Genomic DNA, 56396 nt, shown 5'->3' with positions numbered 1-56396 from the left:
GACAACGACCTGATGGCGGTGGCCGGCCTGGCCGTCGTCCAAGCGCTCGGTCTGCGTACGCCGGACGACGTCACGCTGGTCGCCTGGGACGACTCGACGCTGTGCCGGATCACGCACCCGGCCCTGACCGCGATGAGCCACAACATCGTCGGCTACGGCGCCGAGGTCACCCACCGCCTCTTCGACCTACTCAACGGAGCCGCCCCACAGTCCCACCTCTACTCCACCCCACTCCTGACCATCCGCGACAGCTCAGGCCCACCATCTGGCGCGCATTCGAGCGGATAACCCTTGGTCTTGCCGCTTCTCCCCTCATATCCCGAGGAGAGAAGGGTGCATTCCAGGGGATATCCCATGGAATGCGCGGCGGTGCCGCGGTGCGGGAGCCCGGCGGTGCGGCGGTGCGGCGGTGCGGCGGTGCGGGAGCGTAGCGATGGGGTGCGGGAGTAGGGCGGGGCTAGCAGGCCGTCACCGTGACTGGTACGCCGTTCACTGCGGCGGTGCCGGCGACTGGGTCGGTGAAGTCCGCGTCCGTCACGTCGTTGGCGCTGGGGCCGGGGACCTGGTTGGCGACGGAGAGGTGGGCGCCGGGGCGGCCGTGGCCGAAGCCGTGCGGGAGGCTGACCACGCCGGGCATCATGTCGTTGCTCGCAGCAACTTCCACCGCGACCGACCCGGCCGCGGACGTCACCGTGACCAGCTGGCCGTCGGCCAGGTCGCGCTTGGCCAGGTCCTCCGGGTTCATCAGCAGCTGATGCCGCGGCTTGCCCTTCACCAGCCGGGCCGAGTTGTGCATCCACGAGTTGTTGCTGCGCAGGTGCCGCCGCCCGATCAGCAGCAACTCGCCGTCACTCCCGGTCGCGAGCGCCTCCAGCCGGGGCAGGTCGTCCAGGATCATCCGCTGGGCGAGGTCGATCCGCTTGGTCTTGTGGTGCAGCGCCCCGGGCAACGCCGGCTGCAGCGGCCCGAGGTCGACCCCGCCCGGCGACCTGCGCAGCTTCCGCAGCGACAGCCGGTACGGTCCGATCCGCAGTCCGAGGTCGACGATCCGTCGCGGCGACAACCGCAGTCGTGCCATCATCTCGACCTTGCGCCGGCTCATCGGCGTACGGCGTACCAGGCCCAGACCGAGGTCGCGGAAGATCTCCCAGTCGTGCCGGGCCTGCGGGGGCTTCGGCAGAACGGCGTCGTTCCAGCGGGAGGTGTTGCGGACCGCGAGCTGGTGGAAGATCACGTCGTAGTGGTCGCGCTCGAGCGGCGGCGCCGGCGGCAGGATCACGTCCGCGTGCCGGGTGGTCTCGTTGATGTACGGATCGACCGCGACCATGAAGTCCAGCGTGCCGAACGCCTCGTCGAGCCTGCGGCCGTTCGGCGTGGACAGCACCGGGTTGCCGGCCACCGTCACCATCGCCCGGATCCGGCCGTCACCCGGCGTCAGGATCTCCTCGGCCATCGTCGACACCGGCAGCTCACCGCCGAACTCGGGCAACCCGCGGACCCGGCTCTTCCACAACCCGAGGTGACCACGCCCGAGACCGAGCAGCGCGTTCACCGCCGGCCGCGGGAACATCGTCCCGCCGGGCCGGTCCAGGTTCCCCGTGATGATGTTGAGCACCTGGATCGCCCACTGGCAGATCGCGCCGAACTGCTGCGTCGACACCCCGACGCGTCCGTAGCACGCAGCCCGGTCGGCCGTCCCGAACTCGCGAGCGATCCGCCGGATCACCTCCGCGTCGATCCCGGTCATGCCCGCCGCGCGCTCGGGCGTCCACGGCTCGACCGCGGCCTCGACCGCCTCGAAACCATCGACGTACGACGCCGGCCGAGCGTGACCGTCCTCGATCACCTGATGGATCAGCGCGAGCAGGAAGGCGGCGTCCGTGCCCGGCCGGACGAAGTGGTGCTCGTCGGCGACCGCCGCGGTCTCGGTCCGGCGCGGGTCGATCACGACGACCTTGCCACCGCGCTTGCGCAGTTCCTTGAGCCGCCGCCCGAACCCGGGCGCGGTCATCATGCTCCCGTTCGAGGCGAGCGGATTGGCGCCGAGCATGAGCAGGTACGACGTCCGGTCGATGTCCGGCACGGCCACCATCAGCTGGTGCCCGTACAGCAAGTACGACGCGAGCATATGGGGGAGCTGGTCAATGGAGGTGGCGCTGAACCGATTCCGGGTCCGGAGTTGCCGGATCATCGTCGACAGGTGGGTGAGCGCGCCGAGACTGTGTACGTTCGGGTTGCCGAGGTAGACGCCCACCGCGTTCCGGCCGTGCTCGCGCTGGATCTCGGTCAGCCTCCCGACCACCAGTTCGTACGCCGCCTCCCACCCGAGCTCCTGCCATCCGTCGGGAGTCCGCCGGACCGGCGTGGTCAGCCGGTCGGGGTCCTCCTGGAGATCGCGCAGCGCGACCGCCTTCGGGCAGATGTGGCCGCGGGACAGCGGATCCGACTCGTCGCCGCGGATGTCGGTCACCCGGCCGTCCTCGACCGTCACGAGCACACCGCAGATCGCTTCACACAGGTTGCATGAGGTCCGCCGTACCGTGGTCGCCATTCAGCCAAACTACCCCCGGGTAGCCTGTCCGGCCATTACTCGAAGCGCGCCTCGTCGAGTCGCCCGAGGATGGCGTCGACGGTCTCACCGGCGGAGAGGTCGGAGTTGTCGAGCCAGAGTCCGCGGCGCGGGCTGAACGCGTGCAGCTCGTAGTCGAGCTCGTCGACCAGGTGGTACGCACCGCCGATCCGGCTGGAGATGACCTCGGGCCGCGGCGTCAGTACGACGAGATATCGCGGGCGGGTCCGGATCCCGTCGAGGAACTCGCGGAGCAGTTCGCCGATCACCACGTCCTCCAGGACCACGGTGAAGCCGGCGTCCGCGTACCCGTCCGCGACCTGGCAGGCGAGCCGGTAGCGGAGCTGGAGCTGCTTCTGGGCCGCGGCGCTGTCGTCGCGCATCGAGGCCTGTCCGCTGACGATCATCCGGCGGAAGACATCGCCGCGGAGGTGTACGCCGTACTGGAATCTCTCGGCCAGTAATTGGGAAACTGTCGACTTCCCCGCCGCCATGATCCCGCTGACGACGATCACCCCCTCGGACTCCATGCGGTGATGTTGCCACGCGGCGCAAGGTTTTAGTCAGGTCTCCCGGAATCTTGTCTGTAACCGGACAGAAAACCTTGGTTTGCAAGGCTTTTCAGGCCAGCAGCGATTCGATGTGGAGCCGGAGAAGTTGCCGGACCCGGGTCGGTGTGGTGCGGTCGGGCTGGATCGCCGCGTGCAGGGCCAGGCCGTCGATCACCGCGTGCAAACGCTCGACCTCGCGGCGTAGATCGAGGCCCTCTTTCAGGGCGCCGGCCTGGGCGAGTGCCTGCAGGAGCGATTCGCAGAGTTGGCCCAGTCCGTTGTGCACGGTGTCGACGTGTTCGTGCAGGGTGCCGGCGCCGGACTCGGCCTGGGCCTGGGCCATGAACGCGATCCAGACGTCGAACTCGGCACGGCGTTCGGCGTCGAGGGGGAGGGCTTCCTCGAGGTAGCGCAGCACGACCGTGGTCGGGCTGCCCTCGGCGTCCAGAGCCTCGATCCGCTGCGTCACCCGTCGGGTGACCAGGTCCATCGCGAAACTCAGCAGACCGTCCTGGTCCGGGAAGTAGTACCGGACGGCACCCGGGGACCAGCCGGCCTCGGCGGCGATGGTGCGGACCGAGGCGGCGCGGATGCCGTCGCGGCGGACCACCCGCCAGAGCGCCTCGGCGATCTCCTCGCGGCGGGTCTCGTGGTCGACGATCTTCGGCATGGGTCCTTTTTAGCACAGTCGTGTTAGAGTCTTGTCTCAACACAGTCGTACTTAATAAAACTCGGGAGGGTGAACCGCTGTGCTGCTCGCTGTGATCGCCGGGTGTGAGATCGGCTTCTGGGTTCTGCTCGCCGCCGGGATGGTGACGCGCTACCTGCTCAAGCTGCCCAGGGCGGGCCTGGTGCTGCTGGCCGCCGTACCGCTGGTCGACGTGGTGATGCTCGCAGCCAGCGTGATCGACATCCACCGTGGCGGGGTGCCGGCGTTCAAGCACTCACTGGCCGCGATCTTCATCGGGGTCAGCGTCGGCTTCGGTCATCAGACGCTGAAGTGGGCGGACAAGTGGGCCGCGCACTTCCTGGGCGGTGCGCCGCGCCCGGTCAAGCCGCCGAAGCGCGGTCCGGAACGTGCTCGTCGCGAGCGCGCCGGATGGTTCCGCCACCTGCTCGCGTACGTCGTCGGTGTCGGCATCATGATCGGCCTCGGCCTGCTGTCCGGTCGCGGGTACGACGCCGCGCTCGCGCCGGCCTGGACCTGGACGATCGTGCTGGTGATCGACGCCATCGTCTCGTTCAGCTACAGCTTCAACCGCGCCGACGACGAGGTCCGGGAGAAGGAGTCGGTCTGAGATCCCCTCGCCGGGCGCTCCGGCGTCGTACATTTCGGACATGACGACGACGGGGCGTAGCTGGGCCGGGATGACCGCTCTGGTGGTGGCGGCCGGGATCGTGATCCAGTTGATCGTGACGGCGAACGGGACCGAGGGGTTCTTCCCGGACAACCCGGACCGCGTGTTCAACGTGTTCGCGTACTTCACCATCCAGTCGAACCTGTTGCTCGGCGGGACCGTGCTGATGCTGGCCCTGCAGCCGGATCGGCCGGAGAGCACGCTGTTCAAGACGCTGCGGTTGAACGGCGTGCTCTGCATCGCCGTGACCGGGATCGTCTACCACCTCGTGCTGGCCGGCTCGGACGATCTGCACGGGTGGGCGGCGGTGGCAAACTTCCTGCTGCACACGCTGGCCCCCGTGGTCGGGGTGCTGGGCTGGCTGCTGTTCGGTCCGCGCGGGCAGACCGATGCGCGGATCGTCTCGTGGTCGATCGTTTACCCGCTGCTGTGGCTGGTGTTCACACTGATCCGCGGTGAGTTCGTCGGGTTCTACCCGTATCCGTTCGTGAACGTCGACGAGCACGGGTACGCACGGGTGCTGCTGAACTGTCTGCTGGTCGCGGTACTCTTCCTGGCTCTGGCGGCCGGGGCGACCTACCTCGACCGCCGTTTGCACCGGAAGACAACCGTCGAAAGGTAGACCCGTGCTGGTGACCTCGCGCTCGTACGCCGAGTACGAAGCGATGTTCGACCTGAAGGACCTCCCCGACTCCGTGCTCGACTGCTGTGCGGGCGGTGCCGGGTTCACCGCCGAAGCCGCCGCCCGTGGCGTCGACGCGATCGCCGCGGATCCGGCGTACGAGCTCGATCACCCCGAGCTGGTCGACACGGTCCGGCGGAGCCTGCCGGCCACGGCCGGGATCGTGGACGAGCACCAGGGGAGCTTCGTCTGGCACTGGTACGGGTCGCCCGAGCGCAAGGACCAGTACCGCATCGAGGCCGCCGACGCGTTCCTGCAGGACGTCGCGGCCGCGCCTGAGCGGTACGTCGCGGCCGGCCTCCCGGAGCTGCCTTTCGGCGACCGGCGCTTCGAGCTGGTGCTGTGCTCACACCTGTTGTTCACATGGGCCGACAAGTACGACCGGGACTGGCACGAGGCGGCGCTGCGGGAGCTGATCCGGGTGGCCAACTCCGAGGTCCGCATCTTTCCGCTGGTCATGCAGGGCGCCGGTGAGTCGGTGCCGTATCTGCAGGACATGCTGCAGGGGCTCGACGGCGTCACCTGGGAGATCCGCAAGGTGCCCTACGAGTTCCAGGCCGGGGCCGACGAGATGCTGGTCATCACTCGCACCTGACGTTTGGTGCTTCCCACCCGGTCGCCATCCCGGATGAGTTGCGCACTGACCCGCCACGAGGGGTGGGAAGCGCCAAACGGCAGCTACCGCATGCCTGCCGGGCCGATCGAGTGGCGGAGGACGTTCCACCACTCGATCGGTTGGATGGCCGGCTGGTTCAGCGGAGGTACCTGCCGCAGACGGGCCATGGGGAGGCGCCGCGCTGGGCGTAGAGCTTCTTCGCGCGGATCAGCTGCTCGCCCGCGGACGCTTTCGCCGGGCTGCCGGAGCCGCCCACGCTGCGCCACGTCTGCATGTCGAACTGGAACAGCCCGTAGTACCCGGCCGAGTTGACGGCCCGCGGGTTCCCACCGGACTCACAGTTGGCGACCTTGGCCCAGGCGCCGCTCAGGTTGGCCTTGCCGCTGGACGTGGAGCGATCCTGGGACCGGCTTTCCCGCACCTTGCGCTCGGCCTTGCGGACCTTCTTCGTCTCGACCTTGTGGGTCTTCTTCGTCTCGGCCTTCTTTGCGGAGACCTTCCTCGGCCCGGGAGCGGCGGCCTTGTTCGCGCCGTCCAGCGACAGGGTCTGCCCGATCAGGATCAGGTCCGGGTCCTCGAGGTTGTTGATCTTCGCCAGCTGATGCCAGTCGGCACCGTTCGCCTGGGCGATTTCTGAGAGGGTGTCGCCGGCCTTGACCGTGTAGTCGTTCGCGAAGGCCGCGCCGGCGCCGGCGGCGGTGATGCCGGCCCCGAGACCGGCGATCGTGATCGTCCGGGCCACCCGGCGAGTACTTCGCCGGGGGCGCGCATGTCGGGCTTTGGACATCAGGAACGCGCTCCTCGTGAGCTGGGCATGGTGAAACTCACCAGGCCCCCCGTGTCAGGGGATGGGGGCATCCGGGCAGGTCACAGGACAGCGTCCGAATGGTCACGCCACGGTAACGTCGCGACCTGAGTCATCCTGTGCGACCTTGGCCCGAAGCGCAAGGCCAATCGGGGAATCTGCCCCGGTTTTTTCCGTCGCTTGACGTAGCGAAAGCCCAACAACAGAACGGTTTCCAGTGCGACGCGCCGAAGGTTTGAGCGCGGTTGGCGGGGGTATGCAACGCTGCGCAACCGCCCGGTTTCCCGCCCGTGCAGCGGTCGGGAACAGGCCGTTTTCCCACCTGCTGGACCTGCCCTGTCTCAGCGCCGGAAGTAGCGCGGCGGGACCAGGTTGGTGGTGAGCTTCCGGATCACGTCCTGATCCGCGGCCGGCCACGACTCCCACACCTCTTTCGCCCACGCGATCAGCGCGGCCTCCACGTCCCCGACGTCACCTGCGGTGAGTACGTCGTACGCCGTGAGCCGCCCGACCGTCGCGGGTGGGGTCAGCGCGGGCCAGTCGTCGTACGAATTGGCCATGATCCCGTGGGCGGTGCGGACGTCGATAGCGCCGGAGCCGCGCTCGAGGTACATATAGAGGCCGTTCAGTGCGAACACCGGCCCGATGCGTGGGGCGTCCGTGCTGACGTGCTGGGCGCCGTACGCGTCGATCCGCAACTGGTGCAGGTGCCCGAGCCGAGCCGCGTGCTCGAGCTCGTAACCGAGCAGCTCACCGGCGACCTCCAGGCACGCCGGGGAGGCGGTGTTCTTCGACTCGCCCGGCCAGTCCGAGCGCGGGAGTACGGCGCCGCACCCGGGGCAGGCTGATTCTTTCCCCACCCCACCGCCCCGGTCAGAGGATTCGTGCGTGTCATCCGGGGAGTTCACTCGTTGATCGAAGCACGGGCACCGCCGTCCGGCAGCTGGTTTTCACCGCGGCGGCGCGGTGACTGCGGGACGAGCGACGGATGTGATGGGGGCAGAGCGGTGATCCGAGTGGCTCTCGGCCATCGTGGCACGTTGGTGCGTGGTGCACTTGCCGCGGTGCTGTCAAGGGAGAACGATCTGGACGTGGTGGCCGAGCTGGACCGCTCGGAGGACGTCCTGCAGGTGGCCGGCCGGCGGCCGCATGTCGTGCTGCTCGATCCACAGCTGCCCGGTCGGATCCGGATCGAGGAGCTGTGCCGGAAGCTGACCGGTCGCGGCGTTCTGATGCTGATCGACCACGAGGCGATCGCCGCGACCAGTCTCGCGCTGGTGAAGCAGGCGCCCCGGATCGGGCTGATCGCGACCGACGCCACCACCGACCAGTTGGTGCAGGCGGTGCGCGACGTCGCGAAGGGCCTGCCGGTGGTCGACGTACGCCTCGCCGTCGCCGCGTTGAAGGCGGGCGACAATCCGCTGACCGATCGCGAGTGTGAAGTCCTGCGACAGGTCACCACGGGCGCTACGGCGCACGAGGTCGCGCGCACCTTGAGCCTGAGCACCGGGACGGTGCGCAACTACCTGTCCCGTATCCTCGCCAAGACCGGAGCCCGCAGCCGGATCGAGGCGATCCGGAAGGCTCAGGACGCCGGCTGGATCTGACTCCGGCTGATCGTCGGCGTCCAGTTGCCGTGCAGGTCGCGGTACATGCGGGACGTGCGCATCAGGCTGACGTGGGTGCCGAGAGTCGCTTGGTTGCCGTCGAGCACCAAAATGCGCCGCGCACGCAGCGCCGAGCTGATCCGGTGCGCGATGACGATGAGCGTCCCCTCCCGCTTGGCAAACGCCTCCTCCGTCAGCCGTTCGGCCTCCGGATCCAGGAAGCAGGTCGCTTCATCCAGTACGACGAGCGGCGCCGGTGACAGGTACGCACGCACCAACGCGATCAACTGCTTCTCTCCAGCCGACAACTCACCCGGCTTGACCTCACCCGTAAGCCCGCCGATCTTCTCGATCAGGCGCTCTGCACCTACTGCCTCAACCGCGGCGCCGACACGGACCTCGATCGCGGGGAGGATCGGCCCACTTGTTGCGGCAGGCAACAAGTAGGTCAGGTTGTCGAGTACGGTCCCGCTGAAGACGTACGCCTCCTGGGGGATCAGCACCCGCGTCTCGGCCAACCGCTCGGACGTCACCTCGGCCGGCGAGACACCACCCAGCAGCAACTTCCCGCCGGTCGGCGCCAGCATCCCGCACACCAGCCCCGCCAGCGTCGACTTCCCGATCCCGCTCGGCCCGACCACTGCGAGATGCTCGCCTTCGGGAATGGTCAGCTCGAGCCTGTCCAGCACCGGCTCGGCATTCGGCCCGTACGCGAACGTCAACCCACGGATCCGGACCGCAAACCCGCCCGGAGCCTCGCCGCGCTTGGCCTCCGGTGCGGCCGTCGACGCATCCAGGATCCGCCCAAGTGTGATCACGTATCGCAGACCGCTGTCCCCGAGCGCGCTCATCACCGTGTTCAACGCCGGCTGCAACCCGATCAACACATACGTCAATCCACCGAGCAGCGTGCCCGTGCTGACCCCGCGCCCGACCAGCCACGGCCCGGCCGCCAGCAGGATCAGCAGCGGCAACCACCCACCGACCGCGAAGCACAACGTCCGCAGCGCCGCGACCTTGGCCAAGGCGCGTTCCGCCGACGCGTGGGCCTCGATCGGCTCCCCGACCAGATGCTCGGCGAACTCCTCCGTCCCGGCCGCGGTGATGTCCCGCACTCCGCCGAACACCATCCCCGCCGACGCCGCCAGCTCCTCGTCCGCCTTCAGCGATGCCCGGACCCGATCCGCCGCCATCCCCAGCACCGCCAGCGACAACGCGAACCCAACCAGAAAAGGCGGTACGACGAACGCCGCAACCAGCGGAGCCAGTGACAACAACCCGGTCAGCACACCGAACAACGTCACCGCGAAGCTCCGCAGCACCAGCACCAGCCCGGCGAACGTGTCCCGGACGATCTCCACCTGTCGATTCAACCGCGCCACCGCACCGTCGTCCCCGGACCGCAGTGCGCCAGCGACAACCCGCCGTACCAGGTCATCCCGCAGCGGCTCGACCAGATCACCCAACCGCCCGTACGCCTGACGAGCACCCGCCGCCCCCAGACACGCAGTCGCGACCAAGCCCCCAAGCCACGCGATCCCCTGCCACGCATGCCCGCCGAGAAAGCTGTCTGTCGCCCTCGCAACCGCCACACCGTAGATCGCCGTCGGCAAGATCTCCGGAACGGACCACCCGATCAACCCGACCGTGGCCCGTTTCCTCAGCGCTGCGGCGCCGTACGCCAGTTCTCCCCTCACCCGAAGACTTCGCGGTACGACGTGTTGTGCCAGAGGTCGGCGTGGGGGGCTACGGCGCGGACCTGGCCGTGGTCGAGCCAGACGACCAGGTCGGCGCGGGCCGCGGTGGCTGGGCGGTGGGTGACGATCAGACGGGTGCGGTGGTGCCGGTCTTCGGTGAGCGTGCGGCTGATCTGCCGCTCCGTGGCGGTGTCGAGGCTCGAGGTCGCGTCGTCCAGTACCAGCAGACGGTTCGCCGACCAGGCTCGGGCGAGGCCGAGCCGTTGCCGTTCGCCACCGGACATCGGTGCCCTGCGCAACGAAGTGAAGTACCCGTCCGGGAGGCGGCTGACGAAGTCGTGCGCATGCGTGGCGCGAGCGGCGGCCAGCGTGCGGATCGGACTGATCGCGTCGGGGGCGATCGCCTCGCCGATCGTCCGGCCGACAAGCTGCGGCCGTTCGAACGCGCATCCAACGGCACTGCGCAGCGCACGCCGGCTGACGGCCTGGAGGGGGATGCCGTCCAGCGACACCTGCCCGGTCGACGGATCGCGCAGTCGCGCCGCGATCGCCGCGAGTACCGACTTGCCGGCGCCGCTCGGACCCACGACCGCGACCGTCACACCACCGGGCAGGTCGAGATTCACGTTGTCCAGCAGGACATTCCCGCCCGCGACCACGCTGACTCCGTCGAACGTCAACTGCCCAGGGCCGGCCGGAATCGGGAGCGTGCCGTGGGCGATCGACTCGATCGACAGCACCTCGGCGGCCCGGTGCACCCCGGCCTTGGCGCGGGCGATCTCCCCGAGTACGCCGGTCAGGTTGCCGAGGCCGGCCCCGAGTGCGGCGTACTGCGAGGCGGCGAACAGTTCGCCTGCGGTGATGCGTCCGGCGACGAGTTGCAGTCCACCGACGGCCAGGACGGCGACCAGCACGAGCGGGCCGACGACCGCGGCCTGCGCGCCGGAGCGGGCCAGGATGCGCCAGGTGACGACACCGTGCTTGTGCAGCTCGGGCAGGAATCCGAGGATGCGGCGCTCCTCGCGTTCCGTCGTACCGGCGGCGGAGATCGTGCGGATGCCGGTCAGCGATTCGGACAGCAGGGCGGCGATCCGGCCCTGGGTCTCCTGGTAGGCGAGGCTGACGTTGGCGGTCCGCTTCGCGAACGTCCACAGGACCAGGATCACGAGCAGCACGCCGCCGAAGAACGCTGCGGCGAGCCAGGGATCGATCAACGCCAGCAGGACGAGGCTGCCGACCGGCGGAGCGATCGCGGCGACCGCGGTCACGGCTGCCGGGCCAGCTTGGGCGGCGTCGGTGGCGTTGGCGGAGACCCGGGTGACGAGGTCGCCGGTCTCGAAGTCACGGGTGCCTTCCGGACCGCCGTGCACGACGTGCTTGACCAGGCGATGCCTGAGCCACGCTGTGGTCTCGGCGACGCAAGCAGCGCCGGCGAACGCGTCGACGATGCTCGCGGCGATCCCTAGCCCGATCAGTGCGGCCGCCGCGATCAGCCACTGCGTGGAGCCGGCACCCGCCACGATCGCGTCGACCGAACGACCGAGGATCGCCGGGAGCGCCAGCGTCACGCCACTGCCGATCAAGGCATTGACCCCGATCAGCGGCAGCCACCCCCGCCCGCGCTTGGCAACATCCCCGAAGCCGATCATGACGCCGCCCCGGTGAGATCGGCGAGGCCGGTTTGGTCGGACAGGAAGGCCAGCATGTCGGCTGCCAGGCCGACACCTCCGGTGGCGTGCCCGGCGTCTGCTTCCAGGCGCAGCAGGATCGGCCGCCCACTCTCGGTCGCGTGCTGCAGGGCGGCGCACATCTTCCTTGCGTGCAAGGGATCCACGCGCGTGTCATTCCCGAAGACCGTGAACAGCACGGCCGGATACTTCACCCCGTCGACGACCCGGTGGTACGGCGAGTAGGACAACAGGTTCTGGAAGTCGTCGGGATCCTGCGCCGACCCGAACTCCGGGACCCAGCGCTCGCCCAGACCGGACAGCTCGTAGCGGACCATGTCTGTCAACGGCGCCGAGCAGACCGCGGCCGCGAACAACTCCGGACGTTGCGTGATGGCGGCCGCGACGAGCAGACCGCCGTTCGACTCGCCGCACAGCGCCAGTTGATCCGGCGTGGTCCAGCCCTCGGCGATGAGGTGCTCGGCAGCGGCGATAAAGTCGTCGAAGACCTTCTGTTTGTGCTGCCGGATCCCGGCTCGATGCGACGCCTCGCCACGCTCGCCACCACCACGGACAGAGGCGGTGACGAAGGTGCCGCCGGCCTCGATCCACGCCAGCGCGAAGGCGGAGTACGTCGGGGTCAGCGTCTGCCCGAATCCGCCGTACCCATAAAGCATCGTGGGGCGAGGCCCTTCGATGCCGGGCTCTTTGATCACGCGCAGCTCGAGCTCGGTGCCGTCGGGCGAGGTGTAGGTGAGGGTGCGCGTCTCGGCTGCTGTCGCTGCCGCGGGCTCTTGCTGCCAAGGCGCAGTACGTCCGGTGGTTGCGTCGTAGCAGTAGACCGTCGGCGGCGTGACGCTGTCGGTATAGGTGAACCAGGCTCGCGCGCCACCATCGGTGCTCAGCGAGCCGATCGAGCCGCTCCCTGGCACGTCAACGGTCCCCAGTTGTCGGCCGGTCTCGCGCTCGTGCACGGTGATCCCACCCACTATGCCGACGAGGACGACGTCGTCGAGGACCGCCAGCCCCGTCAGTGGTGCATCAGGTGTGAGGTAGTCGTGCCAGACCGTCGGATCTGCGGGATCGCCGATACAGATCCGCCCGCTAGGCGCGCCCTGCGTGGTGACGACGTACAGGCGGCCGTCCAAACCGACCGTCATGACCGTGGTCGCGTCGACGCCTTGCTGGACCGGTGTCGGCGGCTCAGCTGTGGACAGATCCGCCAGCCACAGGTCGTTCGCCGCACCGCGCACCGCCGAGATCGTCAGCCACCGACCATCGCCGCTGATCGCGAGTCCGTACGACGCCTCGGCGCCCAGGATCGTGGTGTCGTCAGGCACGCCCAGCCGGTGGCGTCGTACCTGACGGAAACGCACGTAATAGAAGGAGTCCCCGTCGGGAAGCCACGCGATCGGGGAGTAGCGGCAGCCGTCGATCGGGCCGTCGATGAGCTGACCCGTGGCTACGTCGAGGATATGGAGGACGGACTGGTCGTCTCCACCCCGCGAGACCTGGTACGCGAGCCGGCTGCCGTCCGGGGAAGGCTGCCAGCCGTCGAGCGTGCTCAGGCCGGTCGGGTCGAGCTCCAGCGGATCGAGCAATGGCCGCGAGTCGACGTACAACACCGCATGCTGCCGCCCCGCCTCCCGCCGCACCGTGAAGCACCGCTCACCGCGCCACACCGGGGTCGACACACTGCCGACGTTCGACAGCTCTCGCACTCGGTTGCGCAGGCGGAACCGGTTGGACAACGAGCCGGCGTACTCCAGCCACACGTTCTGCTGGCCCGCCAGCCACCGCACGGTGTCGTCACCCGAGGCATCCTCGAGCCACCGGTACGGATCCCCCACGGCACTACCGTGCACCTGCTCCACGAGCGGTAGCCGCTCGGCGCATGGATAAGACTGCACGGAATCCCTCACCCCTCTCATTCCGTCCTGACCAATCAACGACCGCCGGGGCTCCGAGCTACCCCGGAATCCTGAGGTCGTCCTGGTAGGGACCGCCCGGCGACCGAGGCGAGTCGGTCACCGGAGGGCCTGAACGCAGGACGGCCCCGGGTGGGTATGCCGCCCACCCAGGGCCGCAGAACCTGTCTATCCAGGTGCCGATCAGTGGCAGAGCAGCAGGCTGAGGTTGCTCGGGGTCTGCGAAGCGCAGCCCAGCACGGTCAGCGTGGAGCCGCCGTGGTGGTGGCCGCCGTGGCCGTAACCCGGGGTCTCGAGACCCTGGAGGTCGAGAAGTGCCATGTGTTTACACCTCCTTCGGTGTGGATTGTCGGGACAGGGACTCGGACCACTGGGGAGGTCCGAGGAACGGGAGGGACACCGGCGCGTCGTGCAGCGCCGTACCCAGAGCCAGCAGCACGCCGGCCGATCCGGTCGCCAGGTCCATCGAGAGACGGAGCAACTGGTTGCCCGGGTACGCGAGGCCGCCTTCGAACGGCATCGCGTGCCAGCCGAGTCCGTCGACGAGATCGTCGACCGTCGCCTGCTCCTCGCCGAGTGCCGCGGCGGTGAGGAGCAGACCGGCGCGACCCATGAACAGGCCGGGCTGGACGTAGTAGGAGCAGTGCGTCACGCGCTTGAGTTCGGCGAGCGTGGCCACGAGCTCGTCGGACGGCCGATGCCGCAAGTACCGCTCGAGAACCAGCGCGACCCCGGCCGAACCCTCTTCGAGGTACGGCAGCGTCCGCCAGCCCTGGTTCACCTGCCGCATCCCGTCCTCGGTGAGGACGGAGCGCTTGAGGTCTTGCCTGATCGCGATCTCGGCCAGATCCAGCAGCCCGGTGTCCCCGAGCCGCTCGAACGCTTCCAGGAAGAAGAGTGCCGGCCCCGACGACCCGTACATCAGCCCGGCCCGCGCATGCTGACCGCCACTCAGCTCCGGTACGGCGTTGAGGTCGCCGAGCCGGTCAGCGACCAGATCCAGGACGCGGACCGCCTTCGCGCGAAGGCTCGGCTCCGTGTCGAAGTGCAGCAGATTCAGTCCGATGCCGGCGAGACCGGAGTGCAGTCCCAGTTCGCGGGACCTCCAGTCGTCGGCGAGTGTGCGGTCGACCAGGTCCAACGCGTCCTGCCGGTATCCCAGCTCGTCCAGCACGTGTGCGACCCCGTGCAGGCCGTCGTACAGGCCCGGCCCTGTCTCGGTGTCCACGGCGCGTTTGCGCAACCATTCGTCGTACTGCGGGAAGCGCCCCGCGCCGGTCTTCGCGAGGGCGTAGAGGACGCCCGCAGCGCCGGTGGCGAGGTCGATGCCGCCGCCGTCGCGGAACTGCGCGATGTCGCCGGGGAACAGCCGATCGGTGCGCTCCGGTGTCGCACTGGCGACGATGGCCTTGGTGAGTGCCTCGCGGACCTCGGTCCATCCAGCCTCGCCCGGCAACGCGAGATCGACCATCTGCGGGTCGTGAGTCACCTTGGGGCCGACGATGGTCCGGACGGCGTCCTCGATCGTTGCCCTGGGCACCGGGAAGGTCTCGGTGATCATTTCGGCGAGCTGGAACGCCTTGCCGGGATGCATGTTCAGCAGGATCGTCGCCTGCGGGGCGTAGACACTCAGCGCGATACATGCCAGCGCGTAACGGTCGACGTCGACGCCCTGACGGTCCTGCGGCGCGGTGTACCCAGGATGCGCGAGCGTCGAGCGGGCCTTCTCCTCGGCCTTGGTCGCGACCTCGAAGTCGATCAAGGTCAGGCGGCCGTTCACGTCGAGCAGGACGTTGTCCGGGTGCAGGTCGCAGAACACGACACCGCGCTCGTGCAGCTGCCCGACGGCCTCTCCGACTCGCTCGACCATCTGCGTGGCCCACTCGGAGTACTCCGCCTTGTCGGCCTCGGTCGCATCCGGATGCGTCAACGGATAGCGCCGTACCAGCTCGCGCTGCAGCGACACCGAGTCGATGTGCTCCTGGACCAGGAAGTGATGCTCACCCAGCTGGAGGTAGTCATGCGTCTTCGGTACGACGCTCAGTCCGTCGAGCTGCTCGAGGATGTCCCGCTCGTGCGCGATCCGGGCGACCGCATCACGGCCGGCCATGTCGAGACCGGCGTACGGGCGTCCTTCCTTGAGGACGACGCGGTCACCGGTCTCGTTGTGGTGTCCGAGGTACACACCGCCGCCGTTGGAGAACTGGATGACGCCGTCGATCGTGTACGCGAGGTCGTTGGTGGTGACCGCGTTGCGGGCGTCGAGGTGGGGTTGCAGGAAGTCGGGCAACGGCACCCAGGCCGGCAGCGCGAAGGTCGGGCCGCGATGGTCGGGCACGAGCCTGCCGTGGTCGTCCTCGAGCGCCAGCACTCGTTCGCCGGTCGGGGACAGGCAGTGCCTGCTGACAAAGGCGCCGTACCGGACGAAGAGCGGACCGTGGCCGTAGCGGAGATCGCTCAGGATGTAAGGCCCTTGCACACCGTCGAGGACCCCGTCGAGCTCCTTGAGGATCAGCTCGCACTGGGCCTCGTCGGCCGGGTAGATCGTCACCAGCTTGCCGCTCGACCCACGGGGAGCGGCCTTCGAGTTGACCATCACCAGCACGGCCTCGTTGCGCAGGAACTTGAACGCGATCCCGCGGGGCACGCAGTAATCCCACACGGCTTCGAGCGTCCGCTCGACATCCGCGAGTCGCGCCGACACGTGGATCTTCCAGCCCTGCTGCGGAAGCTTGATCCCTTCCGGTGCGTAGTGCATCCAGGTCTCCCCGGGCACATGCCGCCAACCGTCCGGAACAGCCCGCGCGGTGATCGCGAGATCCGGATACTGCGCACCACGGTTGGCCGGCGTCTCGTAGAACCGCCGATCCGCAAGGCAGTAGAACTCGTAGCTCTCATGCATGACTGTCCGACCCCATTTCTCGTGGTGCCCCGCCACATCTTGGACACCCCGACCAGGGCCGGCGTAGTGCACGATGTCATCACTCTCACGTGAAGAACCCACACACTACGAGTGAGTAACTAAACACTCTTCGTTACCGAACCGCGCCCCCTGAGCGCGAATCCCCCCGTAACAACATGTCAATCCATCCCGGTGCCATCACGGCCCGTAACTTCACTCCCAGTGCCTCGTACACGCCCAACAGCCACGACTACTGTCATCCCGTGACCGCCGAACGCCGTCCTAGCGTTTCCCGCGCCGATGACTGAGCAATGGCTAGAGGTGCGCCGCCAACTGCAGCAGAACCGCTTTCGGTGGGGTGTCGAGGCCGCCGCTGACTATCCCGTGGGCCGTCGAGTGGCCGGGACGCCGTTGCTGGCGGCATCGACGTGGATCCCGGCGCAGCCGATCCCGTTGACCTCGATCCGGTTGGAGTTCGAGCCCAACGCGGAGTTCCGCGGGGTGACAGGGCTGGAACCCACGGACACGCTGCCCCTGCGACCGGACGGTGCGCGCTATTCGTCGTACGCCGCGGCCATCGCCGACCTGGCGTCCCCGGCTGTCTTTGAGAACCGCCCGACGTACAGACTCCTCTCGGCGGACCTGACCGCCGCACAACCCCTGCTGCGCCTGGGTCGAGGCACCTACTTCGACAGCATCAACACCGGAGAAGCCTCCGCCCACGAGTACGCCGCCCGCCGCCTTGGCCTGAGTGGATCGAGCCCGCTGCGCACCGCGATCGGGGAACCCTGGGACCCAACCCGCCGCCCCACCAACCTGGCGATCAGCACCCTCACCATCCGCCACGACAAGACGACCAGCGACTCCACCTTCCTGATCCACTGGCGTGATCCCGCCAAGGTGGGTCACGCCGGCGGCCTCTACCAGGTCGTCCCGTCGGGCGTCTTCCAACCAAGCGCCGACGCATCCTGGAACGAACGCCACGACTTCTCCCTCTGGCGAAATCTGATCCGCGAACTCTCGGAAGAACTCCTGGGCACGTCAGAAGACCACGGCAGCGACTCCGCCCCCATCAACTACGAAACCTGGCCCTTCGCCACCGAACTCTCAGCTGCTCTCACGGCCGGCTCAGCCCGGGCGTACTGCGTAGGCCTAGGCGTAGATCCGCTCACCTTCGCCACAGACCTACTAACAGTCCTGGCAATCGACGCCGACATCTTCGACACCCTCTTCACCGACCTCACCACCAGAAACGACGAAGGCCGCGTCCTCACACCCCAACCCTTCACCGCCGACTCAATCAACGACTTCGTCCACCACAAACCATTACAAGCCGCCGGCGCAGCCATCCTCCAACTCGCCTGGCAACACCAACTGGTCTAACCGCGCGCGACGGAAGGGTGACCGCTGTAGCACGCGGGGGAGGTCAGACTGGGTAGGTGTGGATTTCGGTGGCTTTTAGGGTGGCGTGGAGGGGTTGGCCGGGGGATAGGTGGAGGTCGGCTACAGCTGCGGGGGTGATGTCGGCCAGGAGGGTGGCTGGGCCGGTGGGGGTGGCGTTGAGGCGGACTCTGACTGTGTGGGCGTGTTGTTCTATGCCGGTGACCACGGCGGGCCAGGTGTTGCGGGGGCTGCCTGAGGGTGGTGAGGGGTAGAGGCTGACCGCGGTCGGTGGGAAGGCGACGTGGACCGGGCCGGTGGCTGGTTCGGCGAGGGTCATGGTGCCGCCTTCCACCAGATCGACTGTTGTGCCGGAAGCGGTGCCTCGGTAGAGGTTGAGGCCTACTAGTTGGGCTACGTAGTCGGTGCGGGGGCGGCGGGCTATCTCGGTGGGGCGGCCTGCTTGGACCATACGACCGTTCTCAACGATGACCAGGCGATCCGCGAGGACCATGGCGTCGAGTGGGTCGTGGGTGATGAGCAGAGTGCGGCCTTCGTAGCGACTGAGGTGCTGGCCGAGCTCGGCCCGGACGTGGAGCGTCGTACCGGCGTCCAACGCGGCCAGAGGCTCGTCCAGCAACAACAGTTCGGGGTCGGTGGCCAGGGCTCGGGCCAGGGCGACTCGCTGGGCTTGGCCGCCGGACAACGAGCGCGGGCGGGTACGCGCGTACGACGACAAGCCGACGATGTCGAGCCAGCGCGAGGCCTCCGACCGGGCGGCGTGTTTGTCGAGTCCGCGGGCGCGGAGGCCGAAGGCAACGTTCTCGAGGCAGCTGAGGTGGTCGAAGAGCAGGTAGTCCTGGAAGACCACGCCGATCGGCCGGCGGTCCGGCGGACGGAATGTACGCGGGGGTTCGTCCCACACCTCAGAACCTAAAGCGATGCGGCCACCGCCCAGCGGCAAGAGGCCGGCAATCGCGCGGAGTGCGGTGGTCTTGCCGGCGCCGTTGGGGCCCAGCAACGCGACCACCTCACCTGGTTCGACAACCAGGTCCAACGCGAGGTCGAAGGAGTCACGGGTCACTCGCACGTCGGCGTACAGAGTCATCGCAACCCACTGATCCAGCGCTCGCGCAGAGACGCCAGTACGACGACAGACACGATCAGAAGCACGATGCTCAGTACGACGGCCACGTCCGGGTCGGTCTCCAACGCGAGGTACACCGCCAGCGGCATGGTCGTCGTACGGCCGGGGAGGTTGCCGGCAAAGTTGATGGTGGCGCCGAACTCGCCCAGTGCGCGAGCCCAGCACAGTACGGCGCCTGCCACGACACCTGGCGCGATCGACGGAAGTGTCACGCGTCGAAAGGTCAGCCAGCGGCCTGCGCCGAGTGTCGCGGCTGCCTCCTCGTAGCGAGGGTCAGCAGCCCGCAGTGCGCCCTCGACAGAGATCACCAGGAACGGCATGGCAACAAAGGCCTCCGCCACGATCACACCGGCCGTCGTGAACGGCAGGGTGATGCCGAACCACAGATCCAGACGCTCACCGATCAGTCCGCGTCGCCCCAGAACCAGCAGCAGTGCAACACCGCCCACTACCGGTGGCAGGACCAGTGGGACTGTCACCAGCGCCCGGATGACGCCGCGACCGGGCAACTCGCCGCGGGCCAGCAACCAGGCGAGCGGGATGCCCAGGACAAGGCACACCGCAGTAGCGGAGGTGGCGCAAATCAGGGACAGCCTCAGCGCCTGCCAGACGTCCGGACTGGACAGACGGCTCGGCAACGTCGACCAAGGCGCTTTGGCCAGCAGACCGATCAGAGGGACGACCAGGAACGCCAGTCCGAGCAGGGCAGGCAGCAGGAGCACGAGGGGCAACCGCCCACTGGTGCTCCTGCTGCGACGACTCACGGTGCGTCGAAACTACTACGCCCTACGGCGCGGTGAAACCGGCAGCCGTCATGACCGCCTTGCCCTGGTCGGACAGTACGTAGTCGACGAACGCCTTGGCGCCGTCCGGGTTCGGAGCCTTCGTCAGCGTCGCGATCGGGTACTCGTTGATCGCCTTGCCCGCTTCGGGGAACTCGATGCCGTCGACCTTGTCCTTGGCCGACAGTACGTCGGTCTTGTAGACGAGGCCGGCGTCGACCTCGCCGAGGCCGACCTTGGTCAGCACGGCCTTCACGTCCTGCTCGAGGCTGTCCGGCTGCGGCGTGATCCCGGCCGCCTTGAACACCGTGTCGGCCGCCGCGCCACACGGCACCTGTACCGCGCAGATCGCGATCTTCTTGTCCTTGTTGCCGAAGTCCTCCAGCCCGGTGATCTTGCCCGGATTCCCCTTCGGTACGGCGATTTCCAGCGTGTTCGTCACGAACACCGTCGGAGGGTTCTTGTCCGTCACCTGGTCCATGTTCTTCGGCGAGGCCGACGCGAACACGTCCGCGGGCGCACCCTGATTGATCTGCTGCGCCAGCGCCGAGCTGCCGGCGAAGTTGAAGGTCACCTTCACGCCGGGGTGGGCCGCCTCGAAGTCCTTGCCCAGCTGGGTGAACGTCCCGGTCAGGGAGGCCGCCGCGAAGACGTTGACGGTCCCGGACAGAGCCGGCGTACTGCTGCTGCCCGACGGCGAGGACGCCGCCGGAGTGTCGTCACCGCAGCCGGCGAGGGTGAGCGCGGCAACGGCGGCGAGGGCAGCGAGCGCGGTACGACGGAACATCAGGCCTCCGGGATTTCGACGACGACATGGGTGGACTTGATCGACGCGACGGCGACCACACCGGGCTCCAGACCGAGCTCGTCGGCGGCCTCGCGACTCATCAGCGACACGACGCGGAACGGCCCGGCCTGCATCTCGACCTGGGCCATCACACCGTCCTTGAGGACGCGGGTGACGATCCCCCGCATCCGGTTGCGCGCCGATGCCGCGGCGGTGTTCCCCGGCTCCGGCGACTCGGCCTGCTCCTTGGCGAACGCGGCGAGCGCTCGCCCGTCGATCGCCATCCGGCCGCTGTCCTGGACTGACGGCAGCCGGCCCTGGTCGACCCAGCGACGGACCGTGTCGTCACTGACTCCCAGGAGCGCTGCCGCCTCACTGATCCGCAAGTTCGGCACGGCAGACAGCATACTGCCGCAGATGCGCATTCTGGCCTGGACTTTTCCACAGCCACCGACCGGTGACGGAAAGTGTCTGCCAATCCGCATAAGTTGAAGGCATGAGGACATCGGGGTTGCGGGACTACCTGGACGGGCCGCACAAGGCGGCGCGCGACGTGGTGCGCGCAGGGCTGGCGGACGCGGAGCTGTTCGACCTGGCCGTGCGCCTGCCGCGGGACGAGTACCGCGACAAGGTGCTCGACCTGTTGCAGCGGATCACGGCCGACGGGCACCCGGCACGCGGCTTCCCGAAGGAGTACGGCGGTGAGGGCGATCTCGGCGGGTTCATCGCCGGATTCGAGATGCTGGCCTTCGGGGACCTCTCGCTGATGGTGAAGGCGGGGGTGCAGTTCGGCCTGTTCGCCGGCGCGATCCTGCATCTGGGGACCGAGAAGCACCATGAGCGGTATCTCGCCGACGCGGTCGGTGGCCGATTGCTCGGCTGCTTCGCGATGACCGAGACCGGCCACGGATCGAACGTCCAGGCGCTCGGCACGACGGCGACGTACGACGCCTCGACCGGGGAGTTCGTCGTCCACACACCGACCGCGGCGGCGCGGAAGGACTACATCGGCAACGCGGCGCGGCACGGGCGGATGGCGGCGGTGTTCGCGCAACTCGTGGTCGGCGGTGAGAGTCATGGGGTGCATTGCCTGCTGGTCCCGATCCGAACGGACGACGGTACGGTGATGCCCGGGGTGACGCTGTCCGACTGCGGCCCGAAGCTGGGGCTGAACGGGGTGGACAACGGGCGGATCGTGTTCGACCAGGTCCGGGTGCCGCGGGAGGCGCTACTGGACCGCTATGCCCAGGTCGATGCTGACGGCAACTATCAGAGCGGGATCGAGAATCCGGACCGCCGATTCTTCACGATGCTCGGGACGCTCGTGCAGGGGCGGGTGTCGGTCGGCGGTGCGGCGATCAACGCGAGCAAGGTCGCGTTGACGATCGCGATCAAGTACGGCGCTCAGCGTCGGCAGTTCGGTGCGCCGGGGAGCGCGGAGGAGGCGTTGCTACTGGATTACCGGATGCACCAGCGACGGTTGTTGCCGTTGCTTGCGCGGACCTATGCCTTGCACTTCGCGCAGGGTGAGTTGGTCGACGAGTTCGTGCGGGTGTTCGGGGAAGACGGCACCGAGCACGACCGGCGGGCGTTGGAGGCGCAGGCGGCCGGGACGAAGGCGCTCGGGACGTGGCATGCGACCGAGACGATCCAGATGTGCCGCGAGGCGTGTGGCGGTGCCGGTTACCTGGCGGAGAACCGGTTGGCGACGCTGAAGGCGGACACCGATGTGTTCACCACCTTCGAGGGGGACAACACCATCCTGTTGCAGTTGGTGGCGAAGGGTCTGCTGACGGACTACCGGGAGTCGTTCGGCAAGCTGGACCCGCTCGGCACGGCCCGGTTCATCACCGCGCAGGCGGTGGAGATCGCGGTCGAGAAGGCGGCCCTGCGACCGCTGATCGAGCGGCTGCGAGACGTCGTACCGAATCGGAGTGATGCGGCCGATCCGGATGCTGGGTTGCGGGACGACGCGTATCACTCGGGGCTGCTGCGGTTCCGGGAGGAGCACATGTTGTCCGGGGTCGCGCGGCGGCTGAAGGCGGGCATCGATGCAGGCGATGAGCCGTTCGAGGTGTTCAACCGGTGCCAGGACCACGTGATCGCCGCCGGGCGGGCGCACGTGGACAGGATTGTGCTCGAGGCGTTCCAGGGCGCCGTACTGGACGCGCCGGAGGAGAGTCGTGCGCTGCTGAAGGACGTCTACGACCTGCACGCGCTGGCGACGATAGAGGCTGAGCGGGCCTGGTACCTGGAGCACGGGCGGCTGTCACCGGGGCGGTCGAAGGCGATCACGGCGCTCGTGAACGAGCTGTGCGCCGCCGTCCGGCCGGCCGCCGTCGAGCTCGTCGACGCGTTCGGCATACCGGGCGGGGCGGTGGAGGTGCCGATGGTTGTACCGTCGCAGCATGAGTGAGCCGATCGAACCCGCGTCGGCCGCCGAGGCCGCCCGCGAACTCGCCCGGGTGTTGCTGGAGCAGGCCGACGCTCTGGACCTGCACGACCTGCGGGCCACCGGCGCGATTGAGAACGTCCGGGTCCAGGCCCGGGCGCTCGCGGACGCCGTCCATGAACGGGGCTGGGGTGACATCTTCCTCGGGATCGACTCGTACGACCCCGACGAGCTGGACGACCTCCCGCTCGGGCCGGACGACTTCGACGACCCCGCGGACTACCGGGAGATCGTGGAGGGTGTGGACGATCTCGAGGAGCTGGAGGAGCCGCTGCTGCCGGCGGACGGGGTCCGGGTCAGCTACCAGGCGCGGTACGACTATGTGGTGACGGATCCGGACGCGTTCGTGCAGTACGTCCGGAGCCGGGCCGACGAGGCGCAGAACGACGAGGTGATCGACGACATCGAGGACGCACAGTCGGCGTTCGAGCTGCTGTGTTACCTCGACGGGATGGGGTCGAAGGAGTACGACTCGTTCGGGCTGATCCCGGCCGGCGGGGAGGAGTCCCACCGGATCGTCGAGTTCTCCCTGTGGGACCTCGACCCGACCCGCCGCGACGACACCTACCCGTACTAGCCACCAATCACCACGAACCTCCGAGCGCCTGCCGTCAGCCCAGCAGCTGACAGTAGGCGCTCGGCTTGTGTGCGGAAGGAAGGGCTCAGGCTGACGAGACGCGGCCCGCGCGGGTGCGCGCGTACGGGCCTGTGCGGGTGCCGCTGCGCGGCGTGTGCGCTGCGCAGGTGCTGATCGCGGGGGCGGCTGTACCGGTGCAGGCTGCGCGAGTACGGCGTGGGTGGGTGCTGCTGCTCGCGGGCGGGCTGGGCAGGTGCGCTTGTCAGGAGGGCGGCTGTACCGGTGCGGGCTGCGCGGGCGTGGCGTGGGCGGGTGTTGCCGGGGGCTGCGTGGGTGCGGTTCGTGCGGGTGTGTCTTGTGCGGGGGCGCGTGGGTGTGGGGTGGTTGCGGGTGGTGGGGTTTTGGACTGGTCCGGAGGTGGGGGGCTGTTGTTGCGGAAGGCAACGTTCTACGGAAAGTGAAGGTTTGTCTACGGAGAGTTGTCTTGTTCAAAGGCAATGCAAATGTTTGATCGGGGGGATTCCCGGCGATCGCGGCCCATGACAACGTTCTGTTGTCGGCGGCGGACGGGTCGCTGACACAGGCTCCAGGTGGTTCCCGAAGTACTCCCGTCCGCGACCGGACTGTACCTCCCCTGCCGGTCACGGAATGAGGCATCGGGCCCGCCCGCCTTCGGGCCGATTGCCCTCTCGGGGCAACAGCAGGACGCCGGCCGTGCCGCTAGGGCAGCCGGTCGCCAGTGAGGTGGCGACCGACGCCCGGCACGGTCGGCGTTTCCGTTCCCGGGTTGGTGTCTGGTGCTGCTGGGGACCAGACACCAACCCGGGAACGTCACCCGGTCAGCCACCATCACCGTACTGTCCGCCGTCCCGCTCGGCTTCACGATGCAAGTAGCCCCGGTCACCAGCCCGCCGCGTCCATCAGGTCTCGCGCTTCTTCCTGCGCAACCGGCTCGCGGCGCGAAACGCCGCGGCCGCACACCAATGCCGTCAACCTCGACGCGGCCCGTTGATCAGGCGAGCTCCAAGGACGGGCGGGCCGGGACCTTGCCGTACGTCGTGGTGCGCTGGCGGGCCGGGCGACCGGCGGCGGTGGCCATGGCGGTCAACTCCTCGATGGACTTGCGGGAGCCATGCTTGGAGCCGGCCATCCGGCTGATGGTCTCCTCCATCAGGGTGCCGCCGATGTCGTTGACGCCGCCGTTCAGGACCGCGACGCAGCCGTCGACGCCGAGCTTGACCCACGAGCACTGGATGTTGTCGATCCGCCCGTGCAGCATGATCCGCGCCATCGCGTGCACCGCGCGGTTCTCGTCGTACGTCGGTCCCGGGCGGGCGACGCCGGCCAGGTAGATCGGCGAGTTCTGGTGGATGAACGGCAGCAGCACGAACTCTGTGAACCCACCGGTCTGATCCTGTACGGCGGCGATCGTCCGCAGGTGCTGGACCCAGTGGTGCGGTGCGTCGACGTGCCCGTACATCATCGTCGAGCTCGACGGCAGGCCCACCTTGTGCGCGGTCGAGATGACCTCGATCCAGCTTGCCGTGGGCAACTTTCCCTTGGTGAGGATCCAGCGCACGTCGTCGTCGAGGATCTCCGCAGCGGTGCCAGGGATGCTGTCCAGGCCCGCCTCCTTCACCGAGATCAGGAAATCCTCGATCGACAGCCCGGTGCGGACCGAGCCGTTGACGATCTCCATCGGTGAGTACGCGTGCACGTGCATGTCCGGGACCCGGTCCTTGACCGCGCGGACGAGATCGGCGTACGCCGTACCCGGCAGGTCGGGGTGGATACCGCCTTGCATGCACACCTCGGTCGCGCCGATCACCCAGGCTTCCTCGGCGCGCTGGCCTACCTCGTCCATCGACAGCGAGTAGGCGTCGGCGTCGGTTCGCCGCTGCGCGAACGCGCAGAACCGGCAGCCGGTGTAGCAGACGTTGGTGAAGTTGATGTTGCGGTTGACCACGTACGTGACGTCGTCCCCGACCGTTGCCTTGCGCAACCCATCCGCAAGAGCGGCCAATGCGTCCAGCGCCGGACCCGTTGCCGTCATCAACGTCAGGGCCTGCGCATCCGACAGCCCGGCCGGATCCCGCTCGGCAGCCGCGAGCGCCGCCTTCACATCACCTTCGACACGCTCTGGTGCGGACCGATGAGCGACGTCTTCGCGGAGGACGTCCCAGTCGCCGTACGCCGCGTCGAAGTCCGAGCGGGTCTCGGTACGCCGTCCCTCGGTGTCGATCGCGGTGTGCAGGTCGGTGCGGCCGACGCTGTCCCAGCCGCCGTCCGGCTCCTGCCACGGCAAACCAACCGGCAGCGCGGACTCGTTGGCCAGCCCACTCGCGGGATCGACCAGCGCCTCGACGTGCGAGATCAGCCGCGGGTCGAGCCACGGCTCCCGCAGGTACTCCGGATGCGCGGTCAGCCGCTCCCGCAGCACAAAGCCCGCGTCCGCCGTGACCTTCGCCAGGTCGTCGATCTGCGGCCATGGGCGTTCCGGGTTCACGTGGTCGGGCGTCAGTGGCGACACCCCGCCGAAGTCGTCCACGCCCGCGTCGAGCAGAGCCCGGCACTCGGCCAGGTCGACCAGGTTCGGCGGCGCCTGCACCCGGACGCGCGGCCCGAGCACGACGCGGGTGACGGCGATCGCGGCCAGCCATTCGTCCAGCGGTACGTCGGCGTCGTTGCGCATCGCCGTGTCCGGCTTCACCCGGAACCCCTGGATGATCACTTCCTGGATCCCGTTGTACTGCCGCGCCACGCGACGCAGCGCGAAGATCGAGTCCGCCCGCTCCTCCAACGACTCACCGATCCCGATCAGCAGACCGGTCGTGAACGGCACGTTCGACCGCCCGGCGTCCTCGAGCACCCGCAGCCGGATCGCCGGATCCTTGTCGGGTGAGCCGAAGTGCGGCTGGCCCTTCTCCTCGAACAGCCGCCGGGACGTGGTCTCCAGCATCATCCCCATGCTCGGCGCGACCGGCTTCAACCGCTGCAGGTCCTGCCACGACATCACCCCTGGGTTGAGGTGCGGCAGCAGCCCGGTCTCCTCCAGGACCCGGATCGCCATCGCCCGCACGTAGTCGAGCGTGCTGTCGTACCCGGCCTCCTCCAGCCACTGCCGCGCCGCCTCCCAGCGGTCCTCGGGGGCGTCGCCGAGGGTGAACAGCGCCTCCTTGCAGCCGAGTGCGGCGCCCTGCCGCGCGATCTCCAGCACCTCGTCCGGCGAGAGGTACGGCGAGTGCACCCGCCCCGGCGTGGTCGCGAACGTGCAGTAGTGACAGCGGTCCCGGCACAACCGGGTCAGTGGGATGAAGACCTTCTTCGAGTACGTCACGATGCCGGGGCGGCCGGCGTCGGCCAGGCCCTGGTCGCGGACGCGGGCCGCGGTCGCCATCAAGGCGGTCAGCGCGTCGCCGCTCGCGCCGAGCAGCACCTCCACCTCCGCCGGGTCGAGGGTCTTGCCGTCGTCCGCACGCTTCAGGGCGCGGCGCATCGCCGTACTGATGTCGTTGGTTGTCACGTCATCCGAGCCTAGGCGCCGGAAACCGCCCGTTCCCGTGATTCCCGGGACCAAAAACAATCCGTACAGACGTCCTGATAGTTTGCTGTTCGTGCAGGTCAGAAGGGCGGCGGACGGTCGCCGGATGCGTGGTGAGCAGCGGCGGAGCGAGCTGCTGCGGGCCACGCTCACCGTGATCGAGCGCGACGGGGTCGCAGGTGTGAGCCATCGCGCGGTGGCCGCGACGGCGGATGTGTCGGTCGCGTCGATCACGTATCACTTCGCGACGCTCGACGAGCTGCTGGTCGCGGCGCTGGGGTGGGCGGCCGAGGATCTCGCCGCCGAGCTGCACGGCTGGGGGAGTGAGCTGGGCGCGCGGCCGGCGGACGAGCTGGCGCGGTTGATCGAGCACAGCGTCGTACGGCGGCGCGGCCGGACGCTCGCGTTGTACGAGCTCTATCTGTACGCCGCTCGCCGGCCGGAGCTCCGCGACGTCGCCCAGGCCTGGTTGGAGCCGTTGACCGAGATCGCCCGGGCCTTCACCGCCGATCCGCAGAAAGCGCGGCTGCTGGTTGCGGCGCTGGAGGGCCTGCTGATGCAGGCACTGATCGGTAGCCGGCAGGTGGACCGTGCGGACCTCGCCGCGTTATTGGAGGTGCTGAGGTAGGCGGTGCCGGGTAGGGTCGCGAAGGAACTCGCCATCGGGAGGTCCGGGTGTCTGACCCCGCAGTTCAGCCACTGTTCGCGTCCGCTGTCCGCGCCGTACGAAAACTGCAAGATCTCGGCGATCCACTGCCCGCCGATGTGATCACCCAACTGTCCAAGCTGGAAGGCAGCTCGCTGAGCGAGGCGGAGCGGCGCAGCCAGCTCGAGACCCTGCTGCGGCCGTACGTCTTGGTGGACGTGTCGATCGACGAGCAGGGGATCGCTGTGTGCGCACCGGGCGCCGCGCCGCCGCGACTGGTCCAGCACGGCTGGCGCAGTTTCCTCGTGCGGGTGGCGAACCCGCACCGGATCGCCGCCAGCTTGAGCGCATCGCCCGGCGGCGTGTACGGCTTGATCGACTACCAGAGCCACTCCGCGCGCATCGCGTTGCACGACACGCTGACCGTCGTTCCACGGATCAAGGACGCCTGGCTGGACGCGGCCATCGCCGCACCGAAAGACCTGTCTGGCCTGGAGGTCGAGTACAAGGTCATCAGCCTGTACAGCCGCGAAGGCGGCGTCCGGCCGGGTGGCGTGTCACTCTTCGCCGCGGACGAGCACAACCACCACAGCCTGAGCCGGTCGCCGCTGGGGCTCGCCGGCTTCCGGACGAACTTCGAGTTGCGCGAGTACGCCGCGTCGTTCGACTTCGACTGTGCACCGGCGCGCGACATCCAACTGGACATCCGTGAGCCCGACGGGCGGAGCTGCATGGCCGCGATCACGGTTCGCGACGCGCAGGGACGCTCGTACCCCTCGAAGGCGATGCGGCTGGCGCCGGACATGTTCTTCCACGAGCACGTCTACCGCGCGACCGGCGAAATGATCCGGCTGCCCGAGGGGCGGTACGAGGTCTCGGCGATCCGCGGGCCCGAGTATCGACAGGTTGTGCTCGAGGCCGACGTCGACGCGGAGACCGAGACGGTCCCGATCACCCTCGACCCCTGGGTCGATCCGGCCGGCCACGGCTACTACTCGGGCGACCCGCACATCCACGCCGGCGGCTGCTCGCACTACAACGTCCCGAGCGAAGGCGTCACGCCCGAAACGATGATCCGGCATGTCCGCGGGGAAGGCCTGTGGCTCGGCAGCGTGCTCACCTGGGCGCCGTGTTACTACCACCAGAAACAGTTCTTCAGCGGTGCGGCGATCAGTCCGCCGGCCAACCTGGAAGATCCGGCGATGCAAGCCGCACAGGGCATGACCTGGACTCCACAGCCGACCGACCGCGATGCCGAGAGTGTGTTGCGGTACGACGTCGAGGTGTCGGGGTTCCCGTCCAGCCATTCCGGTCACCTGATCCTGCTCGGGCTCACCGACCAGGACTACCCGGGAACCAGTCTGATCGAGGACTGGCCGTCGTGGAACCTGCCGGTCCTGCGCTGGGCCAAGGAGCAGAACGCACTGGTCGGGTACGCGCACTGTGGAGTCGGTCTGTCGGTCGGCACCGAGGACCTGCCCAACTACATCGTGCCGTCGTTCCAGGGCATCGGCTCCAACGAGATCATCGTCGACGTACCTCTCGGGGCCGCCGACTTCCAGTGCGGCGCCGAGTTCGCGCCCGCGGCCGAGTTGAACATCTGGTACCACCTGCTCAGCGTCGGCTACCGCACTCTCATGCTCGGCGAGACCGACTATCCGTGCATCTATGACGACGGCCCGGGAGTCGGGCGTACGTACGTCCGACTGGCCGAACCGCCGGCCGGTCCGCAGGCGATCGAGGCATGGATTACCGGTCTGCGGGAGAGTGCGTCGTACTTCGGGGACGGCCGCAGTCACGTGTTCGACCTGGCCGTAGACGGTGACGTCAGCCGTGAGCATCCGCTCGACGCTCCCGGCCCGGTGCGAGTCAGCGCGACGGTCGCAGCTTGGCTGCCCGAGCAGCCGCCTCCACCGCCGGCGGGTCGTCCGGTGTACAGCGCTCCGGTGGGTTGGCATCTCGAGCGGTCCCGGATCGGCACGTCCCGTGCCGTCGTGGTCGAGGTCGTGCTGAACGGTGTCGTGGTGGCGTCGCAGGAACTGGTTGCCGATGGCACCGAGCAGGAGGTCGCGTTCGACGTGACCTTGGAGCGCTCGTCCTGGCTGGCGCTGCGGATCCTGCGCAGCGTGCACACCCAGCCGATCTTCCTCGAGGTCGACGGCCGGCCAATCCGGGCCTCACGCCGCAGCGCTCAATGGCTGCACGACTCCGTCGACCAACTGTGGAAGGTGAAGTCGGGGTTCATCCGGGAGAGCGAGCGGGATGCGGCGCGGCAGGCGTACGACGAGGCGCAGGCCAGGTACCTGTCGAGGCGAGAAGAATGCGAGGCCGACTGATGCATCACGCACCTGCCATCGGCTGCTGCGGACCGGTCGAGACGGAGGCGCCGCTCGCGGTGACCATCAACCCGGAGGCGCGGGTGAACGTCGCCCGCAGCGGCGCGCCGATCGACACCTTGACGCCAGGTGAATGGCACACCCTCGCCGTGACGGTCGTCAACGACGGCTTCGTCACCGGCCCCTTGGCGATCGAAGCCGAACCGGTCAGCGGGCTCCAGCTCGACCTGCCGGCTCACGAACTGACCGGTGAGCATCGCCAGGAGACGGCCTTCCGGGTCCGGCTCGACGCGCCCACCGTTGTGGACGTGACCCTGACCTTCCGCGCTCTCGGCGCGCTTGGTGGTCTCGCCAACCACAGCACCGTCAACCTGCTGCTATCGGCTCGCGAATGAGGTCTCACCGGCCCGGCACATGCCGAGCAGGACGAGGTGGTGGAACGGCCGGACCAGGTTGTAGTAGAAGCGCCCGACGGGTCGCAAGTACTTGACCAGCGTGACGACCTTGAACTCCGCGGGCTGCCCGTTGTCCGTGATGATCGCCAGCCAGGCGATCAGATGGTTGTCGGAGACCTTCAGCAACAAGTAGTGATCCTCCTCGCCGCGCACGACGGTGAAGAACGAGGCGGGATCACCCGGGGTGAAACTCACCGTCTCCGGCCGCAGTCGAAACGAGTCGGGGACGGCGGTCTCCAGCCGGAGCGCCCAGGCCAGCAGTATCCGGACGCCGAACAGTGCCTTGATCCACAGCGGCCCATGGCCGAGTGCGCCGGCGGTGAACTCGCGCAGTGACACGGCACCGCGAGCGGTCTTCACATCGACCACGTCGACGATGGGCAGTAGGTCATCCAGCTCAGGCAAGTCGATGCGGGTCGGCATGTCGACTCCTCTAATCGATGGACGCGAGACGCAGGGTCAGTGCGTAGATGTCGCGCAGGTCGTCCTTGGCGATGGGCGGCAGCACCTGCTCGGCGCCGATCAGGATCAGATAGAGCAGTTGCGCGAACCGGTCCGGATCCAGGTCGGCCTTCAGTCCGTGGCACAGCTCCTTCAGGTACGCCGTCCGCGCCCGGTCCACCCGCTCCTGCGCAGCCCGTACTTCGGGATCCTGGAGGGCCCACGCCCGTACGGCGATCTCGAGCCCCGCACTGTCCGGGTCGGATGTCACGAGGCGCAGGAGGTGCTGCAGCTTCGCCGCGGGCTCCGCGTCGGGCTGACGCTCGACCGCGTCGATCAGCCGGGTGGTGAACTGCGCCTCGAAGTACTCCAGGAGTGCCGTCCGGTAGCCGGCGGCGCCCTTGAAGTGGTGGTAGTACGAGCCTTTGGTGACACCGAGCTTCCCGGTCAGCCGCTCGATCGTCACCGCCGGCGCACCTTCGTCCGCCAGAAGCTCGAGGCCGGCGTCCAGCCATTCCGTCCGGGTGACCATGCCGAAAACATACCATACCGTTTGGTATGGTCAATCCTGCGTGACCGCCTCGCCGAAGAGCTCGACCGAGGTGAGGTGCAGGTCGCCTTCGCGGACGTGCAGCGTTCGCTCGACCGTGTCGAAGGTGCCGAACGCGTCGCCCGTCGACCAGAAGATCCGTCGCACGTCGGGAGTCCGCGGCGCGAACCGCATCACCCCGGTCCGTCCGTCGTAGTCAAAGCCGGTCAGCGCGATCACCGCACCCCAGCTCGCCATCGCCCGCGCGTAGTGGTGACCGCACTCCGCCTCGTCGAACGGGTTGCGCCGCTCCCCGTCGTACCGGGCCCGGATGTCGGCGATCACCTTCAGCCCCTCGTCGACCAGGCCCTCCGCGATCATGCCGACCGCGAGGATGTGCTCGAACCCGGTCATCACCTCGCTGAAGTACGGGAACGGCCGCTCGGGCCGGTTGCCGCGCGGATAGCTGCACATCAGTACGGCGGACTCGTCGCCCAGCACGTAACTGCGCATGTGGTTGAAGTGCCCGGAGAACCCGGAGAGCCCGTTGTGCTTCAGGATGCTGCGCAACGTCGTCACGACCCGGTCCGGATCGAGCAGGGTGCCGAGTTGGGTCAGCCGAGCGAGGTGCTGCCCGACCAGTTGATCGACGAGGCAGCCGTCGCCCAGTTGCAGCACGGGATGGGTCGGATCGGCGGCGCCCATCCGTTCGCGGAGGCCGGGTGCGATGTCGTCCGCGGACGCCGGCGGGCGGATCTCGTGCCGGTAGTACTCGCCGTTGAACAGGTGCTCCTCCATCCACGCACTGCCGTTGTCGAAGAGCTTGCGGCACTGGGCTGCGAGATCCTCGACGCCGAGGTAGTGCGCCATTTCCTCGCACGCGCGCAAGGCCGCCAGGTACCAGGACTGCATCTGCGGGTTGGGTCCGTAGTACTCGACGTCCATCGTGTTGTGCTGGCAGCCCTCCATCACGCCATCACGGTCGGCGTCCCATCCGCCGGGGATCCAGCAGAACTCGAGCGCCCGCCGGGCCGCGGGCCACAGCGAACGCAGCAGCTCGTCATCGCCGCTGAGTCGCCAGTCGCGATACAGCTTGACCAGGCACCCGAGCTGACCATCGGCGGCGGCGACCCGCCACTCGGTCGCGCTGGTCTCGAGGGGGAGGCCGACCCGGAAGCTCATCAGCCCTTGATCATCGGTTGCGTGGGCGAACTCGACCTCACGCATCGAGCGCGCGATCTGACCGAACAGGAACGGTGTGGCCTGCTCGTAGTTCCACACATGCGTGCAACTGCCGAAGCAGCTGCCTTCGTGGTCGGAGCATCCCTCCCAGCCGAAGAACCGTCCATCCGGCGTGCGGAAGACCGTCTGGGTCCGCAACGTGCTCAGGTTGAACAGCGCCGCCTCGTGAACCTGCGCCGGCAGGTCACTGCCGAGGAAGTCCGTGACGAAGGCGACCGTACGACGTTCCAGCTCGTCGAGCTGCGCTGCGAAGCGGCAGAGCATGGTCCAGACGTCGGCGATCAGCGTCGTGTAGTAGTTGCCGACGATGTCAGGCTTCTCCCAGGCACGCCGGTTCGGGAAGTGCCAGCCGAGCAGGAAGGTGAAGCGTTCGGTCGCGCCCGCGGCGACGGTACGGCGATCGGCCACCGAGGCGATCGGGGTCGCGGACTCGCTCGTACGCTCGTCGAGCCGGCCATCAGCGCAGAAGTCGTCCCAGAAGTCGAGCAGGCTGTCGCCCCAGGTGCGATCCGCCCAGCCGGTCCGGCGGCTCACATCCTGGCCGTCCAGCACTGCCAGCCCGATCGAGCCGTACTGCTCCGCGGCGGGATCGACCTCGCGGCTGCGCAACAGCACACCGTCGGCGCGGACTTCCGGTCCGCCGGTGGCGGTGGCGGTGGTGTTGTAGTTGCCCGCGGCAACGTCTGTGGTGCCGTCCCGGCCGATGAAGTTCTGCAGCGATCCAGCCAGCGACACGGTCAGAGCCTCGGCTCCACGGTTCGTCACGACGAAGCGGAGTACGGCGACCGGCCAGGAGCTCGCCTCGACGTCGGTGGGGACGAGTGGGTTGAACGCCTCCAGCTGCACGTCGACCGGTACGTCGTCGTCGCGGAGTTCGAGCCGGCCGAACGGGTACGCCGTACTGAAGGAGGCTTCGCGGAAGCGGGGGAGGCCGTGGTTCTGGGCGGCGCTGCCGTGGGCGCCTTCGTACTCACTCAGGTCGAGCGGGCCTTCGACGGCGCGGGTGGTCACGCTGCCGTCGCCGGATTCGGTGCGGATCGCGAAGAACGCCGTACCGGGGTGGAAGCCCTTGGCCGGGCGGTTCACGATCTCCCAGTCGCGGAGGTTGCCGCGGCCGCCGAGGGAGACCGTCCCGGTGCCGATACCGCCGAGCGGGAGGGCGATCCGGCGGAGCTGGCGGCCGGTGTATGTACGAAGCTGGGGCCAGGTCGTCATGTGATCCGACCCTAATCGCCGCGCCCGCCGGAGAAATCGATCTCCGGCGGGTCGGGTCGACCGATCGGTCAGGCGTCGGCGGTGGTGAGCGCCTGCGCCTCGACCGCGGAGTGGTTCGCCGGGACGCGCAGGTGGGACAGCGGCTTCCAGTCGGAAACCTATGCATCTCCATCGTTGGAACGGTGGACCACATCACTGTCGAGATTCGTGCTGTGGCGGGCGCGGGCGGCTTCGATGTCGGGGACGTGTTCCTCGGCCCAGAGCCGTACGGCGCGGAGCGGTACGAGGAGCGAGTGTCCCAGTGGCGTCAGGTCGTACTGGACGTGCGGTGGGTTCTCGTCGTACTCGTGCCGGCTGATCAATCCGTCGCATTCCAGGGAACGGAGGGTCTCGGTCAGGACCTTCGGAGTGATGCCCTGGATGTGCGCTCTCAGTTCGGTGAAGCGGCGCGGGCCGTCGGCGAGGGCATTGACCACGAACACGGTCCACCGGGCGCCGATGCGGTGGAGCACCGTGCGGCTCGGACAGGTCGCGGCCATCACGTTGTACGCCTTGCCCATGGGGACCCCCAGTTCCGTTGAAGATACCGGTATCAAATCCATACCGTTGCACCTGATCCTACGAGAGGGAGTGACACAGATGGAACGGATCCTGGTCATCGGCGGCGCACGGGCGCTCGGGGCGGCCGTGGCGCGGCGGGCGGCGGAGGACGGGTACGAGGTGGTGATCGGGGCGCGTGATCTGGCTGCGGCTCAGCTGCTCGCAGGCGAGATCGGCGCGACCGCGATCCACATCGATCTGCAGGACGAGACGACGATCGCGGCTGCGGCCGATCGACTGGCCGACGGAATCGACCACATCGTGACGACCGGTTCGGCGCCGCACGACGTTCGTGCCGTCGAGCTGGATCGCGACAAGCTGGTGGGAGCGGTCACGGCAAAGCTGATCGGACCGATGCTGGTCGCGAAGCACTTCGCGAAGGTACTGCGGCCCACCGGGTCGATCGTGCTGTTCTCCGGCGTCGTCGGGTGGCGGCCGGGCCCGGGCTCGCTCGTCAAGGGCGTGACGAACGGCGCGGTCGAGTACCTCGCTCGCCACCTCGCCGCGGACCTCGCTCCGGTGCGGGTCAACGCGATCTCGCCCGGGGTCGTGGACTCCGGCGCGTGGGACCGGCTCGCCGACAAGAAGGCCGGCCTGCTGAGCAAGAGCGCCGCCGGGACTCTGGTGGGACGGCACGGCGAGACCGAGGATGTCGTCGACACGGTGATGTGGCTCCTCCGCGCAGGCTTCATCTCTGGCGAAACGATCCACCTCGAAGGCGGCGCTCGCCACAAGACCGCCTGACCGCCCGACCGCGTGCCATCAGAGCTGTTGGGCGATGGTTGCGGCGGCTTCCGCCGGCCCGTTCGCGGCGGCGTACAGCTTCTGGATTTGTTCGGCGGCCTCGGCGTGGGTTGGGGTGTCGAGCATCTGGGTCGTCAGGGCGGCCAGGGTGCCGGGGCGGGCGCGGCGGGCGGCGCCGTTCGACCAGGGCGACGTTGAGGTCCTGTTCGATGTGGAGCGGGATGCCGAGGAGTGGGGTGCCGCTGGCCATGGCGGTTTGGACGCTGCCCTGGCCGCCGGTTGTGATCGCGAGGTTGACCTGTGGCATGACCAGATGACTGGGCAGGACTCCCTCGATCAGGATTCGGTCGGTGGCCAGGTCGCCGAGGTCGTGGATGGTGCCGGCGACCAGGATTCGTACGTCGAGCCGGCTCAACTCGGCGATCGCCGTACGGACCTGGGTGGGCGGGGTCGAGGTCATGGCGAGGTAGATCGTCGGGCCGGGGAGGTCGAGGAACTTCTGCACCCTGGCTGGGATCGGGAGGTCCAGTTGCGCGAACAGCGGGCCGACCGCGGCGAGACGCGCGCCGGCTCGATAGCCCTTGCCGGGTGTCCAGGCGGCCAGTTCGGTGGCGGAGATTCCGAGCACTTCGGGGATCTCGGGGACCAAGGACAGGTCGCCGAGCAGGAGGGCGGCCAGGCTGGGGACGCCTTCCACGCCGAGCTCCGCGGCGACACGGTTGAAGCCGCCGCAGTACGCCGTGATGCGGTTGGGGGTCCGATTGACGAGGAAGCGGGCCAGCCAATCGGGTGCATGCTTCAACCGTGGATCCACCGGCCGGGTCGGCGCCGGTAGCAGGCGATGCTCGAAGACCGGCGGTACGAAGCTGCCCGCGTGTTCCGTGATCACCTGTACGCCGGCCAATCGCGACGAGAGCAACGTGGTCAGGGTGAATCCGGTGACGGCGACCGTGATCCCGTGGGTCCGGAAGTACTCGGCCTCGGCCGCGACGTACATCCGGATCTCGGCGTCGTCGTACATGCTCTGCCGGGGATCGCCGAGGCCGACGGCCGAGCCGACGAAGGCGGCCGCGCGGGCGGCGGAGAGTCCCGGGCCGAGAACGTCGTACCCGATGCCGGCCTCGGCCAGCAGGCGTTCGTGGGGGCCGCCGTGGGTGGCGACGCGGACCTCGATGCCGAGCTGGGTCAGGGCGCGGTGAAGCTCGAGCATGCGGGAGGTCTCGGACAGGTAGGCGCAATGCGTCAGCAGGCAGATCACGGTTGCCCCCTTCGACAGTGATAGGTAATATATTGCCTATGTCGTCAGGGGACAAGGGCCGGAAGCTGTTCGGGATCGGCGCGGGCTCGGAGCTGGCGCCGTCGGTGCGGGCATTCCGGACCGCTCTGATGCTTGCGCAGAAACTGCGCTACGAGATGGACGAGCGACTGCGTGCGGACGGGCTCACCACGCAGCAGGCCGCGCTGATCACCGCCGTCAAGGCGATGGGGAAGCCGTCGCTCGCGGAGGCCGCGACCACGCTCGGGAGCACACATCAGAACGTCGCCCAGATCGTCGCGGCCCTGCAGCGCAAGGAGTTGCTGCAGGTCGAGCCGGATCCGGCCGACCGGCGTCGCAAGTTGCTGTCGGCAACTAACAACAGCGCCACGTACTGGCGAGAGCGGGACGCGGGGGACATCGCCGCGATCGATGACTGGTTCGCGGACCTGAGCCCGGCCGAGCTCGAGACGTTCTGCGACCTCGCCGACCGCGTGATCGCCAGAGTCAACCATGCTTAAGGCCGCGCTGGGCAGCACCGCGTTCTTCTTCGCAGCGCCGTGCGTGGTGGGCGGCCTGGTGCCGTGGTGGGTGAGTGGGTGGGCGGCGCCGCGGTTCTGGCCGGGCTTCGTGGTGGTGGCGGCCGGTGCGTTCGTCGTACTGCGGGCGTTCGTGCGGTTCGTCCGGGAAGGACGGGGCACGCCGGCGCCGGTGGCTCCGACGGAGGAGTTGGTCGTGGGCGGCGACTATCGCTTCGTCCGTAACCCCATGTACGTGGGCGTGGTGACCGCGATCCTCGGGCAGGCGCTGGTCTTTCTCGACCCATGGGTGCTGGCGTACGGCGTACTCGCGTGGGCCGTGATGGCGTCGTTCGTGCGCTTCTACGAGGAGCCCGTACTGCGGGAGCGATACGGCCGGCAGTACGAGGACTACTGCCGGACCGTGCCCGCGTGGCTGCCTAGGTACCGAAGCGGCTGAGTGGAATCGGGCCGGGCGGAACTCCGGAGGCTTTCCCTCATTTATCGGGTGAAAGGTGTATCGACGGCGTTGTAGGTTGACGCAATGGACAAGCGCTTTCTCGGTCGGACCGGGCTGGAAGTCAGTGAGCTGTGCCTTGGCACGATGACGTTCGGCAGCGAGACCGACCAGTCGACCGCCCACCGGATCCTGGATGATTTCGTCGCCGCGGGCGGCACCATGATCGACACCGCCGACACCTACTCCGCCGGTGTCTCCGAGGAGATCATCGGCAGCTGGCTCAAGACCAGGAACCGCGACGACCTGGTGATCGCGACCAAGGTGTACGGCGAGGCCGGCCCCGGACTGCCCGTCCGCGGGGCCGGTCGCAAGCACATCCTCGCCGGCGTCGACGCGAGCCTGCGGCGGCTGCAGACCGACTTCATCGACCTGTACCAGATCCACGTCTTCGACGACGCGACTCCGCTGGAAGAGACGCTGACCACGCTCGACACCCTGGTCACCAGCGGGAAGGTCCGGTTCATCGGCGCCAGCAACCTGACCGGCTGGCAGCTACAGAAGGCGATCGACCTCTCCCGTCACCACGGCCTGGAGCCGTACGTCTGCCTGCAGCCGCTCTACAACCTGCTCGACCGCGACGCCGAGCTCGACCTGATCCCGGTGTGTCAGAACGAGGGCGCCGGCGTGATCGCCTGGAGCCCACTGGCCGGCGGCTGGCTGTCCGGCAAGTACACCAAGGACGCGGGTGGCCCGCCGGCCGGCAGTCGCAGCAGCCAGGCCGACTGGGACAGCCACGACAACGATCGGACCTGGCGGGTGCTCGACGCCCTCCGCGCGGTCGCGGCCGAGGTCGACCGGACGCCTGCCCAGGTCGCGCTGCGGTGGGTGATGCAGCGGCCGGGACTGACCGCGCCGATCATCGGGGCGCGGACCCCGGACCAGCTCGCCGACAATCTGGGCGCGACGGGATGGAGCCTCGACGACGACCAGCTGCGCCGGCTGACCGAGGCCGGCGACGGTCCGCTGCCCTATCCGCACAACATCCTGCGCCTCCCGCAGTTCGTCCGCCGCCCCAGCTGACCGGAGCACTCGACCTCAGGGCGCAGTACCCCCGGGTGCTGCGCCCTCTTCGTGCCCGAATGTGCAGTGCTGCAAAGTTGCATCGTTAATAGTTTGCAGTGAGTGCAAGAATCCGCCTAGCCTGGACGGGTGATGCAGGCAGACGGTGGGTTGCGGGAGCGGAAGAAGCGGGAGACGCGGGCGGCGCTGGCCGACGCGGCGCTGCGGCTGGCGCTGGAGAAGGGGCCGGACCATGTCACGGTCGAGGAGATCGCCGAGGCGGCGGATGTCTCGGTCCGGACCTTCTTCAACTACTTCCCGCACAAGGAGCACGCGATCCTCGGGCGCAACCCCGAGCACCTCGAGCATGCCCTGGAGCGGATGCGGACCGCGCCCGCCGAAGAGTCGCCGCTGACCACGATGTGGTTCGTCATCCGCGACCTGCTGCGTGATCTCGAGAGCGACGGCGAGTTGTCGCGGCGCGGAGAGCTGATCAGGCAGTCGCCGAACTTGGTCTATCAGCTCTTGATGTCCAGCTTCGACGACGAGCGGCAGCTGACCGCCGCGCTGGCCGAGCGGCTGGGCGAACCGGACGGTTCGGTCCGGGTGGCGCTGATCGTCGCCGCCGCCGGCGCGGCCTGCCGGGTGGCGATGGAACTGCACAAGAACGCCCCGGACCGGTCCGTCGGCGAGCTCGTCGACGAGGCCTTCCACTTGCTTGCCCAAGGCCTCGATCCCGCCTTCGGGCCGGACCACAGCAACCAGAAAGGTCACTCATGACAACGACCTCTTCGCCCACGCCCGAGTCGGTGTCGGGTGAGGTCACTGCCACTGACGAAACCCCGGCCACCGGCCTGACCCCGCGGCAGACCATCCAGGCTATCTCCGGCCTGATGATGGGCATGTTCGTGGCGATCCTGGCCGGCACCGTGGTGTCGACCGCGCTGCCGCGGATCATTCACGACCTGGGGGCGAGTCAGTCCTCCTACACCTGGGTCGTCACCCTCGAACTGCTCACGATGACGGCCACGGTGCCGTTGTGGGGCAAGCTCGCCGACCTCTACAACAACAAGCTGCTGGTCCAGCTGTCGCTGGGCTTCTTCGTGATCGGCTCGCTCGTCGCCGGCTTCGCCCCGAACATCGAAGTACTGCTGGGCAGCAGGGTTCTGCAGGGCCTCGGTGCCGGCGGTCTGACCGCATTGGTGCAGATCGTGATGGCGGCGATCATCCCGCCGCGCGAGCTCGGCCGGTACTCCGGGATCTTCGGTGCGATCTTCGCCTCGGCCACCGTCGGCGGTCCGCTGCTCGGCGGTTTCCTGGTCGACTCGCCGCTCGGCTGGCGGGCGTGCTTCCTGGTCGGCGTGCCGTTCGTGCTCGCCGCGATCGTGCTGCTGCAGCGCACGCTGAAGCTGCCGACAGTGCGCCGGGAGGTGAAGATCGACTGGTGGGGCGCGTTCCTGATCACCGCCGGGGTGAGCACGCTGCTGGTCTGGTCGTCGTTCGCCGGCAACAAGTTCGAATGGGTGTCCGGCTGGAGCTTCGTGCTGGTTGCGGTGGCGCTCGTGGCGCTGGTGGCCGCTGTACTGGTCGAGCGCCGGCACCCCGAGCCGATCATCCCGATGGACCTGTTCCGCAACCGCACGGTGACGCTGGCCATCGTCGCCAGCGCGCTGGTCGGCGTGGCGATGTTCGGTGGCTCGGTGTTCCTGGCGCAGTACTTCCAGATCGCGCAGGGCTATACCCCGACCAAGGCCGGGCTGATGAGCCTGCCGATGATCCTGGGCATGATGGTCGCGTCCACGATCGCCGGTGGGCTGATCACGAAGTACGGCAAGTGGAAGGTCTACCTGGTCGTCGGTAGCGTGCTGCTGCCGATCGGGCTGGCGCTGTTCGGCACGATCGACGCGCACACCTCGAAGTACATGCTGTGGGCGTTCATGATCGTCCTCGGTGTCGGCATCGGCCTGGTGATGCAGAACCTGGTGCTCGCCGCGCAGAACGACGTACCGGCGCGAGAGCTGGGCGCGGCCACCTCGGCGGTGAGCTTCTTCCGCAGCATGGGCGGCACCATCGGCGTCAGTGTGCTCGGTGCGATCCTGGCGAACAAGGTCACCGAGACGCTGAACCCGGGCGGTGCCTCGTCCGGCGGCAGCGGCGCGGTGCCGAACGTCGCCGAGCTACCCGAGCAGGCTCGAGCCGTCGTCGAGAACGCGTACGGCGCGGCGACCGCGGACCTGTTCACGATGTCGGTGCCGTTCGCGGTGCTCGCGCTCCTCGCTGTCCTCTTCATCAAGGAGAAGCCCCTCCTCACCACGAGCGGAGCCGAGCGCCGCGCCGCAGAAGAGCCTGACATCTCAGCGCCCCACTAACGACGTCCTTCACACGCCGCCATCGTGCAAACGACGTCGTCAGTGGGACGCTAGATGCATGATCGTTGCATTCAGCATCAGCCCTTCCGGCGGTGACGAGACCGGAGGCGTGGGCCAGGCGGTGGCCGAAGCCATTCGCGTGGTCCGCGCCTCCGGTCTGCCGAACGAGACCAACGCGATGTTCACCAACATCGAGGGCGAGTGGGACGAGGTGATGGCCGTGGTCAAGCAGGCCGTCGACGCCGTCGCCGCCGCTTCGCCGCGGGTGAGCCTCGTGCTGAAGGCGGACATCCGCCCCGGCTACACCGGCCAGCTCACCGCGAAGGTCGAACGGATCGAGCAGGCCCTAGCCGACTGAGTTGAGGATCCCGATCACCTGGTCGTAGCGGTTCTCCCGTTCCGCATCGCGCAGGAAGCGGACCCGGTCGACGAGGATCTCGTCGGCGTCCGGGTGCTGCCGGAGCAGGTCCATCGTCTCGGTGAGGTACTCCTCCAGCGGCATCGCCCGCTCGTCGTCCTCCTGGTTCAGCAATGCGGTCCGGACGGCAGGTGGGACCACCTCGATGACCTGGACCCCGGCGTCCGCGAGCTGGATCCGCAGGCTTTGGGTGTAGCTGTGGATCGCGGCCTTGGTGGCGCTGTAGGCCGGCGTGATCGTCAGCGGGACCGACGCGAGACCGGAGGACACCGCCAGGATCGCCGGATCGCGCTGCTTCAGCAGGTACGGCGTGAACGCGGTGACGGTGCGGATCGTGCCGAGCAGGTTGATCTCGATCGTCTGCTCGGCGGTCGCGAGGTGACCGGGATCGCGGAGGTCCTCGACCTGCATGATGCCGGCCATCGTGATCAGCACGTTGACGTCATGGGCGCTAGCGCCGACAAACTGGGGCTGCTGGGTGTCTTGGGCAGTCAGTCGATGAGCTCTGGACAGGACTTTGATCCGGAGTTAATTTAAGTCCTGAAATTTCGTAATGTTCCGCACCGGAAAGGGCCGCCCCCCATGCTTTCCGATCGCTTCCGCCTGCCCACGTTCCTGCTCGCCTTCGTGCTGCTGGTCAGCACCCTCTCCATCACGCCCGCGACTGCTCAGGTCCAGGCGAACTTCAACGTGCTCGCGTTCTACAGCGGCACCTGGGACGCCGCGCATATCGACTTCGAGAAAGAGGCGAACCAGCGGTTCCCGCAGTTCGGGGCGCAGAACGGGTTCACCTACACCGCCACGAACAACTGGGACCAGCTCAACAACCTGACGGCGTCGCAGTACCAAGTGGTGATGTTCCTCGACGACTCGCCGCACACCGACGCGCAGCGCACCGGGTTCCAGCGCTACATGGACAACGGTGGCGCGTTCTTCGGCTTCCACGTGTCGGCGTACAACGACGCGAGTGGTGGCTGGCCGTGGTTCAACAACACGCTGCTCGGGACCGGGCGCTTCCAGTCGAACACCTGGGGACCGACCGCGGTCACGCTGAAGGCGGAGAACCGATCGCACCCTGCGCTGGTGAACACCGGCGCGACGTTCCAGTCGTCGGTGAGTGAGTGGTACAGCTGGCAGAACGACCTGCGGAACAACCCCGACATCCAGATCCTGGCGTCGATCGACCCGTCCAGCTTCCCGGTCGGCACCGACCCGAACCAGACCTGGTACAGCGGCTACTACCCGATCATCTGGACCAACAAGAACTACAAGATGATCTACGCGAACTTCGGCCACAACGCGATGAACTACGAGACCAACACCCGGCTCTCGTCGACCTTCGACAGCCCGGCCCAGAACCAGTTCATGATGGACGCGCTCAAGTGGCTGGGTGGCGCCGGTACGACGCCGCCGGCGGACCAGCCGTCGCCGACCGCCTGGTACACGATCGCCAACAAGGCCAACGGAAAGTGCGTCGACGCCCGCGCGGCCGCGACCGCCAACGGGACCGTGATCCAGCAGTACAGCTGCAACTCCACGCAGGCACAGCAGTTCCAGTTCCAGCCCACGTCCGGCGGCTTCACCCGGGTGAACAACCGCAACGACGCGACCAAGGTCATCGACGTGACCGGGGTGTCCGCCGCCGACAACGCCGGCCTGCAGTTGTGGACGTACAGCAACGGCAACAATCAGCAGTGGCAGGCCGTCTCCGAAGGCAGCGGGTACTTCCACTTCGTCAGCCGCCTCAGCACCAAGTGCCTGACCGTCCCCAACGGCTCCACCGCCGACAGCACGCAACTCGTCCAACTCACCTGCAACGGCACCGCGGCGCAGTCTTTCCAGCTGACGATTGCCTGACCATGGACTAGGTTCACGCGCATGAGAATCCTGCGTGTGGCCGCTGTGGCGGCAGGAGGTCTGCTGTTGATGTCCCAGCTCGTCCCCGCCCAGGCGAGCGGCGGACCGTCGTACCAGTGGAAGCAGACGCCGACCGGGAGTACGGCGCAGTTCCGCGGGTTGTCGGCGGTCAGCAAGGACGTCGCCTGGGTGGGCGGGACCGAAGGGCAGGTGCTGCGGACCGTCGACGGCGGGAAGCACTGGCAGAACGTCAGCCCGCCCGGTGCCGGCGCACTGCAGTTCCGCGATGTCGAGGCGTTCGATGCGCAGCGGGCGCTGGTCCTGTCGATCGGCACCGGCGAGGACTCGCGGATCTACCGGACCGTGAACGGCGGCAAGACGTGGACGGAGACGTTCCGGAACACGGATGCGAACGCTTTCTACGACTGCTTCGCCTTCAACGACCACAAGCACGGGCTGGCGTTGAGCGACCCGGTGGACGGGAAGTTCCGGATCGCGGCGACCTCGGACGGCGGCAAGTCGTGGAAGGTCCAGTCGAACGCCGGCATGCCGGCCGCGCTGACCGGTGAGTTCGCGTTCGCGGCGAGCGGGACCTGCCTGGTCGCCGGACCCGGCCGGACGGCGTGGTTCGCGTCCGGCGGCGGCGACCGGCCGCGGGTGTTCCGGACCGTTGACGGCGGCAAGCACTGGACGGTCGCCGACTCGCCGATGGCCAGTGGTGAGGCGGCCGGGATCTTCAGCCTCGCCTTCCGCGGGCCACTGTTCGGGGTCGCGGTCGGTGGCGACTTCCTCAAGCCGACCGAGGCCGTGAAGGCCGCGTCGGTCACGTACGACGGCGGCCGCACCTGGAAGCTGGTCGCGGCGGACAAGGCGCCGAAGGGGTACCGGAGTGGGTCGTCCTTCGTGCCGTGGTCGCTGTCGACGGTAGTCGCGGTCGGTCCGTCCGGGAGCGACGTGAGCTACGACGGCGGACGCAGCTGGAAGCAGTTCTACGACGGCAGCTTCGACAGCGTCGAATGCGCCGGCCACGGGTCCCACGCGGGCTGCTGGGCCTCGGGTGCCAAGGGCGCCGTCGCTCGACTCGTGCACTGACGTTCAGACCGGCGACACTCGGTGGTAGTGCGGGTGTCGCCGGTTTTCCGGAACGATGGACGCATGCGTAAATTGCTAACGGTTCTTCTCGTGGGGTTCTTGATGGTGATTCCAACCGTTGCCGCGGCTCAGCCGGACGCCGGGCGTCCAGGCCGGCCGTTGACGGTGATGACGTACAACATCCACCACGGAGCCGGGATCGACGGAGTCCTCGATCTCGAGCGGATCGCCGTATTGATCCAGAAGTCCGGTGCGGATGTGGTCGGGCTGCAGGAGGTCGACCGGCACTGGGACGTCCGGAGCAACTGGGTCGACCAGCCGGCCTGGTTCGCCGAGCGGCTCAAGATGCACTACGCGTACGCCGCCAACCTCGACCTCCCGCCGGTGAACCCGGGCGAGCCGCGGCGCCAGTACGGTACGGCGATCCTGTCGAAGTACCCGATCAAGGACTTCACCAACACCCTCCTGCCGCTCTACCCGACCGGGGAGCAGCGTGGGCTCGCGGTGGCGAGCATCAAGGTTCGCGGCGCCGACCTGCGGTTCGCGAACACGCACCTGACCAGCAACAACAACGCCGAGCGGCTGGAGCAGGCGCGGAAGGTGATCGAGCTCCTGGGTACGTCGAACGTCCCGACGCTGCTCGTGGGTGACCTGAACGCGACGCCGGAGAAGCCGGAGATCAAGACCCTGACCGCGGTGCTCGACGACACCTGGACCGAGGTCGGTGTCGGCCCGGGCTACACGATCGAGGCCGGCGACCCGACCAAACGGATCGACTTCCAGTTGCACAGCGCCGGGCTGAGCCCGGTCAAGGCCGAGGTCCCGGTCACGCCGGCCTCGGACCACCTGCCCGTCGTCGCCACGTTCACTCTGTACTGACAACCCACGTCGCGGCGCCCATCCGGCCTCCGGATGGGCGCCGTTGTCATGCCGTCGCGAATTACAAGCTTGTAGTTTGTCAAGCCGACACGCAGGTGCAACAAAGATACTTGTGTGAATGGTGTTCCCAATGGGGCTGCGGGCAACTAGTGTCACGTATGTGGTCCATGAGGACCAAAAGTTCACGAACCCTGGGGAAGGGGTTCGTGACCGGCGGAAGGAACGATTCCGATGCGGACGCCCTCGAGGGCCACGTCCGGCGGGCGGGTCGGGAGCACTGGGAAGACCGGTAGGGCACTGCTCTCCGGGGTGCTCGCGATCTGCCTGGCCGGCTCGATGGCCATCCAAACGGTCCCGGCCGAGGCCACCAAGCCGAAGCCGCCGGTCATTCCGTCCAAGGCCGCGGTCGAGCGGGCCAAGCAGGCCGCCGCCTCGAAGGCCGGCCAGGTGGCCGCGATCGAGCGGCAGCTGGCCGCGGCGAACGCGCGGCTCGAGCAACTCGGCATCCAGTCCGGGATTGCGGACGAGGCGTACAACGGCGCGGTGTACAAACTGCAGCAGGCCAAGGCCGAGGCGGCCGCCGCGGCGGCCCGGGCGGCGAAGGCGCAGCAGACCCTGGCCGTCCAGCGGCAGCAGATCGGCCGGTTCGCGGCGGCGTCGTACCAGGGTGGTGGCGACGTGGCGAAGATCGCGCCGCTGTTCACCGCCGACGGTCCGCAGCAACTGCTCGACTCGGCCGGCGCGGCGCGCTCGGTGTCGACCGCGATGCAGGGGTCCTACCTGCGGTACACCGCGACCCAGGTGGTCACGAACCTGTTCAAGGTGCAGGCCGACCAGGCCGTGGTCAAGGTGAAGCAGGCGACCGACGAGGCCGCCAAGGCGAAGCAGGCGGCCGAGGACGCGGAGGCCGCCCAGGCCGCCGCGGTGACCGCGATGGGCGTGCAGCGGACCCAGTCGATCGCGCAGCTCGCCGTACTGCAGAACACGTCGGTCCGGGTGGCCGCCCAGCGGCAGCGGGGGCTCGAGGAGCTTGCGCGGCAACGCGCCGCCGCACTCGCCGCGCGGAAGGCCGCCGAGCTGAAGCGGCGGATCGCCGCCCGGGAGGCCGCCGAGCGGGCCCGGGAGAAGGCCGAGCAGGCGCGGGAGAGGGCCGAGCAGGCGCGGGAGGAGAAGGAGGCCCGCGAGCAGGCGAAGAAGAACCACGGCAAGAAGCCGCCGAAGCAGCACAAGCCGGACCGGCCCAGCAACGACAACGGCAACGACAACGGCAACAGCCACAGCACGCGCCGGGGAGCGCAGGCGGCGATCGACTTCGCGATGTCCCAGCTCGGCGACATGTACCTGTGGGGCGGGACCGGCCCGTCCCGCTGGGACTGCTCCGGTCTGATGATGGGCGCGTGGGAGCGGGCCGGTGTCCAGTTGCCGCACTACAGCGTCGCGCAGTACGAGCAGGTCCGGCACATCGACGAGGACGAGCTGCGGCCGGGCGACCTGATCTTCTGGGCAGTGAACCCGGATGACCCGGGGACCATCCACCACGTCGCGATGTACCTCGGCAACGGGCGGATGATCCACGCGCCCCGGACCGGCCAGCCGGTGCAGATCGCCAGCGTCTTCTACTGGATCCCGCCGAACTTCTTCGGCCGGCCCTGATCGCCCCTAGACCAGCCGATGTCCGCCCTCGACATGCAGGACGGTGCCAGTGATGAACCCGTTGCGTAGCAGGGCGATGATCGCGTCCGCGATGTCCTTGGTCCGTCCGATCCGGCCGACCGGGAGGCGGGCCGCCATCGCCGCCAGGGTCTCCGCGGTCGCGTCACCGGCCACGTCCTGCCAGATCGGCGTGTCCACCCAGCCCGGCGACACCACGTTGACCCGCAACGGCGCCAGCTCGACCGCCAGCGCCGAGGCCAGCGACGCGAGCGCGCCGTTGAGTGCCGCGAGCAACGATGCCCGGGGCCCCGGCCGGTACGCCGCGATCCCGGACGTGAACACGATCGAGCCGCCGGGTTCGAGGACGGACGCGCCGTGTTTGGCGAGCAGCAGCGGGCCCAACAGTTTGGAGTCGACCGCGGACCGCGCAGCGTTCACGTCGTACTCACTGATCGGCTGGTAGGCGCCACCGACATCGGCGGCGGTGGTGACGATGTGACTCACCGTACCGGTGGTCGCGAACAGCCGCTCGATGTCGCGCTCGACCCCGAGGTCCATGGCCACGGCCCGTACGCCGAGCTCGCGGCGGACCGTGTCGAGCTTGCCGGCGGAACGGCCGGCGATCGTCACTTCGCTGCCTTGGGCAACGAGTTCGGCGGCGAGCGCGCGGCCCATGCCGGAGCTGCCGCCGACGATCACTACGTGTTCTTGCACTGACGACTCCCTTTGATTGTTGGCGTTTCGAGCCAACCACCGCGGGTGTCAGTCCGCCACGACTTGTTGCCTAACGACGGTGAGGCCCGGGCTAACGGTCATCGCCTGGAGCACCGGGTTGCGCGAGTCGGTCCGCCAGACGGCGGCGTACCTGGCGATCAGAGGGCGACCCTTCAAAGGCCGCCAGACGACGTCGGGGGTCGCGGCGCGGCGGGAGCCGAGGCTGATCGCGGAGCGGCGGACGAGGAGGGCGGAGCGGAGCTGGGAGTGGCTCATGCTGATGCCGCTGAGCCGGATCCCGCTGCCGAGGCGGATGAGCGCGTCGTCGTAGAACTCCGGTGCCGCGGCGCGCGGGATCCACATCAGCTCGTACCCGGCGAGGTCGTCGAGGGTGAGCTCGCTGCTCGCCGCCAGCGGATGGGTCGCGGCCAGCAGTACGCCGAGCTCCTCGGCGCCCAGGTGCTCCGAGGTCATGGCCGGCGGCAAGGTCAGTGGGGTGCGGACCAGGCCCAGGTCGATCTCGCCGGCGATGAGCATCCGGAGCTGGTCGGTGGTGGTGCCGGCCGCCAGGGTCACGGTGCTGTTCGGGAAGGCTTCGGTGGCGAGCTGTTCGAGGGCGGCGGGCAGCCACCCCGGGATGCCGTTCAGCAGGCCGAGCCGGAGCACCGGTTCGTCCAGGCCGGCCACCCGGCGCGTGTCCTTCAGCGCCAGGCCGGCCGCCTGGATCGTCTCCCGGGCCCTGGCCAGGAAGATCTGCCCGGCCGGGGTGAGCTCGACGCCGCGGCTGTGCCGGATCAGCAGGGTAGTGCCGACCTCACGTTCGAGCTGTTTGATCTGCTGGCTGAGGGTCGGGGTGGAGATGTGCAGCCGCCCGGCGGCCCGGCCGAAATGCAGTTCTTCCGCGACACCCACGAAGTACCGCATCTGCCGCAGCTCCACCAGGCGACCTTATCCGCCCTCGTCTTCCTCGACCTTGTGCACGGATCAACCATCGAAAGCGCCCGCCGGCGGTTGATCCGTGCACAAGGTTGCCCGGTCAGGGGTGGTGGGTGGGTCAGGTGGTCGCGATGAGGCGTCCGAGGTTGGTGCGGGCGTCGAGGGTTTCGTGAATGCGGACGACCTCGGTCAACGGATAGGTGGCGTGGACGACCGGGCGCAGGTCGCCGTTCTGCCAGCGGCGGGTGACCTCGGCGATGTCGGCGCGGGCCTCGTCCGGGCGGGCCTGGCGCCAGCCGAGCATTCCCACGCCGGAGACGGTCTTGAGTCCGAACAGGCCCATCGCCGAGACGGTCGGGAGTTCGGTGGTGATGGCGCCGTACGTGATCGTGGTGCCGAGGGGTGCGACCAGGTCGAGGCCTTGGTCGAAGACCTTGCCGCCGACCGCGTCGAGGACCGTGTCGACGCCGTCGGGTGCGATCTCGCGGACCTTGGCCGGCCAGTCCGAGTCGGTCAGGTCGACGCCCTCGGCGCCGAGCTCCCGGATGAAGTCGAGCCGCTTGGCCGACGACGCCGTACCGATGATTGTCTTCGGGTCGAAGAAACGGGCCAGCTGGACGGACAGGTGGCCGACGGTGCCGGCCGCGGACTGGATCAGCACAGTGCACTACCACGTACTGGCGAGCCTGGCCGACGACGGCGAAGCCGTCCAGGCGACGCTGGCCGACCGGATCGTGCTGAACCGCAGCGACCTGGTCACCGTGCTCGACGAGCTGGAGGCGCTGGAGTACGTCGTACGCCGGGTCGACCCGGCCGACCGCCGGCGGAAGATCGTCGCGATCACGGCGACGGGGAAGAAGCAGTTGGTCGCGATGGACCAGCTGATCTACGCGGCCGAGGCGGAGTTGCTCGAGCCCCTGAGTGCGAGTGAACGCAAGACTCTGCTGGAGTTGCTGGGCCGGCTGACCGCGGAGTGAATCCGCCGGCGCCGCGAGTGCGGGCCGGCGGCGTCGCTGCTCAGTGGCCTTCGGTTCAGTGGCCTTCGGTCTTCAGGCGGGCGAAGGAGGCGGTGATCTCGGCCTCGGCGTCGGCGCGGCCCACCCAGGTGGCGCCTTCGACGGACTTGCCGGGCTCGAGGTCCTTGTAGACCTCGAAGAAGTGCTGGATCTCGAGCCGGTCGAACTCGGGCACGTGGTGGATGTCGCGCAGGTGCTCCTGGCGCGGGTCGCCGGCCGGGACGCAGAGGACCTTGTCGTCCGGCCCCTTCTCGTCGGTCATCCGGAACATGCCGATGGCGCGGGCCCGGATCAGGCAGCCTGGGAACGTCGGCTCGGGCAGCAGCACCAGCGCGTCCAGCGGGTCGCCGTCCTGGCCCAGGGTGTCCTCGATGAAGCCGTAGTCGGACGGGTACTGAGTGGCCGTGAACAGGGTGCGGTCCAGGCGCAGCCGGTTCGTCTTGTGGTCCAGCTCGTACTTGTTGCGAGTGCCCTTGGGGATCTCGATGAAGACGTCGAACTCCATACGGCAGATACTGTCACGGTTCCGACCGACCGACTGACAGGAGCAGCCCGGTGGCTCGTCCTCCCCGTGCGGTGTTCGTCACGCTGCTCGCCACGGCCCTTTGTGTGGGCCTGGTGAGCGGAGCAGGCGCCGTACCCGGATCAGTGCAGTCCGCCCAGCAGGCTCCCGTCGTACTGGCGCCGGCCAAGGGCGAGGGCGTCGCACCGACGGCGGCCGGCGTCCAGAAGGCGCTCGCCGCGTTCCTCAAGGACCCATCCCTCGGCAAGCACCGGGGCATCTACGTGTACGACGCCTCACGCGGCCAAGCGGTCTTCTCCGCCGGTACGGCGACTCCGTTCACCCCGGCGTCCACGCTGAAGCTGCTGACGACGGTCTCGGCGCTGGAGACCCTCGGAGCCGATCACACCTTCACCACGAAGGTGGTCAGCGCGGCCAACGGCTCGATCGTCCTGGTCGGTGGTGGTGACCCGTTGCTAGCCACGAAGCCCGCGGCGAGCTCCGACTTCCCGGCCCGTGCCACCCTGCAGACGTTGGCCGCGAGTACAGCGAAGGCACTGAAGGCGCAGGGCGTCACGCGCGTCACTCTCGGCTATGACGCCTCGCTCTTCACCGGTCCGGCCGCCAACGCGAACTGGGAGCCGAACTACCTGCCCGAAGGCATCGCGGCCCGCACCTCGGCGTTGTGGGTGAACGAGGGGCGGCTCTCTCCGGGCATGGCCAAGCGCTCGGACGCTCCGGCGCAGGCGGCCGCAGCCGCGTTCGCGAGGCTCCTGGCCGGTTACGGGATCACCGTGGCGCCGGCTGTCCGCGCCGCGGTCGCTCCGGCCGCAGCGAAGCCCATCGCGCAGGTGGCGTCGCCCACGCTGGGCCAGATCGTCGAGTACATCAACCTGCACAGCGACAACGACGGCGCGGAGGTGCTGCTGCGCCAGGTCGGCCTGGCGACCAAGAACGGCGGTTCGTACGTCGGCGGTGTCAAGGGCGTCCGGGAGACGCTCACCAAGCTCGGGCTGGACGTCAGCAAGGCGCGGATCTTCGACGGCAGCGGCCTGACACGGGCCAACAAGGTTCCGCTCGAGCTTCTGGCAGGTGCGGTCCGGGTGGCGGCGTCGGAGGACCACCCGGAGCTGCGGCATCTGCTGACCGGTCTGCCGGTCGCAGGCTTCACCGGCAGCCTGGAAGACCGCTTCGTCGCGCCCGGTACGAGCACCGGCACCGGACTGGTCCGTGCGAAGACCGGGACGCTCACCAACGTCCACAGCCTGGCCGGGCTGGCCCGTGACCGCACGGGCACGCTTCTGGTGTTCGCGATCGCCACGGACAGCGTCGCGCTCCCGCAGACCCTCAACGCTCGCGCCGCCCTCGACCGGGCCGCCGCAGCCCTCGCCAACTGCGGCTGCGCTGTCTGATCGGAAGCGTGTCTTGGGACATACGACTAGGGTCGGAACATGAGTACGGCGGAAGGCGGGACCACGGCCGAGATGGTCGACTGGCAGCTGGCGACCGGAGTGGCGCGCAAGCTGCTGCGCCCCGGACCGGCGGTCAGCCGCGCGGAGGCGGACCAGGTAGTGGCCGAGTTGCGGCAGTTCGCGGCCGACTCCGAGCACCACGTCCGGGAGTTCACGGGACTGCAGGCCACGTCGGCCACGGCGCCGGTCGTGATCGTGGACCGGCCCGGCTGGGTGCAGGCGAACGCGGACGGTTTCCGGACCGTGCTGCAGCCGCTGGCCGACAAGCTGCGGGAGAAGGCGGAGCGGACCGGCGGGCTGTCCTCGGCGGTCGGCTCACGGGTGACGGCCATCGAGGCCGGCGCGCTGCTCGCCTTCCTCTCTTCTAGGGTGCTGGGCCAGTTCGACCCGTTCTTCCCGGCCGAGCCAGACCCGGAGCGGCCCGATCTGACCGGCCGGCTCCTGCTGGTGGCGCCCAACGTGATGCACGTGGAGTCCGAGCTGGGCGTCGTACCGCGGGACTTCCGGCTGTGGGTGTGCCTGCACGAGGAGACGCACCGGGTGCAGTTCACGGCGGTCCCGTGGCTGCGGGACCACCTGCGGTCCGAGATCGCTCTGTTCCTGGACCAGGCCGAGCTGGACGCATCGGCGTACGCGGCGATGTTCCGGGAGGCTGTGCAGCGGCTGGGCCGGTCGATGCGGGGTGAGACCGAGCTGAGCCTGGTGGATCTGATGCAGTCGCCGGAGCAGCGGGCGGTGCTGGACCGGCTGACCGCGGTGATGTCGCTGCTCGAGGGCCACGCGGACTTCGTGATGGACGGGGTCGGGCCGTCGGTGATCCCGACCGTGGAGACCATCCGGTCCAAGTTCACGTCGCGCCGCCAGAGTGGCAACCCGGTGGACCAGCTGCTGAAGCGGCTGCTCGGGCTGGACGCCAAGCTGCGGCAGTACAAGGACGGCGCCGCGTTCGTCCGCCGAGTGGTCGACCAGGTCGGCATGGACGGGTTCAACCGGGTGTGGACCGGTCCCAACACGCTGCCGACCAAGAACGAGATCGCGAACCCCGATGCCTGGGTCGCCCGGCTCCACGGCTGAGCCGCCGGGCCGGTCCACGGCCGAGGAGCTGGTCCAGCACCGGAGAGGGAAGCTGCACCCCGCCGTGGCGCGCACCCGGGAGGCGATCCGGAGCATGCTGTCCGAGCTGCCGCACAGTACGACGGTCCTGGTGGCGTGCTCGGGTGGCACGGACTCGCTCGCCCTGGCCGCGGCGACCGCCTTCGAGGCGCCCAAGCTCAAGCTCCGCGCCGGTGCTGTCATCGTCGACCACGGTCTCCAGGCGGACTCCGCCCATGTCGCCGAGACGGCCGCCGAGCAGTGCCGGGGGCTCGGACTCGACCCCGTCCTGGTCCGCCCGGTAGAGGTCGGCAGCGATGGCGGTCCGGAGGCGGCGGCCCGGTCGGCCCGGTATGACGCGCTCCGCGACGCGGCCGACGAGTTCGGGGCGGACGTCGTACTGCTGGCCCATACTCGCGACGACCAGGCTGAGACCGTGCTGCTGGGGCTGGCCAGAGGGTCGGGTGCGCGTTCGCTGGCCGGGATGGCTCCGGTGGCCGGACTGCTCCGGCGGCCGTTTCTCGAGCTCCCACGCGCCACCACGGCGGCCGCGTGCATCGCGTCCGGGCTCCGGCCGTGGCACGACCCGCACAATGACGATCCGCAGTACACCCGGGTCAGAGTTCGCCACGAGGTGCTTCCGGTGCTGGAAGAGGCACTCGGACCTGGAGTGGTCGAGGCACTGGCCCGTACGGCGGGACTCCTCCGGGCGGATGCGGATGCACTCGACATGCTCGCCGCGGACCTGGCGGAGACGGCGGTCCGGCGTACTGACGATCAAGTGCAGTGCGACGTCGGAATGCTGGCGGACGAGCCCGCCGCGCTGCGGACCAGGGCGCTGCGCCAGGCGGCCCTCGAAGCCGGTTGCCGGGCCACCGACCTCACCGCCGGGCACATCGCGGCCGTCGACGCACTGGTGACGGACTGGCGCGGACAGCGATGGATCGATCTGCCCCAGGGGGTCCGCGCAATCCGCCGGGGCGGGTTCATCGTCCTGGGTCCGGATGTGACAGGCTGATCGTGTGGATGCGGCGGACATCGAGAAGGACCTGACCAAGATCCATTACACCGAGGACCAGATCCTGGCGAAGCTGCGGGAGCTGGCGGGGCGGATCGAGCAGGACTACGAGGGCAAGGACCTCCTGATGGTCGGCGTCCTGCGGGGCGCGGTGATGGTGATGGCCGACCTGGCCCGGTCGTTCAGCCGGCACGTGGAGATGGACTGGATGGCCATCTCGTCGTACGGCTCCGGGACGAAGTCGTCCGGTGTGGTCCGGATCCAGAAGGACCTGGACACCGACATCACCAACCGGCACGTGCTGATCGTCGAGGACATCATCGACACCGGGCTGACGCTGAGCTGGCTGGTCAGCAACCTGGAGTCACGGAAGCCGGCCTCACTGGAGCTGTGCACCGCGTTCGTGAAGCCGGGCGCGGCCAAGATGCGGGTCCCGGTCAAGTACGTCGGGCTGGAGCTGCCGGACGAGTTCGTGGTCGGGTACGGGCTCGACTACGCGGAGAAATACCGGAACCTGCGCAGCGTGGCGACGCTCGCGCCGCACGTCTATTCCTGACGACGCCGGGGCGGTGGGGCGGGGAAAGTCCTAAACTGGTCCCTCGGGGCGGACTTGGTGACGGCCTGTACAACAGGTCGTACCGTCTTTGGTGACCCTCGTGGTGTGTTGTCTTGTGCGACACGAGACACTTGGACTGGTGTTACCGTCTCAAGCCCGCATACCCGGGCCTGCCGAGCTAGGAGGGACGGGGCGTAGGCCTCGATCATGGACGTGAAGCGCATCTTCCGCGGACCCCTGTTCTGGATCGTCGTCGCCTTCCTGGGCGTACTGGTGATCGGACAGCTCCTGACCGGCTCGACCGGGTACAAGTCCGAGCCGACCGGCCAGGTCGTGCAGCAGATCCAGCAGGCGAAGTCGTCGAGCGACAAGACGATCAAGTCGGTGACGCTGATCGACCCCGACCAGGAGATCCGGGTCGAGAAGACCGACGGCACCAAGATCAAGGCGAACTGGGTCGACGGTCAGGCCGACACCCTCGGGGCCGACCTGCAGTCACTGTTCCAGAGCGGCAAGATCGAGCGGTACAACGTCGAGAACCCGAAGCCGAGCTTCATCGGCCAGGTGTTCTCCACGCTGATCCCGTTCCTGCTGATCGCGGTCGTCTTCATCTTCTTGATGAACTCCATGCAGGGCGGCGGATCGCGGGTGATGAGCTTCGCCAAGTCCAAGGCCAAGCTGATCACCAAGGACACACCGAAGACCACGTTCGCGGACGTGGCCGGCTGTGACGAGGCGATCGAGGAGCTCGGCGAGATCAAGGAGTTCCTGCAGGAACCGGGGAAGTTCCAGGCGGTCGGGGCGAAGATCCCGAAGGGCGTCCTGCTCTACGGCCAGCCGGGTACCGGTAAGACGCTGCTGGCCCGCGCGGTCGCCGGTGAGGCGGGCGTGCCGTTCTACTCGATCTCCGGTTCGGACTTCGTCGAGATGTTCGTCGGTGTCGGTGCCTCCCGGGTGCGCGACCTGTTCGAGCAGGCCAAGACGAACGCCCCGGCGATCGTGTTCATCGACGAGATCGACGCCGTCGGCCGGCACCGTGGTGCGGGCCTCGGCGGTGGTCACGACGAGCGCGAGCAGACGCTGAACCAGCTGCTGGTCGAGATGGACGGCTTCGACATCCGGGGCGGTGTGATCCTGATCGCGGCCACCAACCGGCCCGACGTGCTCGACCCGGCGCTGCTGCGGCCCGGCCGGTTCGACCGGCAGATCGCCGTCGACGCGCCGGACCTGCCCGGTCGCGAGCAGATCCTCAAGGTGCACGCGCGGGGCAAGCCGATGGCGCCGGACGTGGACCTGCGGGCCGTCGCCCGTCGTACGCCGGGCTTCACCGGTGCCGACCTGGCCAACGTGCTGAACGAGGCCGCCCTGCTCACCGCACGGAACAACCTGCAGGTGATCGACAACCGCGGGCTGGACGAGGCGATCGACCGGGTCATCGCCGGTCCGCAGCGCCGCAGCCGGCTGATGTCGGACAAGGAGAAGGTGCTGACGGCGTACCACGAGGGTGGACATGCTCTGGTCGCCGCCGCGCTGCCGCACTCCGACCCGGTGCAGAAGGTGACGATCCTGCCGCGGGGCCGGGCGCTCGGATACACGATGGTGATGCCGGACGAGGACAAGTACTCGACCACCCGGTCCGAGATGCTGGACAAGCTGGCCTACATGCTCGGTGGCCGCGCGGCCGAGGAGATGGTCTTCCACGATCCGACGACCGGCGCCAGCAACGACATCGAGAAGGCGAGCGCGCTGGCCCGGGCGATGGTCACGCAGTACGGCATGACCGAGCGGCTCGGCGCGATCAAGTTCGGCTCGGACGGCAGTGAGCCGTTCCTGGGCCGCGACTTCGGCAGCCAGCGGAACTACTCCGAGGAGATCGCGGCCGCGGTCGACGAGGAGGTCGGCAAGCTGATCCTGAACGCGCACCAGGAGGCCTTCGACATCCTGGTCGAGAACCGCGCGGTCCTGGACCACCTGGTCGAGGAGCTGCTGGAGAAGGAGACCCTGGACAAGAACGAGATCGCCCGGGTCTTCCAGCCGGTGGTCAAGCGGGAGCGGCGGCCGGCCTGGACCGGTTCGTCCACGCGGGTGCCGTCGGACCAGCCGCCGGTGATGCCGGTGCCGACCCGCGCCGAGCAGAACGGCTCGCTGTCGGATGTCCTGCCGGGCGGTTCGGTCGGCCCGGACGAGGCAGTGCGCCCGCCGACCTACGGCAGCGGCCCCACCCCGCCGTCACCGAACGACTGAGCTGACACCACAGCGCCGCCACCCATCCGG

53 protein-coding genes (1 of these 53 cut by a window edge) are annotated in these 56396 nt (G+C 68.6%); 28 read left to right on the top strand and 25 right to left on the bottom strand.

The window, feature by feature from the left end; genetic code table 11:
- Positions 1 to 288, top strand: the end of a protein-coding gene (locus tag ACXC9Q_RS10010) for a LacI family DNA-binding transcriptional regulator (protein WP_457056199.1). Its footprint begins 741 nt before the window's first position; the window shows 288 of its 1029 coding nt (coding positions 742-1029); the start codon falls outside the window, past its left edge; it ends in the stop codon at positions 286 to 288.
- Positions 289 to 457: 169 nt separating this feature from the next.
- On the opposite strand, the gene ACXC9Q_RS10005 is transcribed toward ACXC9Q_RS10010, so the two are convergent.
- The 3 genes from ACXC9Q_RS10005 to ACXC9Q_RS09995 form a co-directional block, all read right to left on the bottom strand.
- On the bottom strand, positions 458 to 2551 hold the full coding sequence (locus ACXC9Q_RS10005) for a molybdopterin-dependent oxidoreductase (RefSeq protein ID WP_457056198.1): 2094 nt from the start codon (positions 2549 to 2551) through the stop codon (positions 458 to 460).
- Between the two features lie 35 nt (positions 2552 to 2586).
- Positions 2587 to 3099 (bottom strand): AAA family ATPase, encoded by a 513-nt coding sequence (locus tag ACXC9Q_RS10000; protein ID WP_328525743.1) that lies wholly within the window; start codon positions 3097 to 3099, stop codon positions 2587 to 2589.
- Positions 3100 to 3190: 91 nt separating this feature from the next.
- Positions 3191 to 3790: a TetR/AcrR family transcriptional regulator gene (locus ACXC9Q_RS09995; protein WP_457056197.1), complete on the bottom strand. Its 600-nt coding sequence runs from the start codon at positions 3788 to 3790 to the stop codon at positions 3191 to 3193.
- A 79-nt stretch (positions 3791 to 3869) separates the two neighbouring features.
- Between ACXC9Q_RS09995 and ACXC9Q_RS09990 the strand changes: the two genes are divergently transcribed.
- Genes ACXC9Q_RS09990 through ACXC9Q_RS09980 form a run of 3 tightly spaced genes read left to right on the top strand, consistent with a single transcriptional unit; the run spans position 3870 to position 5755 of the window.
- Complete coding sequence (locus ACXC9Q_RS09990) at positions 3870 to 4418, top strand: 2TM domain-containing protein (protein ID WP_457056196.1); 549 nt, start codon at positions 3870 to 3872, stop codon at positions 4416 to 4418.
- A gap of 40 nt (positions 4419 to 4458) precedes the next feature.
- Positions 4459 to 5100 (top strand): Pr6Pr family membrane protein, encoded by a 642-nt coding sequence (locus tag ACXC9Q_RS09985; protein ID WP_457056195.1) that lies wholly within the window; start codon positions 4459 to 4461, stop codon positions 5098 to 5100.
- Positions 5101 to 5104: 4 nt separating this feature from the next.
- Positions 5105 to 5755: a class I SAM-dependent methyltransferase gene (locus tag ACXC9Q_RS09980; RefSeq protein ID WP_329482507.1), complete on the top strand. Its 651-nt coding sequence runs from the start codon at positions 5105 to 5107 to the stop codon at positions 5753 to 5755.
- 157 nt (positions 5756 to 5912) lie between these two features.
- On the opposite strand, the gene ACXC9Q_RS09975 is transcribed toward ACXC9Q_RS09980, so the two are convergent.
- Both ACXC9Q_RS09975 and ACXC9Q_RS09970 read right to left on the bottom strand, forming a co-directional pair.
- Complete coding sequence (locus ACXC9Q_RS09975) at positions 5913 to 6563, bottom strand: transglycosylase family protein (protein ID WP_457056194.1); 651 nt, start codon at positions 6561 to 6563, stop codon at positions 5913 to 5915.
- 359 nt (positions 6564 to 6922) lie between these two features.
- Complete coding sequence (locus ACXC9Q_RS09970; protein ID WP_457056193.1) at positions 6923 to 7441, bottom strand: DUF5946 family protein; 519 nt, start codon at positions 7439 to 7441, stop codon at positions 6923 to 6925.
- Between the two features lie 204 nt (positions 7442 to 7645).
- Between ACXC9Q_RS09970 and ACXC9Q_RS09965 the strand changes: the two genes are divergently transcribed.
- Positions 7646 to 8188, top strand: coding sequence for a response regulator transcription factor (locus tag ACXC9Q_RS09965; RefSeq protein ID WP_457056192.1), 543 nt, complete (start codon positions 7646 to 7648; stop codon positions 8186 to 8188).
- Here the strand turns inward: ACXC9Q_RS09965 and ACXC9Q_RS09960 are convergent.
- From ACXC9Q_RS09960 to lanKC, 5 genes are all read right to left on the bottom strand, one after another.
- The gene (locus ACXC9Q_RS09960; protein ID WP_457056191.1) at positions 8167 to 9885 is read right to left on the bottom strand and encodes an ATP-binding cassette domain-containing protein; all 1719 of its coding nucleotides are present in this window, start codon (positions 9883 to 9885) and stop codon (positions 8167 to 8169) included. The two genes, ACXC9Q_RS09965 and ACXC9Q_RS09960, sit on opposite strands and share 22 nt — an antisense overlap.
- Positions 9882 to 11534: an ABC transporter ATP-binding protein gene (locus tag ACXC9Q_RS09955; protein ID WP_457056190.1), complete on the bottom strand. Its 1653-nt coding sequence runs from the start codon at positions 11532 to 11534 to the stop codon at positions 9882 to 9884. Before ACXC9Q_RS09955 ends, ACXC9Q_RS09960 begins: the two co-directional genes overlap by 4 nt.
- Positions 11531 to 13462, bottom strand: a complete 1932-nt coding sequence (locus tag ACXC9Q_RS09950; RefSeq protein WP_457056189.1) for a prolyl oligopeptidase family serine peptidase — start codon at positions 13460 to 13462, stop codon at positions 11531 to 11533. Before ACXC9Q_RS09950 ends, ACXC9Q_RS09955 begins: the two co-directional genes overlap by 4 nt.
- 201 nt (positions 13463 to 13663) lie before the next feature.
- A complete protein-coding gene (locus ACXC9Q_RS09945; RefSeq protein WP_130387812.1) occupies positions 13664 to 13801 on the bottom strand; it encodes a SapB/AmfS family lanthipeptide in 138 nt (45 codons plus the stop codon).
- Positions 13802 to 13805: 4 nt separating this feature from the next.
- Complete coding sequence (gene lanKC, locus ACXC9Q_RS09940; RefSeq protein ID WP_457056188.1) at positions 13806 to 16382, bottom strand: class III lanthionine synthetase LanKC; 2577 nt, start codon at positions 16380 to 16382, stop codon at positions 13806 to 13808.
- A gap of 300 nt (positions 16383 to 16682) precedes the next feature.
- Here lanKC and ACXC9Q_RS09935 point away from each other — a divergent pair, with 300 nt between their 5' ends.
- Positions 16683 to 17765: a hypothetical protein gene (locus ACXC9Q_RS09935; protein WP_457056187.1), complete on the top strand. Its 1083-nt coding sequence runs from the start codon at positions 16683 to 16685 to the stop codon at positions 17763 to 17765.
- A 43-nt stretch (positions 17766 to 17808) separates the two neighbouring features.
- On the opposite strand, the gene ACXC9Q_RS09930 is transcribed toward ACXC9Q_RS09935, so the two are convergent.
- The 4 genes from ACXC9Q_RS09930 to ACXC9Q_RS09915 form a co-directional block, all read right to left on the bottom strand.
- The gene (locus ACXC9Q_RS09930; RefSeq protein ID WP_457056186.1) at positions 17809 to 18870 is read right to left on the bottom strand and encodes an ABC transporter ATP-binding protein; all 1062 of its coding nucleotides are present in this window, start codon (positions 18868 to 18870) and stop codon (positions 17809 to 17811) included.
- Positions 18867 to 19631, bottom strand: coding sequence for a molybdate ABC transporter permease subunit (gene modB / locus ACXC9Q_RS09925; protein WP_457056185.1), 765 nt, complete (start codon positions 19629 to 19631; stop codon positions 18867 to 18869). Before modB ends, ACXC9Q_RS09930 begins: the two co-directional genes overlap by 4 nt.
- Positions 19632 to 19695: 64 nt before the next feature.
- Positions 19696 to 20478, bottom strand: coding sequence for a molybdate ABC transporter substrate-binding protein (gene modA, locus ACXC9Q_RS09920; protein WP_457056184.1), 783 nt, complete (start codon positions 20476 to 20478; stop codon positions 19696 to 19698).
- A complete protein-coding gene (locus ACXC9Q_RS09915; protein WP_457056183.1) occupies positions 20478 to 20873 on the bottom strand; it encodes a TOBE domain-containing protein in 396 nt (131 codons plus the stop codon). Before ACXC9Q_RS09915 ends, modA begins: the two co-directional genes overlap by 1 nt.
- A gap of 101 nt (positions 20874 to 20974) precedes the next feature.
- Here ACXC9Q_RS09915 and ACXC9Q_RS09910 point away from each other — a divergent pair, with 101 nt between their 5' ends.
- Both ACXC9Q_RS09910 and ACXC9Q_RS09905 read left to right on the top strand, forming a co-directional pair.
- A complete protein-coding gene (locus ACXC9Q_RS09910; protein ID WP_457056182.1) occupies positions 20975 to 22894 on the top strand; it encodes an acyl-CoA dehydrogenase family protein in 1920 nt (639 codons plus the stop codon).
- The gene (locus ACXC9Q_RS09905) at positions 22887 to 23507 is read left to right on the top strand and encodes a hypothetical protein (RefSeq protein ID WP_457056181.1); all 621 of its coding nucleotides are present in this window, start codon (positions 22887 to 22889) and stop codon (positions 23505 to 23507) included. The genes ACXC9Q_RS09910 and ACXC9Q_RS09905 overlap by 8 nt, the downstream gene beginning before the upstream one ends.
- A 1012-nt stretch (positions 23508 to 24519) precedes the next feature.
- Here the strand turns inward: ACXC9Q_RS09905 and ACXC9Q_RS09900 are convergent.
- Positions 24520 to 27030: a bifunctional FO biosynthesis protein CofGH gene (locus ACXC9Q_RS09900; RefSeq protein ID WP_457056180.1), complete on the bottom strand. Its 2511-nt coding sequence runs from the start codon at positions 27028 to 27030 to the stop codon at positions 24520 to 24522.
- Positions 27031 to 27121: 91 nt separating this feature from the next.
- On the opposite strand from ACXC9Q_RS09900, the gene ACXC9Q_RS09895 reads away from it, so the two are divergent.
- The 3 genes from ACXC9Q_RS09895 to ACXC9Q_RS09885 are packed head-to-tail and all read left to right on the top strand — an operon-like array spanning position 27122 to position 30425.
- On the top strand, positions 27122 to 27676 hold the full coding sequence (locus ACXC9Q_RS09895) for a TetR/AcrR family transcriptional regulator (protein ID WP_457056179.1): 555 nt from the start codon (positions 27122 to 27124) through the stop codon (positions 27674 to 27676).
- A 47-nt stretch (positions 27677 to 27723) separates the two neighbouring features.
- Complete coding sequence (locus tag ACXC9Q_RS09890; RefSeq protein ID WP_457056178.1) at positions 27724 to 30030, top strand: CehA/McbA family metallohydrolase; 2307 nt, start codon at positions 27724 to 27726, stop codon at positions 30028 to 30030.
- Positions 30030 to 30425, top strand: a complete 396-nt coding sequence (locus tag ACXC9Q_RS09885) for a hypothetical protein (protein ID WP_457056177.1) — start codon at positions 30030 to 30032, stop codon at positions 30423 to 30425. The genes ACXC9Q_RS09890 and ACXC9Q_RS09885 overlap by 1 nt, the downstream gene beginning before the upstream one ends.
- Here ACXC9Q_RS09885 and ACXC9Q_RS09880 read toward each other — a convergent pair.
- From ACXC9Q_RS09880 to ACXC9Q_RS09865, 4 genes are all read right to left on the bottom strand, one after another.
- Positions 30408 to 30908, bottom strand: coding sequence for a DUF2867 domain-containing protein (locus ACXC9Q_RS09880; RefSeq protein WP_457056176.1), 501 nt, complete (start codon positions 30906 to 30908; stop codon positions 30408 to 30410). The genes ACXC9Q_RS09885 and ACXC9Q_RS09880 overlap by 18 nt on opposite strands.
- A 10-nt stretch (positions 30909 to 30918) precedes the next feature.
- The gene (locus ACXC9Q_RS09875; protein ID WP_457056175.1) at positions 30919 to 31458 is read right to left on the bottom strand and encodes a TetR/AcrR family transcriptional regulator; all 540 of its coding nucleotides are present in this window, start codon (positions 31456 to 31458) and stop codon (positions 30919 to 30921) included.
- A 30-nt stretch (positions 31459 to 31488) separates the two neighbouring features.
- On the bottom strand, positions 31489 to 33912 hold the full coding sequence (locus ACXC9Q_RS09870; RefSeq protein WP_457056174.1) for a GH116 family glycosyl-hydrolase: 2424 nt from the start codon (positions 33910 to 33912) through the stop codon (positions 31489 to 31491).
- Positions 33913 to 34070: 158 nt separating this feature from the next.
- Positions 34071 to 34472 (bottom strand): winged helix-turn-helix transcriptional regulator, encoded by a 402-nt coding sequence (locus ACXC9Q_RS09865; protein ID WP_457056173.1) that lies wholly within the window; start codon positions 34470 to 34472, stop codon positions 34071 to 34073.
- 79 nt (positions 34473 to 34551) lie between these two features.
- On the opposite strand from ACXC9Q_RS09865, the gene ACXC9Q_RS09860 reads away from it, so the two are divergent.
- Entirely contained in the window at positions 34552 to 35256 is a 705-nt protein-coding gene (locus ACXC9Q_RS09860; protein WP_457056172.1) for an SDR family NAD(P)-dependent oxidoreductase, read from the top strand.
- Here ACXC9Q_RS09860 and ACXC9Q_RS09855 read toward each other — a convergent pair.
- Positions 35201 to 36514: a hypothetical protein gene (locus ACXC9Q_RS09855; RefSeq protein ID WP_457056171.1), complete on the bottom strand. Its 1314-nt coding sequence runs from the start codon at positions 36512 to 36514 to the stop codon at positions 35201 to 35203. The genes ACXC9Q_RS09860 and ACXC9Q_RS09855 overlap by 56 nt on opposite strands.
- Before the next feature lie 38 nt (positions 36515 to 36552).
- Between ACXC9Q_RS09855 and ACXC9Q_RS09850 the strand changes: the two genes are divergently transcribed.
- The 6 genes from ACXC9Q_RS09850 to ACXC9Q_RS09825 all read left to right on the top strand — a co-directional run bounded on the left by ACXC9Q_RS09850 (position 36553) and on the right by ACXC9Q_RS09825 (position 41275).
- Positions 36553 to 37032: a MarR family winged helix-turn-helix transcriptional regulator gene (locus ACXC9Q_RS09850; protein ID WP_457056170.1), complete on the top strand. Its 480-nt coding sequence runs from the start codon at positions 36553 to 36555 to the stop codon at positions 37030 to 37032.
- Positions 37025 to 37489, top strand: a complete 465-nt coding sequence (locus ACXC9Q_RS09845) for a methyltransferase family protein (protein ID WP_457056169.1) — start codon at positions 37025 to 37027, stop codon at positions 37487 to 37489. Before ACXC9Q_RS09850 ends, ACXC9Q_RS09845 begins: the two co-directional genes overlap by 8 nt.
- An 84-nt stretch (positions 37490 to 37573) precedes the next feature.
- Positions 37574 to 38569 (top strand): aldo/keto reductase, encoded by a 996-nt coding sequence (locus ACXC9Q_RS09840; protein WP_457056168.1) that lies wholly within the window; start codon positions 37574 to 37576, stop codon positions 38567 to 38569.
- Positions 38570 to 38701: 132 nt separating this feature from the next.
- Positions 38702 to 39328 carry a TetR family transcriptional regulator gene (locus ACXC9Q_RS09835; protein WP_457056763.1) on the top strand — a complete coding sequence of 209 codons (627 nt, stop codon included), beginning with the start codon at positions 38702 to 38704 and terminating at the stop codon, positions 39326 to 39328.
- Complete coding sequence (locus tag ACXC9Q_RS09830) at positions 39325 to 40917, top strand: MDR family MFS transporter (RefSeq protein ID WP_457056167.1); 1593 nt, start codon at positions 39325 to 39327, stop codon at positions 40915 to 40917. The genes ACXC9Q_RS09835 and ACXC9Q_RS09830 overlap by 4 nt, the downstream gene beginning before the upstream one ends.
- 58 nt (positions 40918 to 40975) lie before the next feature.
- Positions 40976 to 41275 carry a thiamine-binding protein gene (locus ACXC9Q_RS09825; protein WP_457056166.1) on the top strand — a complete coding sequence of 100 codons (300 nt, stop codon included), beginning with the start codon at positions 40976 to 40978 and terminating at the stop codon, positions 41273 to 41275.
- Here ACXC9Q_RS09825 and ACXC9Q_RS09820 read toward each other — a convergent pair.
- Positions 41264 to 41830, bottom strand: a complete 567-nt coding sequence (locus ACXC9Q_RS09820) for an SDR family NAD(P)-dependent oxidoreductase (RefSeq protein ID WP_457056762.1) — start codon at positions 41828 to 41830, stop codon at positions 41264 to 41266. The two genes, ACXC9Q_RS09825 and ACXC9Q_RS09820, sit on opposite strands and share 12 nt — an antisense overlap.
- Positions 41831 to 41917: 87 nt before the next feature.
- Here ACXC9Q_RS09820 and ACXC9Q_RS09815 point away from each other — a divergent pair, with 87 nt between their 5' ends.
- The 4 genes from ACXC9Q_RS09815 to ACXC9Q_RS09800 all read left to right on the top strand — a co-directional run bounded on the left by ACXC9Q_RS09815 (position 41918) and on the right by ACXC9Q_RS09800 (position 46816).
- Positions 41918 to 43192, top strand: coding sequence for an RICIN domain-containing protein (locus tag ACXC9Q_RS09815; RefSeq protein ID WP_457056165.1), 1275 nt, complete (start codon positions 41918 to 41920; stop codon positions 43190 to 43192).
- A 21-nt stretch (positions 43193 to 43213) separates the two neighbouring features.
- Positions 43214 to 44284, top strand: a complete 1071-nt coding sequence (locus ACXC9Q_RS09810; protein WP_457056164.1) for a WD40/YVTN/BNR-like repeat-containing protein — start codon at positions 43214 to 43216, stop codon at positions 44282 to 44284.
- A 102-nt stretch (positions 44285 to 44386) separates the two neighbouring features.
- Positions 44387 to 45163: an endonuclease/exonuclease/phosphatase family protein gene (locus tag ACXC9Q_RS09805; RefSeq protein WP_457056163.1), complete on the top strand. Its 777-nt coding sequence runs from the start codon at positions 44387 to 44389 to the stop codon at positions 45161 to 45163.
- A 231-nt stretch (positions 45164 to 45394) separates the two neighbouring features.
- Complete coding sequence (locus tag ACXC9Q_RS09800) at positions 45395 to 46816, top strand: C40 family peptidase (RefSeq protein WP_457056162.1); 1422 nt, start codon at positions 45395 to 45397, stop codon at positions 46814 to 46816.
- Positions 46817 to 46822: 6 nt separating this feature from the next.
- Here the strand turns inward: ACXC9Q_RS09800 and ACXC9Q_RS09795 are convergent, their stop codons facing one another.
- From ACXC9Q_RS09795 to ACXC9Q_RS09785, 3 genes are all read right to left on the bottom strand, one after another.
- Positions 46823 to 47530, bottom strand: coding sequence for an SDR family oxidoreductase (locus ACXC9Q_RS09795; RefSeq protein WP_457056161.1), 708 nt, complete (start codon positions 47528 to 47530; stop codon positions 46823 to 46825).
- 48 nt (positions 47531 to 47578) lie between these two features.
- Positions 47579 to 48469, bottom strand: a complete 891-nt coding sequence (locus ACXC9Q_RS09790) for a LysR family transcriptional regulator (protein ID WP_457056160.1) — start codon at positions 48467 to 48469, stop codon at positions 47579 to 47581.
- A 115-nt stretch (positions 48470 to 48584) separates the two neighbouring features.
- Positions 48585 to 49127, bottom strand: a complete 543-nt coding sequence (locus ACXC9Q_RS09785) for a quinone oxidoreductase family protein (RefSeq protein ID WP_457056159.1) — start codon at positions 49125 to 49127, stop codon at positions 48585 to 48587.
- On the opposite strand from ACXC9Q_RS09785, the gene ACXC9Q_RS09780 reads away from it, so the two are divergent.
- Positions 49102 to 49443: a MarR family winged helix-turn-helix transcriptional regulator gene (locus ACXC9Q_RS09780; protein ID WP_457056158.1), complete on the top strand. Its 342-nt coding sequence runs from the start codon at positions 49102 to 49104 to the stop codon at positions 49441 to 49443. The two genes, ACXC9Q_RS09785 and ACXC9Q_RS09780, sit on opposite strands and share 26 nt — an antisense overlap.
- A 55-nt stretch (positions 49444 to 49498) precedes the next feature.
- Here the strand turns inward: ACXC9Q_RS09780 and ACXC9Q_RS09775 are convergent, their stop codons facing one another.
- Positions 49499 to 49987, bottom strand: coding sequence for an inorganic diphosphatase (locus ACXC9Q_RS09775; protein WP_328525793.1), 489 nt, complete (start codon positions 49985 to 49987; stop codon positions 49499 to 49501).
- A gap of 50 nt (positions 49988 to 50037) precedes the next feature.
- On the opposite strand from ACXC9Q_RS09775, the gene dacB reads away from it, so the two are divergent.
- The 5 genes from dacB to ftsH all read left to right on the top strand — a co-directional run bounded on the left by dacB (position 50038) and on the right by ftsH (position 56366).
- Positions 50038 to 51396 carry a D-alanyl-D-alanine carboxypeptidase/D-alanyl-D-alanine endopeptidase gene (gene dacB, locus ACXC9Q_RS09770; RefSeq protein ID WP_457056157.1) on the top strand — a complete coding sequence of 453 codons (1359 nt, stop codon included), beginning with the start codon at positions 50038 to 50040 and terminating at the stop codon, positions 51394 to 51396.
- A gap of 39 nt (positions 51397 to 51435) precedes the next feature.
- Entirely contained in the window at positions 51436 to 52530 is a 1095-nt protein-coding gene (locus ACXC9Q_RS09765) for a zinc-dependent metalloprotease (protein ID WP_328525795.1), read from the top strand.
- Positions 52502 to 53566: a tRNA lysidine(34) synthetase TilS gene (tilS, locus tag ACXC9Q_RS09760; RefSeq protein ID WP_457056156.1), complete on the top strand. Its 1065-nt coding sequence runs from the start codon at positions 52502 to 52504 to the stop codon at positions 53564 to 53566. Before ACXC9Q_RS09765 ends, tilS begins: the two co-directional genes overlap by 29 nt.
- Before the next feature lie 4 nt (positions 53567 to 53570).
- Positions 53571 to 54122, top strand: a complete 552-nt coding sequence (gene hpt / locus ACXC9Q_RS09755; protein WP_328525797.1) for a hypoxanthine phosphoribosyltransferase — start codon at positions 53571 to 53573, stop codon at positions 54120 to 54122.
- A gap of 207 nt (positions 54123 to 54329) precedes the next feature.
- Entirely contained in the window at positions 54330 to 56366 is a 2037-nt protein-coding gene (gene ftsH / locus ACXC9Q_RS09750; RefSeq protein ID WP_457056155.1) for an ATP-dependent zinc metalloprotease FtsH, read from the top strand.
- Positions 56367 to 56396: the final 30 nt, after the last annotated feature.

Source organism: Kribbella sp. CWNU-51 (genome assembly GCF_054073265.1).
The sequence above is the reverse complement of the archived record's forward strand: the minus strand, read 5'-3'. Positions and strand labels throughout refer to the sequence as shown.

Excerpts from the sequence above, each read along its gene's own strand:
- ACXC9Q_RS09810 (WP_457056164.1), top strand. The coding sequence starts at position 43,214 with ATGAGAATCCTGCGTGTGGCCGCTGTGGCGGCAGGAGGTCTGCTGTTG.
- ACXC9Q_RS09835 (WP_457056763.1), top strand. The coding sequence starts at position 38,702 with ATGCAGGCAGACGGTGGGTTGCGGGAGCGGAAGAAGCGGGAGACGCGG.
- ACXC9Q_RS09830 (WP_457056167.1), top strand. The coding sequence starts at position 39,325 with ATGACAACGACCTCTTCGCCCACGCCCGAGTCGGTGTCGGGTGAGGTC.
- ACXC9Q_RS10005 (WP_457056198.1), bottom strand. The coding sequence starts at position 2,551 with ATGGCGACCACGGTACGGCGGACCTCATGCAACCTGTGTGAAGCGATC.
- ACXC9Q_RS09870 (WP_457056174.1), bottom strand. The coding sequence starts at position 33,912 with ATGACGACCTGGCCCCAGCTTCGTACATACACCGGCCGCCAGCTCCGC.
- ftsH (WP_457056155.1), top strand. The coding sequence starts at position 54,330 with ATGGACGTGAAGCGCATCTTCCGCGGACCCCTGTTCTGGATCGTCGTC.
- ACXC9Q_RS09935 (WP_457056187.1), top strand. The coding sequence starts at position 16,683 with ATGACTGAGCAATGGCTAGAGGTGCGCCGCCAACTGCAGCAGAACCGC.
- ACXC9Q_RS09850 (WP_457056170.1), top strand. The coding sequence starts at position 36,553 with ATGTCGTCAGGGGACAAGGGCCGGAAGCTGTTCGGGATCGGCGCGGGC.
- ACXC9Q_RS09985 (WP_457056195.1), top strand. The coding sequence starts at position 4,459 with ATGACGACGACGGGGCGTAGCTGGGCCGGGATGACCGCTCTGGTGGTG.
- ACXC9Q_RS09975 (WP_457056194.1), bottom strand. The coding sequence starts at position 6,563 with ATGTCCAAAGCCCGACATGCGCGCCCCCGGCGAAGTACTCGCCGGGTG.
- ACXC9Q_RS09930 (WP_457056186.1), bottom strand. The coding sequence starts at position 18,870 with ATGACTCTGTACGCCGACGTGCGAGTGACCCGTGACTCCTTCGACCTC.
- modA (WP_457056184.1), bottom strand. The coding sequence starts at position 20,478 with ATGTTCCGTCGTACCGCGCTCGCTGCCCTCGCCGCCGTTGCCGCGCTC.
- tilS (WP_457056156.1), top strand. The coding sequence starts at position 52,502 with ATGCCTGGGTCGCCCGGCTCCACGGCTGAGCCGCCGGGCCGGTCCACG.
- ACXC9Q_RS10000 (WP_328525743.1), bottom strand. The coding sequence starts at position 3,099 with ATGGAGTCCGAGGGGGTGATCGTCGTCAGCGGGATCATGGCGGCGGGG.
- ACXC9Q_RS09955 (WP_457056190.1), bottom strand. The coding sequence starts at position 11,534 with ATGATCGGCTTCGGGGATGTTGCCAAGCGCGGGCGGGGGTGGCTGCCG.
- lanKC (WP_457056188.1), bottom strand. The coding sequence starts at position 16,382 with ATGCATGAGAGCTACGAGTTCTACTGCCTTGCGGATCGGCGGTTCTAC.
- ACXC9Q_RS09945 (WP_130387812.1), bottom strand. The coding sequence starts at position 13,801 with ATGGCACTTCTCGACCTCCAGGGTCTCGAGACCCCGGGTTACGGCCAC.
- ACXC9Q_RS09815 (WP_457056165.1), top strand. The coding sequence starts at position 41,918 with ATGCTTTCCGATCGCTTCCGCCTGCCCACGTTCCTGCTCGCCTTCGTG.
- ACXC9Q_RS09845 (WP_457056169.1), top strand. The coding sequence starts at position 37,025 with ATGCTTAAGGCCGCGCTGGGCAGCACCGCGTTCTTCTTCGCAGCGCCG.
- ACXC9Q_RS09840 (WP_457056168.1), top strand. The coding sequence starts at position 37,574 with ATGGACAAGCGCTTTCTCGGTCGGACCGGGCTGGAAGTCAGTGAGCTG.
- ACXC9Q_RS09905 (WP_457056181.1), top strand. The coding sequence starts at position 22,887 with ATGAGTGAGCCGATCGAACCCGCGTCGGCCGCCGAGGCCGCCCGCGAA.
- ACXC9Q_RS09880 (WP_457056176.1), bottom strand. The coding sequence starts at position 30,908 with ATGCCGACCCGCATCGACTTGCCTGAGCTGGATGACCTACTGCCCATC.
- ACXC9Q_RS09805 (WP_457056163.1), top strand. The coding sequence starts at position 44,387 with ATGGTGATTCCAACCGTTGCCGCGGCTCAGCCGGACGCCGGGCGTCCA.
- ACXC9Q_RS09765 (WP_328525795.1), top strand. The coding sequence starts at position 51,436 with ATGAGTACGGCGGAAGGCGGGACCACGGCCGAGATGGTCGACTGGCAG.
- ACXC9Q_RS09910 (WP_457056182.1), top strand. The coding sequence starts at position 20,975 with ATGAGGACATCGGGGTTGCGGGACTACCTGGACGGGCCGCACAAGGCG.
- ACXC9Q_RS09885 (WP_457056177.1), top strand. The coding sequence starts at position 30,030 with ATGCATCACGCACCTGCCATCGGCTGCTGCGGACCGGTCGAGACGGAG.
- ACXC9Q_RS09875 (WP_457056175.1), bottom strand. The coding sequence starts at position 31,458 with ATGGTCACCCGGACGGAATGGCTGGACGCCGGCCTCGAGCTTCTGGCG.
- ACXC9Q_RS09860 (WP_457056172.1), top strand. The coding sequence starts at position 34,552 with ATGGAACGGATCCTGGTCATCGGCGGCGCACGGGCGCTCGGGGCGGCC.
- ACXC9Q_RS09800 (WP_457056162.1), top strand. The coding sequence starts at position 45,395 with ATGCGGACGCCCTCGAGGGCCACGTCCGGCGGGCGGGTCGGGAGCACT.
- ACXC9Q_RS09865 (WP_457056173.1), bottom strand. The coding sequence starts at position 34,472 with ATGGGCAAGGCGTACAACGTGATGGCCGCGACCTGTCCGAGCCGCACG.
- ACXC9Q_RS09825 (WP_457056166.1), top strand. The coding sequence starts at position 40,976 with ATGATCGTTGCATTCAGCATCAGCCCTTCCGGCGGTGACGAGACCGGA.
- ACXC9Q_RS09995 (WP_457056197.1), bottom strand. The coding sequence starts at position 3,790 with ATGCCGAAGATCGTCGACCACGAGACCCGCCGCGAGGAGATCGCCGAG.
- ACXC9Q_RS09775 (WP_328525793.1), bottom strand. The coding sequence starts at position 49,987 with ATGGAGTTCGACGTCTTCATCGAGATCCCCAAGGGCACTCGCAACAAG.